At 59.3% G+C, this 42,752-nt stretch carries 37 protein-coding genes, 1 tRNA gene, 1 rRNA gene and 2 pseudogenes; 18 read left to right on the top strand and 23 right to left on the bottom strand.

Going from position 1 to position 42,752, the window contains the following annotated elements; translation table 11 throughout:
* The first annotated feature begins 153 nt into the window (after positions 1-153).
* Positions 154-269, top strand: a 5S ribosomal RNA gene (gene rrf / locus AC07RO_RS23400).
* An 83-nt stretch (positions 270-352) separates the two neighbouring features.
* Here the strand turns inward: rrf and AC07RO_RS23395 are convergent.
* From AC07RO_RS23395 to AC07RO_RS23345, 11 genes are all read right to left on the bottom strand, one after another.
* On the bottom strand, positions 353-856 hold the full coding sequence (locus tag AC07RO_RS23395) for an SRPBCC family protein (protein WP_244655954.1): 504 nt from the start codon (positions 854-856) through the stop codon (positions 353-355).
* A gap of 41 nt (positions 857-897) precedes the next feature.
* The gene (locus tag AC07RO_RS23390; protein WP_495087174.1) at positions 898-4,350 is read right to left on the bottom strand and encodes a thioester reductase domain-containing protein; all 3,453 of its coding nucleotides are present in this window, start codon (positions 4,348-4,350) and stop codon (positions 898-900) included.
* On the bottom strand, positions 4,347-5,291 hold the full coding sequence (locus tag AC07RO_RS23385) for a diiron oxygenase (protein WP_495087173.1): 945 nt from the start codon (positions 5,289-5,291) through the stop codon (positions 4,347-4,349). Before AC07RO_RS23385 ends, AC07RO_RS23390 begins: the two co-directional genes overlap by 4 nt.
* Positions 5,292-5,340: 49 nt before the next feature.
* Positions 5,341-6,120, bottom strand: coding sequence for a DUF3050 domain-containing protein (locus tag AC07RO_RS23380; RefSeq protein WP_495087172.1), 780 nt, complete (start codon positions 6,118-6,120; stop codon positions 5,341-5,343).
* Between the two features lie 742 nt (positions 6,121-6,862).
* The gene (locus tag AC07RO_RS23375) at positions 6,863-7,618 is read right to left on the bottom strand and encodes an alpha/beta fold hydrolase (protein ID WP_192173073.1); all 756 of its coding nucleotides are present in this window, start codon (positions 7,616-7,618) and stop codon (positions 6,863-6,865) included.
* Between the two features lie 152 nt (positions 7,619-7,770).
* On the bottom strand, positions 7,771-8,514 hold the full coding sequence (locus tag AC07RO_RS23370; RefSeq protein WP_282372123.1) for a GntR family transcriptional regulator: 744 nt from the start codon (positions 8,512-8,514) through the stop codon (positions 7,771-7,773).
* 227 nt (positions 8,515-8,741) lie between these two features.
* Positions 8,742-9,746 (bottom strand): aldo/keto reductase, encoded by a 1,005-nt coding sequence (locus tag AC07RO_RS23365; RefSeq protein ID WP_192173071.1) that lies wholly within the window; start codon positions 9,744-9,746, stop codon positions 8,742-8,744.
* 172 nt (positions 9,747-9,918) lie between these two features.
* Positions 9,919-11,103 carry an MFS transporter gene (locus tag AC07RO_RS23360; RefSeq protein ID WP_192173070.1) on the bottom strand — a complete coding sequence of 395 codons (1,185 nt, stop codon included), beginning with the start codon at positions 11,101-11,103 and terminating at the stop codon, positions 9,919-9,921.
* Between the two features lie 99 nt (positions 11,104-11,202).
* Complete coding sequence (locus AC07RO_RS23355; RefSeq protein WP_495087171.1) at positions 11,203-12,024, bottom strand: ABC transporter substrate-binding protein; 822 nt, start codon at positions 12,022-12,024, stop codon at positions 11,203-11,205.
* 22 nt (positions 12,025-12,046) lie between these two features.
* Positions 12,047-12,811 (bottom strand): amino acid ABC transporter ATP-binding protein, encoded by a 765-nt coding sequence (locus AC07RO_RS23350; RefSeq protein WP_495087170.1) that lies wholly within the window; start codon positions 12,809-12,811, stop codon positions 12,047-12,049.
* Positions 12,812-12,832: 21 nt separating this feature from the next.
* Complete coding sequence (locus AC07RO_RS23345; protein WP_495087169.1) at positions 12,833-13,711, bottom strand: amino acid ABC transporter permease; 879 nt, start codon at positions 13,709-13,711, stop codon at positions 12,833-12,835.
* A gap of 304 nt (positions 13,712-14,015) precedes the next feature.
* On the opposite strand from AC07RO_RS23345, the gene AC07RO_RS23340 reads away from it, so the two are divergent.
* Positions 14,016-14,981: a LysR family transcriptional regulator gene (locus AC07RO_RS23340; RefSeq protein ID WP_495087168.1), complete on the top strand. Its 966-nt coding sequence runs from the start codon at positions 14,016-14,018 to the stop codon at positions 14,979-14,981.
* Positions 14,982-14,989: 8 nt separating this feature from the next.
* Here AC07RO_RS23340 and AC07RO_RS23335 read toward each other — a convergent pair whose 3' ends face one another.
* From AC07RO_RS23335 to AC07RO_RS23325, 3 genes are all read right to left on the bottom strand, one after another.
* Entirely contained in the window at positions 14,990-15,292 is a 303-nt protein-coding gene (locus tag AC07RO_RS23335) for a helix-turn-helix domain-containing transcriptional regulator (protein ID WP_065990926.1), read from the bottom strand.
* Positions 15,289-15,612: a type II toxin-antitoxin system RelE/ParE family toxin gene (locus AC07RO_RS23330; RefSeq protein WP_282372116.1), complete on the bottom strand. Its 324-nt coding sequence runs from the start codon at positions 15,610-15,612 to the stop codon at positions 15,289-15,291. Before AC07RO_RS23330 ends, AC07RO_RS23335 begins: the two co-directional genes overlap by 4 nt.
* A gap of 143 nt (positions 15,613-15,755) precedes the next feature.
* Positions 15,756-16,448: an HAD-IA family hydrolase gene (locus tag AC07RO_RS23325; RefSeq protein WP_495087167.1), complete on the bottom strand. Its 693-nt coding sequence runs from the start codon at positions 16,446-16,448 to the stop codon at positions 15,756-15,758.
* A 215-nt stretch (positions 16,449-16,663) separates the two neighbouring features.
* On the opposite strand from AC07RO_RS23325, the gene AC07RO_RS23320 reads away from it, so the two are divergent.
* Positions 16,664-18,151, top strand: a complete 1,488-nt coding sequence (locus tag AC07RO_RS23320; protein ID WP_495087166.1) for a YdgA family protein — start codon at positions 16,664-16,666, stop codon at positions 18,149-18,151.
* 49 nt (positions 18,152-18,200) lie between these two features.
* On the opposite strand, the gene AC07RO_RS23315 is transcribed toward AC07RO_RS23320, so the two are convergent.
* From AC07RO_RS23315 to AC07RO_RS23305, 3 genes are all read right to left on the bottom strand, one after another.
* A complete protein-coding gene (locus AC07RO_RS23315; protein WP_495087165.1) occupies positions 18,201-19,331 on the bottom strand; it encodes a mechanosensitive ion channel family protein in 1,131 nt (376 codons plus the stop codon).
* A 304-nt stretch (positions 19,332-19,635) separates the two neighbouring features.
* Entirely contained in the window at positions 19,636-20,055 is a 420-nt protein-coding gene (locus tag AC07RO_RS23310) for a DUF2628 domain-containing protein (protein WP_192173061.1), read from the bottom strand.
* A 264-nt stretch (positions 20,056-20,319) separates the two neighbouring features.
* Positions 20,320-20,544 carry a hypothetical protein gene (locus tag AC07RO_RS23305; RefSeq protein WP_495087164.1) on the bottom strand — a complete coding sequence of 75 codons (225 nt, stop codon included), beginning with the start codon at positions 20,542-20,544 and terminating at the stop codon, positions 20,320-20,322.
* Between the two features lie 708 nt (positions 20,545-21,252).
* Between AC07RO_RS23305 and AC07RO_RS23300 the strand changes: the two are divergent.
* Positions 21,253-22,302: pseudogene (locus AC07RO_RS23300) on the top strand (methyl-accepting chemotaxis protein); the annotation flags it as partial.
* Positions 22,285-23,157 carry a methyl-accepting chemotaxis protein gene (locus tag AC07RO_RS23295; protein WP_495087177.1) on the top strand — a complete coding sequence of 291 codons (873 nt, stop codon included), beginning with the start codon at positions 22,285-22,287 and terminating at the stop codon, positions 23,155-23,157. The pseudogene AC07RO_RS23300 and the gene AC07RO_RS23295, both read left to right, overlap by 18 nt.
* A 57-nt stretch (positions 23,158-23,214) precedes the next feature.
* Here the strand turns inward: AC07RO_RS23295 and AC07RO_RS23290 are convergent, their stop codons facing one another.
* Positions 23,215-23,454, bottom strand: a complete 240-nt coding sequence (locus AC07RO_RS23290) for a type II toxin-antitoxin system RelB/DinJ family antitoxin (protein WP_495087163.1) — start codon at positions 23,452-23,454, stop codon at positions 23,215-23,217.
* A gap of 218 nt (positions 23,455-23,672) precedes the next feature.
* Positions 23,673-23,749, bottom strand: a tRNA-Arg gene (locus AC07RO_RS23285).
* A gap of 365 nt (positions 23,750-24,114) precedes the next feature.
* Between AC07RO_RS23285 and gabD the strand changes: the two genes are divergently transcribed.
* The 3 genes from gabD (at position 24,115) to AC07RO_RS23270 (ending at position 28,417) form a co-directional block, all read left to right on the top strand.
* Positions 24,115-25,557 (top strand): NADP-dependent succinate-semialdehyde dehydrogenase, encoded by a 1,443-nt coding sequence (gene gabD, locus AC07RO_RS23280; RefSeq protein WP_192173047.1) that lies wholly within the window; start codon positions 24,115-24,117, stop codon positions 25,555-25,557.
* Positions 25,558-25,750: 193 nt separating this feature from the next.
* Complete coding sequence (gene gabT, locus AC07RO_RS23275) at positions 25,751-27,031, top strand: 4-aminobutyrate--2-oxoglutarate transaminase (RefSeq protein ID WP_192135860.1); 1,281 nt, start codon at positions 25,751-25,753, stop codon at positions 27,029-27,031.
* 162 nt (positions 27,032-27,193) lie between these two features.
* Positions 27,194-28,417 carry an HDOD domain-containing protein gene (locus tag AC07RO_RS23270; protein WP_495087162.1) on the top strand — a complete coding sequence of 408 codons (1,224 nt, stop codon included), beginning with the start codon at positions 27,194-27,196 and terminating at the stop codon, positions 28,415-28,417.
* 27 nt (positions 28,418-28,444) lie between these two features.
* Here the strand turns inward: AC07RO_RS23270 and AC07RO_RS23265 are convergent, their stop codons facing one another.
* Both AC07RO_RS23265 and desA read right to left on the bottom strand, forming a co-directional pair.
* Positions 28,445-29,422: a GGDEF domain-containing protein gene (locus AC07RO_RS23265; RefSeq protein ID WP_065990974.1), complete on the bottom strand. Its 978-nt coding sequence runs from the start codon at positions 29,420-29,422 to the stop codon at positions 28,445-28,447.
* 139 nt (positions 29,423-29,561) lie between these two features.
* The gene (gene desA, locus AC07RO_RS23260; RefSeq protein ID WP_133775675.1) at positions 29,562-30,746 is read right to left on the bottom strand and encodes a delta-9 fatty acid desaturase DesA; all 1,185 of its coding nucleotides are present in this window, start codon (positions 30,744-30,746) and stop codon (positions 29,562-29,564) included.
* Between the two features lie 177 nt (positions 30,747-30,923).
* On the opposite strand from desA, the gene dibA reads away from it, so the two are divergent.
* The 6 genes from dibA to AC07RO_RS23230 all read left to right on the top strand — a co-directional run bounded on the left by dibA (position 30,924) and on the right by AC07RO_RS23230 (position 37,089).
* Positions 30,924-32,846 (top strand): phosphodiesterase DibA, encoded by a 1,923-nt coding sequence (gene dibA, locus AC07RO_RS23255; protein WP_282372097.1) that lies wholly within the window; start codon positions 30,924-30,926, stop codon positions 32,844-32,846.
* 199 nt (positions 32,847-33,045) lie between these two features.
* Positions 33,046-33,228 (top strand): sulfur starvation response protein OscA, encoded by a 183-nt coding sequence (gene oscA / locus AC07RO_RS23250; protein WP_065990977.1) that lies wholly within the window; start codon positions 33,046-33,048, stop codon positions 33,226-33,228.
* Between the two features lie 82 nt (positions 33,229-33,310).
* Entirely contained in the window at positions 33,311-34,321 is a 1,011-nt protein-coding gene (locus tag AC07RO_RS23245; protein ID WP_495087161.1) for a sulfate ABC transporter substrate-binding protein, read from the top strand.
* Between the two features lie 68 nt (positions 34,322-34,389).
* On the top strand, positions 34,390-35,211 hold the full coding sequence (gene cysT, locus AC07RO_RS23240; protein ID WP_346627287.1) for a sulfate ABC transporter permease subunit CysT: 822 nt from the start codon (positions 34,390-34,392) through the stop codon (positions 35,209-35,211).
* A 12-nt stretch (positions 35,212-35,223) separates the two neighbouring features.
* Positions 35,224-36,096: a sulfate ABC transporter permease subunit CysW gene (gene cysW / locus AC07RO_RS23235; protein ID WP_495087160.1), complete on the top strand. Its 873-nt coding sequence runs from the start codon at positions 35,224-35,226 to the stop codon at positions 36,094-36,096.
* A gap of 3 nt (positions 36,097-36,099) precedes the next feature.
* Positions 36,100-37,089: a sulfate/molybdate ABC transporter ATP-binding protein gene (locus AC07RO_RS23230; RefSeq protein ID WP_172610084.1), complete on the top strand. Its 990-nt coding sequence runs from the start codon at positions 36,100-36,102 to the stop codon at positions 37,087-37,089.
* Between the two features lie 263 nt (positions 37,090-37,352).
* Here the strand turns inward: AC07RO_RS23230 and AC07RO_RS23225 are convergent, their stop codons facing one another.
* A complete protein-coding gene (locus AC07RO_RS23225) occupies positions 37,353-37,889 on the bottom strand; it encodes an Mpo1 family 2-hydroxy fatty acid dioxygenase (RefSeq protein WP_495087159.1) in 537 nt (178 codons plus the stop codon).
* A 105-nt stretch (positions 37,890-37,994) separates the two neighbouring features.
* Between AC07RO_RS23225 and AC07RO_RS23220 the strand changes: the two genes are divergently transcribed.
* Positions 37,995-38,705 carry a Crp/Fnr family transcriptional regulator gene (locus AC07RO_RS23220; RefSeq protein ID WP_495087158.1) on the top strand — a complete coding sequence of 237 codons (711 nt, stop codon included), beginning with the start codon at positions 37,995-37,997 and terminating at the stop codon, positions 38,703-38,705.
* A gap of 12 nt (positions 38,706-38,717) precedes the next feature.
* On the opposite strand, the gene AC07RO_RS23215 is transcribed toward AC07RO_RS23220, so the two are convergent.
* Complete coding sequence (locus AC07RO_RS23215) at positions 38,718-39,725, bottom strand: AraC family transcriptional regulator (protein WP_495087157.1); 1,008 nt, start codon at positions 39,723-39,725, stop codon at positions 38,718-38,720.
* A gap of 110 nt (positions 39,726-39,835) precedes the next feature.
* On the opposite strand from AC07RO_RS23215, the gene AC07RO_RS23210 reads away from it, so the two are divergent.
* From AC07RO_RS23210 to AC07RO_RS23200, 3 genes and pseudogenes are all read left to right on the top strand, one after another.
* Entirely contained in the window at positions 39,836-40,906 is a 1,071-nt protein-coding gene (locus AC07RO_RS23210; protein WP_192173038.1) for a fatty acid desaturase, read from the top strand.
* A gap of 294 nt (positions 40,907-41,200) precedes the next feature.
* Positions 41,201-41,782 (top strand): alpha/beta hydrolase, encoded by a 582-nt coding sequence (locus AC07RO_RS23205; protein ID WP_133775665.1) that lies wholly within the window; start codon positions 41,201-41,203, stop codon positions 41,780-41,782.
* Between the two features lie 135 nt (positions 41,783-41,917).
* Positions 41,918-42,733, top strand: a pseudogene (locus AC07RO_RS23200) (sigma 54-interacting transcriptional regulator); the annotation flags it as partial.
* Positions 42,734-42,752: the final 19 nt, after the last annotated feature.

Genomic DNA, 42,752 nt, shown 5'->3' with positions numbered 1-42,752 from the left:
ATGGTAGTGTGGGGTTTCCCCATGTGAGAGTAGGTCATCGTCAAGATTAAATTCCGAAACCCCATTTGCGAAAGCAGATGGGGTTTTGTTTTAAGTGAAGGTCATACATTTTCGCTGGAACGTTACATCAGTAACGGATCGGCTACAGAATTTCTTGACGACCATAGAGTGCTGGAACCACCTGATCCCATCCCGAACTCAGCAGTGAAACGGTGCATCGCCGATGGTAGTGTGGGGTTTCCCCATGTGAGAGTAGGTCATCGTCAAGATTGAATTCCGAAACCCCAGTCTGCTTACGCAGACTGGGGTTTTGTCGTTTAAACCGCCGGCACTGAAACGCAGCAGGCCTAGGCTATGAGCGCATCACAGCTCCGGGCACATTCTTCATCGCACCATCAGCAAAGTCCTGTAAAAACTTTCTGAATCCCTCAGCGCTTATCGGGTTGGCATCTGTAGGCTCGGCAACGATGGTCCAAGTAGCGACGCAGCTTGCACGGCCTTTGGGGGCGACCGTCATCGCGGCCCAGAGCCTGCTAACACCTAGATTGTTGTAGATGGTCGTCCATGTCATAAACATCTCGTCGTCGTCACGAGAGTTGAGTTGCTCGACAACCCGCAGACCACCCTCCTTGAATTTCTTGTAACGTATCGACCCCGGACCTTCGCCAACCACTTCGATGCTTTCCAGTTGCGGTATGAAATGGGTGAAACCACCGAAATCGCCTACGATCTTCCAGACCTCACGCGCAGGTGCGTTGATCGAGATTGCAGAAACCACAGGTTCTCCTCCAGGATTGGTAATCAGCGTATCGGGCGAAAGGGAGCCAAGGGTGTTGAGCGGCTGAATAGCGTTCATGTTGTTCTCCATAACTTAAGGGGGAGTTGCGTTGGGGTGTATCAGATGAAGGCAATCTCTTTCAGGTACTCGCAGCCTTTGCGCAGCAGTGCCGGGGTTTTCGAGGGGTAGCTTTCGCCCATCCGTTGAACACCCGCATGGGCGTTCTGGTAGGCGATCATTGATATGTCTCCGATGTCTTCCTCAAACCCATCGAGGTAAAAGCCGAGCACGCCGAATAAAGCGTTGTCGCTGTCCACGCGGTTCAATTGGGTTTGCCACTCACTGACGCTGACCATCTCGAAATCACTGCCCGCTTCACGGAACGCGCTGACGTAATTGCTCCAGCTCAACGGCTCCGGGTTGTGGAGGTTGAAGACTGCGTGTGCCGGCTGGTAACGACTGGCGTGAAAGCCAATGAATCGGGCGAGGAAATCGACAGGCATCAAGTCGAAGGTCATGGAGAAATCCGGGACCTGGCCCAGTTGCATCGACCCCTTGAGCATCAGCATCAGGCGATTCTTGTGCGGCTGGCAGACACCGGTCGTGCTGTTGAAGGCGATATTGCCGGGCCGGTAGATGTTCACCCACGCGCCTCGCTCACGGGCTTGCTGCAGGATCCGCTCGGCGACCCACTTGGAGAGGTTGTAGCCGTTCTTGATGTAGATTGGCGGAGTCTCGGCAGCAGGCGCTTCGAGGACGCGACCGTCAGTCCCGACGGCGCTTGAAGCAGAGAGCGTAGATACGAAGTTGAGCACCTTCTTGCTGCGCCCTTCACACAGCTTCAGGCATTCGAAAATCGGCTCGACGTTATCCTTGGCCAGCGTCTCGTAGTCCTGAACGTGGTTGACGTTGGCAGCGTTGTGCACCAGCGCGCCAAACTCGCGATCAAGCCGCTCATATACCTGGTTACTCAGCCCGAGCTGTGGCCGCGTGACGTCGGCGGCATAAACCCGTACGCGCGCCAGATCCAGATGCTCGAGACGGTTTTCGCGCAGTGCCTGGATAAAGCGGTCTTGGGCCGTCATCCCTGCGCTTTCACGTACCAGACACGCAACCTCGGTTGCGCCCCATGCCAACAGCGCTTCGACGATGTGAACACCGAGAAAACCATTGGCGCCGGTGACGATGACTTTGTGTACGTCGCCCATGCGCTCCACAGGCAGTACCGGCAGCTCGAAGGGCGCCGAAGCATCCCGGAAGGCTTGCGGGCTGACGGTCCATGAGGTGGTGCCGTCGCTGTCGAGCAGCGACGCCAGATTGGTCAGCGTTGGCGCCTCAATGAAGCGGTTGATCGGAATGCTGCGGCCGAACCGTTCGCGAATCCCCAGCAGCATTTGCGACAGCAGGATCGAATGGCCACCCAGATTGAAGAAGCTCTCGTCAGTTGATATTTCGTCAGGCGGAAGCTCAAGCAGATCGGCCCAAAACGTAAGAAGAAGCCTCTCGTTTTCGGTGTCGGGCAAACGGCGTGGGGCTTGCTCCAGCAGGTTCACTGGCAGCTGCAACAGCGCCTTGCGATCGACCTTGCCGTTGCTGGCAAACGGCATGCTCGCCAACTCCGTGTAGGCGGTCGGCCGCATATAGTCGGGCAACAACCCTGCGACATGGTCCTTGAGCAAATGCCGGGCGGCGTCCGGCTCCACGCCGTGCGGTTGCGCGAGAAAAGCCAGGATGCGTCGCTGGTCGTCAATCACCACCGCGACTTGTCGGTACAGCTGGCTGTCGCGCAGGCAGTGCTCGATCTCCTCGGGCTCTACCCTGAATCCACGGATCTTCACCTGGTTGTCACGTCGCCCGGACAACTCGATGCCCGCGCTCGTCCATTTGCCGATGTCCCCGGTGCGATAGGCGCCCACGCTTTGGCCATCACCCAGCGCGACATTCACGTAGCGCTCATCGGTAAGTCCAGGATTGTTGATGTAACCCAGGCACACGCCTGGGCCGACGATGTAGAGCTCGCCGGGTGTCTGGTCCGCGACGGGCTGCATATCCTCGTCGAGAATCAGGACTTGGCTGTTGGCGATCGGGCGACCCAGGTTGCGGTTGCTGCCGCCGGGTTGGAACCGGCCGGCGGTGATCAACACCGTGGCCTCAGTCGGGCCGTACAGGTTGTGGAAGTGACATTGCGCTGCCAGGCGCTCAATCACGTAGGGCTCGCAGACATCACCGCCGGTGCACAAGTGCTTGAGCTTCAGCGGTCGGTCAATCGGCAGGATGCTCAACAACGCTGGAGGCAGAAACGCGTGGCTGAGATTCTGATCCAGCAGCTCGAACAGTTGCAGCGGATCACGCCGCTGATCGTCATCCGCTACGATCAGTTCGGCGCCGCTGAGCAGGGTGGGGAATATGTCGATGACCGACGAATCGAAGCTCAGCGTCGAGAACTGCAGCACCCGGCTGTGTTCGGACAGCTCGACATAGTGGGCGTACCAGGCCGTGAAGTGGCTCAGGTTGCGCTGGCTGAGCATCACGCCTTTTGGGTGTCCGGTCGTGCCCGAGGTGTAGAGCGCCATGCACGGCGCGTCGGTCTCCGGGCGATAGCGCATCAGCGACTGCGCCGTCGGCACGATCTCGATGTGGCTGATATCCAGCCCCGGCACAGCAACCCCCGCCAGCGAGTGAGTCCCATCGTGCAACAGTAAACAGGCATGCGCGTTTTCGAGGATGTACTGTTGACGCTGGAGAGGCTGGCTGGGATCCAGCGGCAGATAGACCGCTCCGTTGCCCAGAATGGCAAGTATCCCGGCGAACAGCGCCGCAGATTTCGGCATACAAATACCAATCACCACCGGTTCAACTGAAGCGCGCGGTAGCATGGCCTGAATCTGCGCCTGGATCGCGACGCCGTGTGCGCGGAGTTGGTCGTAGCTGATGCGCTCGCCGTCGATACTCAGCGCAGTGCGCCCGGCGAATTCGCCAAAGCTCCGATCCAGGCGTGCGACCAGCGTCTCCTCGGCAACACGCAGCAACTCTGGCGCCGCAGTGAAGTTGAAGCAGTGCTCGAAGGCCAGTCGGTCCAGTCGTAGCAGGCTGTCCTGGCGCTCACTTTGCGGCGGATCGATGCGCTCAGCGCGGGCGAAATACTCGGTATCACGCGAGAACCGGCTGATCAGCAGCGCTACGTTGTCGACCAGCGTTGCGACCGCCGCGTCCCGCAACTCGCGTCCGTTGCCGGAAAGCGTGGCAGCCACGGCATGGCGTGCGATCAAGCGCTGCGCCGTAGCTGTCCCGAGCCAGCACACTATTTCCAGTTCAGGCAGTGCCCGCTCGCTCCCCGGTGTAAGTCCTACCCGGAGACCAAGATGCACGGCTGCCTTGAACGCGCCCCATTCTGCATGGGGCAGTTCCAGCGTGCCGTCCTCAATGATGATCGACGCGTCCTTCAGCGCTGTCAGCTCCGGCGGGGTCACATCGCGCAGGAGGTGAATCGAATGCCCATGAGCGTCCAGTTCTGCACTTAGCTCACTCATCGCCCGGCTGTGACCGATGAGCACAATCTCCAGGCGCTTCATTGCAAGCCTCCGGCCGGCAGATAGTCGGCAAGGGCGTGCTGGACGCAGAGGGAGTCGAGCATCGAGCTTGAGGTGAAGAAGCGCATGATGTTGCCCACCAGCGGATGGTGGCGATTGATCGGGAAGCACATCGCCCGTGTTTCTTGCCTCAGCGCCTGTTTGATCGGCTCGGTGACCGGCAGGCTGTCGATCAGAACGAAGTCAAAAGACTTCTGGATGTCATTGGTCAAATACTGAGCAATGAACACGGGTAGGATCTGCGCGATTACTTCCTTGTCCTGTTGGGGCGCTGCGTGCCAGTAGATCCTGACCAGCCGCGACCAGAAGCCGGAGTGCCGTCCTTCATCAAGAAGGTGGTCGGCCATGAGGCCTTTGACGGACTGCTTCACCGTGTCGTCCTTGGCGAACGCGGCTACGTCGTTCGTCACGGTGTTCTCGGCAATCGCTACGCAGATAAGCTCGACCGCGCTGCGCAAGTGGTCTGGCGCCAATGCCAGTGCAGCGGGGATGGCTCTGCTGAGTTCGATTTCCTCCGGCAAAGGGATCGGCTGGATGCCGGTCAATGCGATGGTTTGCTGCATGAAGTCCATTGCCACCAGCGCGTGGTAATCCTCGTCGACGACCACGGTCATGGCGTCGTAGCGGCAAGCGAAGGGAAAGCGAATGGCGAAGTTGTCTTTGGCGATGCTTCGCGCGGTCTTGTCGACGATCTCGGTCTCGAAAATCACGACGTCGTTGATGAACTTGTACAGGCTCTGTACCAGCGCCAGATCGCGCAGATGAGCGCATTCGCGAGTGAACGTCTCGCTTAGCACCAGTGGCTGGCGGCTGAGCGGGTAGATCAGTTTGTCATCGTTTTCGACGATGCGGCGCGGGCGTGTCCGAATCGTCGCACGGCCTTCCCAGGCATCAACGAATGACAAGTAGTCTTCGGCTTTCATGATGGCGTCCTTGTGTGGGTATCGAGTCGGTGGCGGAGGAGGGAAGGGCTCATGCGCTGACTTCCCGCGCCGTTTCACGCAGGGTCAGTTGCACGGCGTCCCACAGCGCGATGCGGCTGTCGACTGCGGCGACGGCGGCGGCATAGACCTCGTGCTGGTGCTGTTCATTGCCCGCGACTAGTCTGGTCAGCAACGATTCCGCAGCCGGGCCGTGGTCTTCGGAGTCCACCTCAATGTGGCGTTCCAGGTAGTAGCGAAAGGTCGGTGCCTTGTCGGCAGTGATGCCCCAGTCGTCAAGAATCCGCTGGAACATCTGTGGGATAACGCTTTCGCGACCGTGCAGGAACGCGGCAGCCACGCAATGCGCCGGCGCATTCAGCGCGATGTTGAGGGTGTCCCGGACGAAGTGTGTGGCCGCTCGGCCTGCGCCGACGCTATCGAGCGCGGTTTTGTAGTGAATGCCTTCGCGCAACAGTTCGACGAAACGCTCGATGCGCGCTGTGCTTGCGCCGATCTCGCGCATGGCATCCAGGTAGAGCTCGAAGTGGCTGTAATGATCGTGGCGTCCGGGGCGATCATCCGACTCCTCACCCAACACGATTTCGTTGATGAGCCGTGCTGCCTTCGGGTCTCGCGGCGGCAACCAGGGGAGTCGGGTGCAGGTCAGTTCCTGCTGCAGCCGTTTGGTCAGTGACATAAAGTCCCAGACCGCGAACACATGCACCTCCATGAACCGCTGCAGAGCGTGCAGTGAATCAATTTCGGAAAAAATAGGGTGCGCGCCGAGTACTGATTTCTTTGCGATAAGTTGCTGTTTTAACAGATCCATTTTTACGTCCTTGATGAGATTGAGTGCGTCACACACTCTTTTAATTGCCGAAATTAGCGGTCGTGTTAAGTGCCCGTATAAGAGCGGCCGAAATGGACTCCCGTAACTATCGGGCAATAAGAGGCTGCGAACGTTACTTCGTTAATGGTCAACAATCGTGCAGGATTTAATAAGGCATGCTCACGTGGTCTATGCCCTCGCTGACCAGCGTTTGTGGACGAATGGCCCATAAGCGTTGCCGGCCAGAAAACGTTAGAACAGTTTCAAATGGTTTCGCAAATACTTTTTAATATAATTAACGGCCTATATAAATCGTGCCCGAGCGTAGGCGATAAAACTTCTTGATTAAGTTTTATTAGGGCGAACGCAACCCTTCCGGCTCATTAAAGCCAGAATTGAAATTAATGAACGAATACCTCGTTCAGCGTTGCGCTTTATCGGGCTAATACAGTTTTTTGAGATTTTTTGGTTTGGGCGACATTCGGGGTTTCACTTCAATGTCTCCGCCCAGGGCAATGCTCCTTTTGCCGCTCCATGAGAACTGCTTTCCCTGAACCGGCTGCAGACCGATTCGTCGTTCGAGTGTGCCTGAACACGGCGGTGCACCGCGTCAACGACGGCCAAGTTTTACGATAGGTGCATTAGCGACGGCCGAGTGTGGGACGGCCGGCTTTTAGTCGTAGGAGAGATCAGAAGGAGGGCGTGAGGAGTCGATGCAGAAGGAGAGGGCGGCGATGTTTCTTCAGCCGCCCAGCAAGCCGAGGTGCGTATTGATGATGTGCAGCAGGCGGTCGCGTTGCGAGCTGAGAAAGTCATGAGTGCCGCGGACTTCGATCAACTCGAACTCGCGACGCGTGAACTCCCGCCATTTCATCATGCTGGCGGCTGTAGCGACCGGATCATCGCTGCCGTACAGACCGGTCAACGGGATGTTTAGGCCCTCATCGGCGCAGTGCGACCAGATCTCCGACAGCTTTACGTCGCTGCGCACGACAGGCTCCAGCAGCTTCAGGCGTTTCTTATCCTGCGCGAACGTGTTCGGGAGCACCCCCAACTTGATAAGCGCTTGAATGAAGTCGTCTTGCGGCAGCGTGTGCAGATACGGCCAGGGTTGTCGGCTGTCAGGGCTGCGGCAGCCGGACACGAACAGATGGCGTGTCAGATTCGGGTAATGATTCTGCGCCAGCCTGGCCATTTCATAAGCGACCCGACCGCCGAAGCTATGGCCGTAAAACGCGTGGGGTTCGCTCAGATAGGGCTGCAAGGCGAAGAAGGTGTCTTGCAACAAGGGCGCCCACTGATCGTAGGGCGTTTCCTTGAGCCGACTGCCGTGACCGGGCAGGCGCAGCGTTACCAGCTCGATGTGATCGGCAAGTCCTTCGGACCAGTCACGAAAATGCTCAGGATCGCCTCCTACGTGAGGACAGCAAATCAGGCGTGTTCTGACGGGTTGTCCGGAATTGACGACCATCAGCCATTTGTTCTTTTCGGCTTGCACTCAGCTTCCCCGAGCCTTGATAAAGGCGTCATAACCGTGGAGCCGGGTCCTTCGGCGCATACGCCGTCATGAACGGCGTTCGTTGATCCCTTGTGCTTCTCGGCCGATTAGCCGGTAGCAAGCAAGGTCAAGATTGGATACAGCAGTGAATGTTACTGGGTGACGGCACGTTTTCGTGAGGCCGCTGCAGGTTTTGCCTCTTCCGCCTTACGGGCGCTCAAGTAGGCGTTGATGGCCTCAACACCCCGATTCAAGTGATGAGTCAGCGCCTCGATCGTGGCGTCCACGTCACCGGCACCGGCCATTTCCAGCAATTCGTAGTGGTCGTGCTGGGACACCTTGCCCAGGTTCATTTGCTTGAGATTGAAGCGCAGGAAACGCTCTTCCTCGTTCAAGCCGTCCTCGACCAGTTTGAGCAGGCGGGTGTTGTGCGCCCTGGAATACAGCGCCATGTGGAACTGGCGGTTGAGCGTGCCCATGATGCTGTAGTCGGTTTCGACCTCAAGCTGTTCGATGTACCCACGCGCAGTGCTGATGTCTTCGGCGGTCAGGAGCGGGATCGACTGGCGCAAGGCCTCGGACTCCAACAGGATGCGCAACGCATAGGCATCCGTAGCATCCTCGTTGATCAACGGGGCAACGACCGCACCTTTGTGGGTCTCGACGCGCAGCAACGATTGAGCTTCCAGCTGACGCAGCGCCTCGCGGACGGGCATGCGGCTGACACCGAAAAGCGTCGCCAGCTCTTGCTGGCGCAGTGCGATGCCTGCCGGGAGGCGTCCTTCAAGAATGGCGCTGCGCAGTTTTTCTTCGATGATTGCACGCGCCAGATGCGCAGGCGGCTGCTCATCACCCAGGGTTTCTCGCAGAAATTGCTCTTTCTCAGTCCTGCGCATGCTTGATCTTCTTCGGCTGACCAGTTATTGGATCCAATGTAACACTAGAGACCGCTGCTGTCCTTGTCAAACTTTGATACAAGTTTAGCAGGCGGTCTCGGCGCGGCATTCTACAAGGGATTGAGCGTACAGGTATTGCCATCAATCGGGGATTGAGAACGGGATGCCCGGCCTCGATGACGCAAGTCCTTCGCGGCAACCGAGGCTGGCTTCACAGTCAATCTGTGTCAGATATAACGGCCCGTCACGAAATGCTGCACATCATTGAAACCCGGCGTGGACGCATGCCCGGGTGTCACGAGGGAGTCGATGAACGCTTCGTCCTCGGCAGTGATGTTCACGCTGAGCGCTTTGGTGTAACTGTCCCATTGGTCCTCGGTGCGGGGCCCGACGATGGCAGAGGTCACGGCCTGATTGTTCAGCACCCAGGCGATCGCGAACTCCACCAGACCCACGCCTTTGGCCTGGGTATACGCCTGCAGTTTCTGGGCGATGTGCAACGACTCGCTGCGCCACTCGGTTTCCAGAATGCGCTTGTCCTGACGGCCGGCGCGGGTGCTGCTGTCCGGCGTTACGTCGGGGGCGTACTTGCCACTCAACACGCCGCGGGCCAGCGGGCTGTAGGGCACAACACCCAAGCCGTAGAACTTCGCCGCAGTGATCTGTTCCAGCTCGGCCTGACGGTTGACGATGTTGTACAGCGGTTGGCTGATCACCGGTTTGTCGACGCCCAGGCGCTGAGCGACGCTGACCACCTCAGCGATGCGCCAGCCGCGGAAGTTCGACACGCCCCAGTAACGGATCTTGCCCTCGCGGATCAGATCGCCGATGGCAGACACGGTCACCTCGAGTGGCGTGTTGTGGTCTTCCTTGTGCAGGTAATGAATGTCGATGTAATCGGTGTCGAGACGGCGCAGGCTGGATTCAATTTCATTGAAGATGTGCTTGCGATTAAGTCCACTGGAGTTAGGGGCGGTATTGCCCGAACTGCTGCCGACTTTGGTGGCGAGTACCCACTCGCTGCGCCGTTTGGCGATGGCCTCGCCAACGATTTCCTCAGACCGGCCGGCGTTGTAGACGTTGGCCGTGTCGATGAAATTGACGCCTTCATCCCAGGCCTTGTCGATGATGCGCAGGGATTCTTCGGTGCCCGTCTGCACGCCGAACATCATGGAGCCCAGTGTCAGCGTTGAAACCTGGAGGCCGGATTGGCCAAGGGTGCGGTATTTCATTGCTCGATATCCTTTTCGTCGGGGAAGTGGAAATCAGGACAGTCTGGGACAGGCTTGCAAGGCGTCTCGTAAAGACCGATCAGACCGACAGCTCAAGGCCGGACATACTCACCTGTTTGGGCGGGTTTTGAAAAGTGACAAATTGACGGAACTGCGTGTGGCGAGCGCGGGCTCAGAGCGCGATGTCTGCGTGAGCGAGCTTCGCATGTCGCCCAGCCAGAAAGCACAACGTGCCGCCCATGGCGGTCAGGCACGCAAGGACGTAAAACATGGTCGGAGCCGGGCTATTGATCAATAAGTAGCCGCAGATCACTGGGCTCAACGCTCCGCCGAAGGCCGCCAGATTCTGCGCACCCAAGTAGCTGCCGCGAAGGTGATCGGGCGCAATGGTGTCGACGAACAGGTATTCCGCGGGATAAATGATCATCTCACCTAACGTGAAGACGAACATCGCAGCGCACCAGGCCAGGGTCGTTTCGGCAAAACTGAAGCCGATGAGCCCGATCGCAAATAAAGCTGTGCCGAGGCAGATCCAGTACCGCAGTTGCTCGCGCTTCAGAAAACGGCCGATCTGGTACTGCATCAGGATGACTGTTACCGCGTTGCACGCCAACACGGCTGACAGGATTTTCAACGCCTGTTCCGCCGTATGCGTGACCAGCAGAAACTGCGACAGGTACAACGTATACCGGCCATGCACGATGGTGCTGAGCAAGCTGCCGCCCGTGAACAGAATCAGTGTGCGGTCGTTTTTCAGCGTGATCAGGGTGTCGAGAAAGCTGCGCGGTGGGTGTTCGGTATCAGCGACTGTGCGCGGGATGCCAAGCATCAGAAAAAGGCTGCAGAACGCGATGGCGCTGGCGATGAAAAACGGCGCCAGCGGCAGGTGCCCGGCAATGACCACGCCGAGCATCGGGCCTGTGGCGTAGCCGATGTTGGTGAGGGTGTAGCGCAGCGAGAACACCTTCGCCCGCTGCCCGATGGGCAGGTTTTCGCTGATGATTGCTTTGGAGCCGATGAGAAACAGCGCCGACGCCGTCTCAGTGATCACCAGCGTGAGTGTCGTCAGGTAGACGTTGTGGGCGAAGGTCAGCAGCGAGAAGCCCACGGCACTGGACAGCATCGCCAGGATCAGCAATTTGCGCTTTTCCAGCCGGTCGATGATGTAACCACCGTACAGCCCCAGCAGCGTAGCGATGAACACCGCGATGCCCATCAGCAGCCCGACGTCTTGCTGGTTGAGTCCCAGTCTTGTGCTGAGGAACAATGACAGCAACGGGCTGGTCATCGCCCGGCTCATGACGATGGTCAGCGAGCAGATCATCAACCGGCGGATGACGAGGGAGTAAGTGGCCACTGGTGTTTTTCCGTCCTTGTTCAAGCCTCGGTACAAATCCTTTGCGGGAGCACCGGTAAGGCGCTCCCACATGGGCGGCGTTCGCTGTCCGACCGTTTACTACTGACCTTGATTCATCCCGACCTTGGTCACCGCGCCCTGTTCCAGCTCCCACTTTTTGAGGATTTTGCCGTAGGTGCCGTCGTCGACCATGGCCTGCATCGCTTCGGCGATGGCCGCCGCCAGTTCAGGGTTGGACCTGCTGACGCCCAGGCCGGTGAACTGTTTCGAGATCGCCAGACCGAGCGGCTTGTACGTGTCCTTCTCCTGGGACATCAGGTACGGAATGGTTTCGCTGCCCTGCATCGCGGCGTCAAGCCGGCCCTGACGCAGTTGCGCGCGGGCATCGGCGGAGCCTTCGGAGCCACTGACGATGATCGCCGGCTTGCCTTTCGCTTCGCAGTTTTCCTTGCTCCACGCTGCGATTTCCGCAGGCCAGCTGGTACGGCGGCTGGTGCCGACTTTCTTGCCGCACAAATCGGCCGGCTCGTTCAGATCAGCGTTTTTGGTCAGCGTGTACAGCTGCGGGCCGCTGGCGAAGTAGTCAATGAACGTTACCGACTTCTGCCGCTCGGCCGTGTCAGTCATGCCCGACAGAATGATATCGAAGCGCTTGGTCACCAGGCCGCTGACCATCTGCTCGAAGGCGGTTTCCTGCCATTTGATCTTGACGCCAAGGCGCTCGGCCAGGGCGTTGCCGAGATCCACATCCAGGCCGGTCAGCATATTGGTGCTGGTGTCTTTGAAATCCATCGGCGGGTAGTTCGGCACGATGGCGGCGGTGATTTCGCCCTTGTCCTTGAGGCTGGCGGGCAGCGCGGCGAACACTGACGCGGACGCCATCAGGCCGGCGAGCAAACTGGGGATGAGGATCTTTTTCATGGTCGTTCTCGTTTGTTCTGGTTTAAGTGCGAACGGCAGAAATGAAGCTTTGGGTTCTTGGGTTTTGTGGGCTTATTAGTATGTCTTCCGGGGTGCCGGCCTCCACAATCTGGCCGCCGTCCATGAACACCATCCGGTTGGAAACTTCGCGGGCAAAGCCGAGTTCGTGTGTCACGACGATCATGGTCATGCCGCTGTGCGCCAGGTCCCGCATGACCGACAACACTTCGCCCACCAACTCCGGATCGAGGGCGGAAGTGGGTTCGTCGAACAGCATCAGCTTGGGCCGCATCGCCAGTGCGCGAGCGATGGCGACACGCTGTTGCTGACCGCCGGAAAGCTCGACGGGATAGGAATGACGCTTGTCCGCCAGCCCGACACGGGCCAGCAACTCGGTGGCTTCCTCGGTAGCCTCTTTGGGCGAGCGCTTGAGCACCTGGATCGGGCCTTCGATCACGTTCTGCAAAGCGGTCATGTGCGGGAAGAGATTGAAGCGCTGAAACACCATGCCGGTGCTCAAACGCTGACGGGCAATCTGAGCGTCCGTCAGCTCGTGCAATTTATTACCGACGATGCGATAGCCCACCAGTTCGCCGTCGACCCACAAACCGCCCTTGTCGATTTTTTCGAGCTGATTAACGCACCGCAGCAGGGTGCTCTTGCCCGAGCCCGAGGGCCCGATAATGCACAAAACTTCGCCTTGCTCGACTTCAATGCTGACGTCTTTGAGGGCGTGGAACTGGTCGTAGTATTTGTTCAGGCCGATGGCTTTGACGATGCTTCTCATGCTGATTCTCCTGGGCCTGACTTACGAACGCTTGCCGGCGCCGCGGGCAAAGCGCAGCTCCAGCCGGCTTTGGCCGAATGACAGGACAGTCACCACCGCCAGGTACCAGATCCCCGCGACGATCAGCAGCTCCATGACACGGGCGTTGGCGTAGTAGATGTTCTGCGCGTTGTGCAGCAATTCGGAATACTGGATGACGCTGGCCAGGCTGGTCATCTTCACCATGCCGATGAATTCGTTGCCGACCGGCGGGATGATTACGCGCATGGCCTGGGGCAGAATCACCCGGCGCAGAGCCTGCAGGCGCGGCATGCCGATCGACTTTGCGGCTTCGTACTGACCGGTGTCCACGGACAGCAAGCCTGCGCGCACGACCTCTGCGGTATACGCGCCCTGATTGATGCTCAGGCCCAGCAATGCGGCAACGAAGGGTGTCATCAGGCTGACCGTGTCGATCTCGAACACGCCGGGAATGCCGATAACCGGGAAGATAAGCGCCAGGTTAAACCACAGCAGCAGCTGCAGAATCAACGGCGTGCCGCGAAACAGCCAGGTGTAGGTGATCGCGACGTAACGCAAAATCGGATTTGCCGACATGCGCATGATGGCCGTGACCACGCCGATCACCACCCCGAGCACCATCGCCAGAATCGACATGACGATCGTGTTCAGCAGTCCCCACAGAATGGCTTCGGAGGTCAGGAACTGGCCGATGTAACTCCACTCGATCTGCCCGTTGGCAAACGCGCGGGCCAGGCCGGCGAGGGCAATGATGATCAGGGCCGCGAAGAAAACGCGCCCGTAATAGCGGCGCGGGACGTGTTCGTACTGGGTGATGTCGAACGCGTTTTCGGTTTTCCTGCGCTCGGCTTGCAGCTGCTCCGCCTGATTCTGATTCATGTGTCTCTCCGAAGCTGTATGCAGACCGTGCCTGCCTGATCTGGGCAACCCTAGCCAGCCTTCCTGCCACGACGTAGGCCCGCCGTTGCAGCATGGAATCGTCCTGGATAGAGGGCAGTTACGAGTTGAAAGTCCTGATCAAAGTGTCAGGTTAATTAATGTTGGATCCGCTTTCGGCTTATGAAGCGGAGTACCCCGTACGCGGTTGCCAATCAGGTTTTTCTGTGTTCATTATTATCAACCGGGCACGTATTTGTTGTGAGTCAGAGCCTGTTGAATCCAATAGGCGAGGTCAATAAGCATTATGGAAACTCCACTTTCCAATTCTGGAAACGTGCCGGCTAAACCGGGAATACGCCCTCCTCTTACTCTCAGCGGAATGGACTTCAAGCTGTTGCGGGTGTTTCAGGCCGTCGTGGAGGCGGGTGGCTTCAGCGCCGCCCAGAACGAGCTGAACGTGGGCCTTGCAGCCATCAGCAAGCAGATTTCAGACCTTGAAATCCGTATCGGCATGCGCCTCTGTACACGCGGCCGGGAAGGGTTTCATCTCACTGAAGAGGGCAAGCTTGTCTATCAGGCGGCTATCGAACTGTTCGCCTCGGTGGACAGTTTTCGTGACCGGATTAGTTCAGCGCAGAATGAGTTGATTGGCGATTTGAGTGTCGGCGTAATTGATAACACCCTGACCGATAAAAGTTCGCCGCTAATTGCCGCGCTTAGAGTAATGCACGATGAAGCGCCCAAAGTCAGACTGCGCCTGCAAGCATCCCAACTGGATGAAGTCGAGCGCGCAATGGTCGAAGGGCGCGTGAGCCTTGGCATCGTGCCGGTGTATCAGCGGCGCGAAGAATTTGATTATTTCGAGCTGTACGAAGAGACCTCCCACGCGTATTGCGCAGTGGGTCATCCGCTGTTCGAGGCGGATGAAAGCACCCTGGGCATCGACAGCCTGCGCGCATTCGACATCGTGAATCATCGCTATGCGATCCATCGCGACAAGGCGAGCTTCGTTAATTCGGACAGCCAAAGCGCTTCGGCCTCCCAAGTTGAAGCGGTGGCCATGATGATCCTGACCGGCCGCTTCATCGGCTTTCTCCCCGAGCACTACACGCGCAATCTGATCCGCGACGGCCAACTCCGCGCGCTGCGCCCCGACCTGATCTTCCTGCGCACGCCCGTCAACCTCATTCTGAGACACAACGCCCCACGAAGCCCGCTGGTCAAGGCGTTCGCGCGGGCGTTGGGGGTGGATTTGCGGGTTGGCCTGTAGCGTAACTATCACGCGATTGCCGCGAACGTGAGCCCGGTGGCGTGTACCACTTGGCGCATGGTTTTCAACGTGGGATTGCCTTTGGGGGATAGCGCTCGACGAAGGCTTTCATGAGGTATGCCGGCTTTCTCTGCTATAAATGCTATTCCGCCTCGAGCCTCAACAACATGTCTTAACGCTGCAAGAAAGCCGGCATCGCCGCCTTCTTCGTCCAATTCTTCAAATGCAATTCGCAAATACTCCGCTGCGAATGCGGGGTCGTCCCGAATCATCGCAATGACTGTTTCGTCGTGATCACGTGAGCTCGTCATGGCCTTCTCCGCTGATAGTCGTGCCAGCAATCAATGGCTTTAACAATGTCAGATCGCTGGTGGCGCTTATCGCCTCCCAGAAGCAGCAAGATTAGCTGCTTACCTGCCTGGGCGTAGTAAACCCTATAACCCGGTCCGTGATCGACCCGCAATTCCCACACGCCACTTCCAATAGGCTTGCAGTCGCCCAATGCGCCTGCAGCGACCCGGTTGATGCGCGTGGTGATTCTGGCTTTCGCGGATCGGTCTTTGAGCTCATCAAGCCATTGCTGATAAAGATCGTCGCCGTTTGCGCTGAGGTAATGTCTGACCTGATTCATGGGGCGAACGATAGCGTTGATGCAATCGATCAATATGCCCGTCTGAACGGATGTGCCCGGTAGGAATTTTCAGCGCGAACGCATGGCCTAGATTTTTCCCCTCCAAGAATTTAGGCCAACCGTGCCTCCGCATGCGCAGATAATCAGCTGCTAAAGCCCGGTAAACCCCAATCCTCCAGCGGAAACTCCGTCAGCGAACCCAAAATCAGGTCGGCGTGCGCGTATTGCTCGATCGGCATGTGCGAGTCCGGCACGGCCACGGCGTACATCCCTGCGGTCTTGGCAGCGGTGACGCCGAAAGGCGAGTCTTCGAACACCACACAATCCTTCGGGTCCACGCCAAGGTGGCGCGCCGCAGCCAGGAAGATGTCCGGCGCAGGCTTGGCCGCCGTGACCTCGGCGTGATCCGCCGTCACCACGTCTTTAAACAGCTCAAACCAGGCGCGATGATTGCTCGTCTTCGCGTGGAAGTAGTGAAGGGAAGAACTGGTGCCCACCGCGATGGGGATGTTGTGCTCGGCAAGGTGACGCACCAGTGCCTCGGCGCCACGCATCGGCTTGGCGTGCGGGAAACGCTCGTCCAGCATCGGTTGGCGAACGGTCAGGAACTCTTCGGGAGACATCGGCAGCTCGAGCGCGCGGATCACGTACTCGGCGAAATCCTGGGAGCCGCGCCCAATGGAGTGCTGCTTCACGGCCCAGTCGAACGTCTTGCCGTGCCACTTGGCGATGGTGTCGGTCACTTCGGTGTAGATGCCTTCGGTGTCCAGCAGCAGGCCGTCCATGTCGAAGATCACCGCCTTGATCGGACCCTTGGGCTTTTGCACTTCGCTCATCTCATCGATCCCGTTAGCAAATTGGCGTCCAGCCTAACGCTTCGGCGAACGTCGTGGCTAGGCGCAACGGCTGCAAAACGTTCTCGCCAAGTGCTAATCTCGCCGGGCTCTCGGCAGCGCAAGGTGCTGCACGGCCGCTCTGTGTGGCGCCGAAACCCTCCGGGGTCAAGGAAGGCAAGACCTCTCTTCAAGAACGGACATCTTCGAGTCGACACATGAAAAAATCAGTCAACATCGCCGTAGGCGTCATTGTGGTTGCGGGCGTCCTCGTCACCGCTGGCGCCTGGTACACCGGAAAACGGCTGGAAGGCGCGCTCAACGACGCCATCCAGCAAGGCAATCAGCAGCTTCAAGCCGCCTTCGTCGGGCATGAAGGCAAGGCGAGTGTTGAGCTCCTTTCTCTGGACCGCCACTTCTTCACCAGCACCGCGCACTACAAGCTGAACATCCAGGACCCCCAATTCAATGAGGGCAAGCCGGTCGAGCTGCTGTTTGTCGACAACATCGAGCACGGGCCATTGCCGTGGAGCCGCGTGAAGTCACTGCAACTGGTGCCGGTGATGGCCGCCAGCAACGTGCAGATCGAGAAGAACGCCTTCTCCGAAAAATGGTTTGCCATGACTAACGGCCAGCCACCGCTGACCGGCCACTTCAGCATGGGCTACGACCGCGCCGCGTTGGGGCGTGTGGAGTTGCTCCCCTTTGAATTCACCGACCAGACCGGCGCGTTCAAGTTTTCCGGTTTCACCCTGAATGCCTCTGGCTCGGGTGATGGCCAGAAGCTTGAAGCCAACGGTGTGCTGGGCAGCGTCGACGTCACCGCTACTTCTGAAGAAGGTCCGGTGCACCTGACGCTCAAGGATTTCACTTTCAACACCGGTGGCACCAAGGGCAAATCGGGTTTCTACCTGGGCCACACCGACGCGAAAATCGCCTCGGCCACGTTCCAGGCGGCGGGCCAGCCGGCCATTCAGCTCAAGGACTTCGTCAACACCAGTCTGTTGCAGGAAGTGGAAGGCAACCTGAATGCTCAGGTGAGCTACGACATCGGCAATATCAGCTTCAATGGCAACGACATCGGCGCCATGCAGATGCTCTGGAAGTTCGGCAATTTCGACATCGCCTCAACCCAGGCGCTGATGAAGATCTATCAGGAGAAAGTGCAGCCTCAAGCCCAGGCCGCCGCGGCGGTGGGTGAAACCTACACGCCACATTTGAGCCCGGCTGATCAGGCGCTGGTGCAGGCCGAAGTCAGTAAGCTGCTGAGTGCCAAGCCACACATCGAGCTGGAAAAGCTTTCACTGAAAACAGCCAGCGGCGAGAGCCAGTTCAACCTGTCGATGGACTTGGGCAACCCTTCGGCGCTTGATCAGCCGGGCGCGGAATTGCTCAAGCAGTTGCTGACCCAGCTGGACGCCAAACTGGTGCTCTCCAAGCCGATGATCAAGGACCTCGCCGCACTGCGCGCCAAGGCTACCGGCCTGACCGATCCCGCCGCCATTACGCAACAGGCGCAGGCAGCAGCAGAGTCGGTGGGCGGCATGGCGGTCATGTTCCAGGTGGGCAAGGTCGAGGGCGACAACGTCGTGTCCAGCCTGCATTACGCCAACGATGTGGTGGACTTCAATGGCGTGAAGATGCCGGCGCAGCAGTTTGCAGCCATGATGATGGGCAAGTTCGTAATGTTCAGCGGCGGCCAGTGAGTCTGTTCCGGCCACCACTGGTGGCCGGGCAATTGGGCTTTATCTGTCTTCAGACTGGCGGCTGACGAGCAATTTCTGTCGGCGCTTCGTGGCCTTCGCGCTCTCGCTGTACGGTGCGCGAAGACATCTCCGCACGTAGTTGCGGCAGGCATTGTGGATATTGCCGGGCAACGAAACTGATCAAGCGCTCGCGCATGTGGCATCGCGCATCCCAACTGCGCGATGAATCCGCCGAGCTCAACAACACCCGCAATTGCATCGCCTTATCGGTGGTGTCCGTGACCTGCAGCACGCAGACGCGGCCATCCCAGAGGTGCGGGATTTCCTTGCAGATACGCTCCGCTTCCTCGCGCAACTCCTCCAGCGGCAACGCGTAATCCACCCAGAGAAACACCGAGCCAATCAGACTCGACGTGCTGCGCGTCCAGTTCTGGAAGGGCTTTTCGATGAAGTACTGCAACGGAATCACCATCCGCCGCTCATCCCAGATCTTCAGCACCACGTAGGTGCCGCTGATCTCTTCGATGCGTCCCCACTCGCCCTCAACGATCACCACGTCATCCAGGCGAATCGGCTGAGAGATTGCGATCTGCAGGCCCGCGATCAAGTTGCCGAGCACCGGCTTGGCGGCGAAACCGGCGGCAAGACCCGCGAGCCCTGCCGATGCCAGCAGGCTCGTACCAATCTGCCGCACCGGCGGGAAGCTCATCAGAATCAGACCCGTACCAAACAACAGCACCAGCACATTCAGGCAGCGTACCAGCACCCGCACTTGCGTCTGGATCCGGCGGGCTTGCAGGTTGTCTTCGATGTCCAGCGGGTTTCGGATCGCGACCGCTTCGCCAATGGCCTTCACGCAGCTCAGCGCCAGCCAGGTGAAACCGGCCACCACCAGCATGCCGTTCAAGTGCCGAATGCCTTTGATCAACATCAGATCATCGGGGGCAGAGGTCCAGACCGTTTGCAGGGCCAGCAGTGGAATTAGCCACAACGTCGGCGGCTCGGCGCGATGGAGAAGCTGCTGGGCGAAGACGAACGACTTGGCGACGCGCCGGAGCAAGATCAGCGCAATCCAGCGTCCCAACAGTGCGATGCCGATCGCGACGACGGCGGCCACGAGGGTATTGAGCCAGGGCAACGGCAGCGCGTTCAGCCAGGCTTCCGGGAGTACGTGTTCCATAGAGGGGGTCACCAACAGGACGGTTCAAAGGCAAGAGGTGTGAGCTCCCTCGTTGCTCAATGTTCCCTGATCCACCCGCCGCCGCTGAAATCGTGACGGGCTGTAATCAGCGAGCCAGAGCATCCGACACGTTTACTACATGTCGAATGCGCTGACCAGTTCAGGCTAATGTCGGGCGACGCCTGAATGTCTGGCTCATGCTGTAGCGGCCATGGCATTGCGTGCTCGCAACACCATGGCGAAGGCTCGTCTTTCACGCACGCTGAGCAATGAAAGTTACGACGCTCTTTGGTCTGTCTCAGCCTTAGCAGCCTTTGAACGGATTCCAGCCTTGTTCGCCTTTAATTTCCTTGAGGTAGTAGGCGTAGTTTGTGGTCCTTGCATAAAAGGCGTTTATGGCGATACCTACAGCAAGATCCAACTGTTTGGCGTAGGCAAAGTCGGTGGCCGAATAGAAGATTTCCGACACGACACTGACGGCCAGCAAAATGCCGATCATCGTCAGGTTTTTTTTCCACAAGCCCAAAACGAACAGGTAAATCGGGCCGAAAAAAAACGCAATGATGTTCGCGTTGATCTTGATCCTCTGCCGGAGAGGCAGCTTCAGCCATGCGGGCTTGAACGTTGGTGAATTCGGCGCGCCATGCTCGTCAAAAAATGCGAAACGTTGCTGCCATTTCTCGCTGTAGCCTTCACGGCTTTGTACCTGATCTGTCGTGCTCATTTGAGATCTCCTTATGGTCCTTGAGTGGTGTTTTTCTTCCCGGATATCCTGGATGTTGCTTGTTGTTATGCGTGGCTGACTCCTCGAAGTTCTTGAAGAGCGGCGAAACGCTCACGAGCGTGGCGAAGGCTTCATCGCGCGTCGCTGCAGCCTCATGAGTAGGAATATTCCTACACGTGGGGAATTTTTTCTCATTTTTTTTACAGATTACAAAAGCGTCCAGACGCCGGCCAGGCGTGGCCCTCGCCGAAGCCCGCGAGGCCTTTACCGCAGCAGACGAAAGGTCTCACGCACATGCTCAGTGAGCGTTGCCGGGTTTTCCATCGCAGCGAAGTGCCCGCCGTGCTCGGCCTCAGCGAAGAATCGCAGGTCGTCGAAACGCGCCTCTGCCCAGCGCCGTGACAGGCGGAGCTGCTCGCCCGGGAACATGCTCACCGCCGCTGGGATGGGTACGGCGGTGACAGGGCCTTGCTGCTGCATTTCGCTCATCCCTTCCCCATGTGGGCCACGGCATTCTCGAACATGCGTTGCAACCCGATACCCTGGCAATGATGTGCGCCTGATGATAGCCACTTCCAGTCGGAACCCGCTGCTGGGTGGAGACCGGTTGGCGTTGGTTCAGGCCGCCGGTTTGCTGGAGTAAATGTTCCGGGTTCTAACGGCTGACCAAACAATGGGTCTGAACGCTAGAAACCTCGCGGGAGTTAAGGGGGTATCAACTAATGGCGACCAGTGTGAGGACTGATTTGTTCAACACTCGCGGCACTAAATCTTTAAGTTAAAAGTTGCCATGTGGTGAGCGGTACCCACACTTACTGGAAAGAGTAAGTGTCTTTCGGGTCTGGCTTAACTTGTCCCATCCACTGAATGGGAAAGTTTCCTGAGTCATCAGCCCTGAGAGGCGCAATCCTGCCGCCTCTGGCTTGGGCCGAGCACCGGTCGAATCCGCCAAAGCCCGGCTGGATCCGAAGTCTCCGGCCAACACAGCCGTTCAGTGGGCTCACAAAAAAATGGCGAATAGGTTGAACTTATTCCCTGAAATAGTTTCGGCGATGAAAATAAATTATTAGTTCGATAGGCTCTTAAAAAGATGCTTTTTCACTAAAGTTTCTTTGCAGGTGGCCGAATGTTATGGGGTTAGGAATGGCATGGAGTGGCCCTCTCCTATGTGAATACCTATAACTTTCAGAGGGCGCCATGCTAAAGAATATTTTGATCAATATGACCGTCAGGTCAAAGCTCGTACTCGGCTTCACCCTGGTGATCATATTTACTGTCCTTATTGCCCTCACGGGTTGGACAGGAATCTCCTCACTCAGTGAGCGAAGCGAGCGCGTGTCTGATATTGCGAAGCTCACAACCCTGACCCGGGACATGCGCATCGCCCGGCTGGTCTACGGCCAGAATTCTGACGACGCCAACGCTGCCACCTGGCTAAAAGCCTATGACAACCTCGACAGTCATTTGGCGTATTTGCGCGAAATACTCGACTCCGAGCTCAATATTCCCCACGTTAAAACCGCGACCGCCGCGATGACGGTTTACAAGGGCTTTTACAACGACATCATCAATGCGACCCATACGCGCGAAACGAGCCGAGCCGTGTCTGGCAGCGCCGCTGATGAGGCATTGGAGGTGCTGCTGCGCTTAGACACGCTCTCCAATTCGCCCGAGGGCACGGCCGCACAGCGAGATGCAATCGGACAAGCGCTGACGCTTTTTCAGAAAATGCGCTTTGATGTGCGTGGGTACACCTTCACGCTAAAGCCTGACGCGCAGCAGCTGGCGAACGCTTCAATCGCTGCGGCCGTAAACAACGCCCAATCCCTGCAAGCCGCTGGATTTCAACCCGACGCCATCAAAGGCTTTCAGGCTTCACTGAATAGATACCAGGCTGCCATTGCCCAGTTTTCGGAAGCACAGGCCGCCATTAATCAGGGCCAGGCAGGTATTACCAAAAACATCGAAGTCCTGCTGGCCTCCGCCGATCAGTTGGCACAGAACCAGGTCTCGCTGCGTATTGAGGACGTGGGTCAAGCCAACAAGATGTTGATCATATGGCTCAGCATTGCGCTCATCATCAGCGCACTGGCTGCATGGGTCATCACCCGCCTCATCGTGGGTCCGCTTCGCGAAGCGCTGCAATTGGCTGATCGAGTCGCCAACGGCGATCTGACCTACAGCGAAGTAACGCAAAGGCGAGACGAGCTTGGCCTGCTGCAGACCAGCATGCACAGAATGACCACCAACCTGCGGCAATTGATTGGTGGCCTGCGTGATAGCGTCACTCAGATCGCGAGCGCTGCCGAACAGTTGTCGGCGGTGACCGAGCAGACCAGCGCGGGCGTTAACAGCCAGCGAACCGAAACTGATCAGGTCGCCACAGCCATGAATGAAATGGCCGCTACTGTTCAGGAAGTCGCCAGGAACGCAGAGCAGGCGTCAGATGCGGCGGTCAGCGCCTCGAAAGAAGCTCGCGATGGCGACGCAGTTGTGGCCAAGGCAGTGCTCCAGATTGAAAAGCTCGCAACCGAAGTGGGTCATTCGAAAATCGCCATGGATGAGCTCAAGCAAGAGAGCAACAAGATCGGCGGTGTGCTTGACGTGATCAAGGCTGTCGCCGAGCAAACCAACTTGCTGGCACTCAATGCGGCCATTGAAGCCGCGCGGGCTGGCGAAGCCGGACGAGGTTTTGCGGTTGTAGCGGATGAAGTAAGAAGTCTTGCGCAGCGCACCCAGGCGTCGACCGAAGAAATTGCGACGCTGATTGGTGGTCTGCACAGCCGAACCGCACAGGTTGCGACCACCCTGGAAAACAGTCGCCTGCTGACTGACAACAGCGTGGAGCTGGCGCGGGATGCAGGGGCTTCGATCGGCAACATCAGTCGCTCAATTTCAACCATCGAGTCGATGAACCAGCAAATCGCGGCGTCCGCTGAAGAGCAAAGCGCAGTGGCTGAAGAGATAAACCGCAGTGTTCTCAGTGTGAGGGACATCTCCGAGCAGACCGCTTCCGCGAGTGAACAGACTGCAGCGTCAAGCGTTGAGCTGGCGCGTTTGGGTGTTCATCTGCAGGGGTTGGTGAGCAAGTTTGTGGTGTGAGCGGCTGGGAAGGTGATCATCCAGTCACTGGGAGATCGGGGAGCATCAAACTCCAGCCTATAACTCATCCAGCGAAACCTTAACGCGCTGCGGCGCGGCAAGGCGCTCGCGCGCCACGGAGATCAACGCTTCGTCTTCTTGAGTGAGGAGGACCGGCCGGAACGGGAGTTGACCACGCTCGGCGACGTACTGCAGGGTTTGGCGCATAAGGTCGGACGGAGTAACGCCTAGACGCTCCAGCTCTCGGTAGGCGCGAGCCTTGAGTTCGTCGTCGACGCGAACATTAATGGAAGCCATAGTTTGAGCTCGTAAAGACAAGTGTCGTTACGGTAGATGCATCGTCCATCGTTGGCAAGGCGGTGCGACGGATAGCGCGTACCTTTGAGGATGGATCTAGCGTGGGATTGAGCCGGACACCTTTTACGAACGCTAAGGTACAAAAAAGCCCGCTCAATGGCGGGCTTCTTCGTCTGTAGCGGATTTCCAGAACGCATTGCGCGAACTGGAATCAATAATGGTGCACCTGACGGGATTCGAACCCATGACCCCTGCCTTCGGAGGGCAGTACTCTATCCAGCTGAGCTACAGGTGCAATGCGGGCGCCATAATACTCATCTGGCCCTCGTGCGTCCATGCCGATGACCCGCCGTTCACAATTTAGTGGGACCACATCCAACCGCTTAGGCACCCGCGCATGACGACCGCATACGCATGCTCCCGGTTACGCTCATCCGATTAACCCCCACCCCAAGCCCCACCCGTTCTTTTTTTCGAACGCACTATTGTCCTTTAACCCTGTTGTCCCTAGGATTCGTTTGAGATTTCAAACGCCCCGCCCGGTCTTTCTTCTATTCTCCAATCAGGGCCGGCGACAGTCTTATCCGGCGGCGGCCTCGGTCGAGGCGCCCGCATACAACCATTCGCTCCGCCGCGCGCGGTGCTGTTCAGGAGGCCGCAATGCAGCTCAAAGACTCGAAGTTGTTCCGCCAGCAGGCGTACATCAATGGCGCCTGGGCTGATGCCGACAGCGGCCAGACCATCAAGGTCAACAACCCGTCGACCAACGAGATTCTCGGCACCGTGCCGAAGATGGGCGCTGCTGAAACCCGTCGCGCCATCGAAGCCGCTGACAAGGCGCTGCCGGCCTGGCGTGCGCTGACCGCCAAAGAGCGTGGCGCCAAGCTGCGTCGCTGGTTCGAGCTGATGATTGAAAACCAGGACGACCTCGGTCGCCTGATGACCCTGGAGCAGGGCAAGCCGCTGGCCGAGGCCAAAGGCGAAATCACTTACGCCGCTTCCTTTATCGAGTGGTTTTCCGAAGAGGCCAAGCGCGTCTACGGCGACGTGATTCCGGGCCATCAACCGGACAAACGCCTGATCGTCCTCAAGCAGCCGATCGGCGTGACTGCGGCGATCACGCCGTGGAACTTCCCCGCCGCCATGATCACCCGCAAGGCCGGCCCGGCGCTGGCGGCAGGCTGCACCATGGTGCTCAAGCCTGCTTCGCAAACCCCGTATTCCGCACTGGCACTGGCTGAACTGGCCGAGCGCGCGGGCATCCCGGCTGGCGTGTTCAGCGTGGTGACCGGCAGCGCCGGCGATATCGGTAGCGAGCTGACCAGCAACCCCATCGTGCGCAAGCTGTCGTTCACCGGCTCGACCGAGATCGGTCGCCAGTTGATGGCTGAATGCGCCCACGACATCAAGAAGGTGTCGCTGGAACTGGGTGGCAACGCGCCGTTCATCGTGTTCGACGACGCTGACCTGGATAAGGCCGTTGAAGGCGCGATCATTTCCAAGTACCGCAACAACGGCCAGACCTGCGTGTGCGCCAACCGCATTTATGTGCAGGACGCGGTCTACGACGCGTTCGCCGAGAAGCTGCAGGTTGCCGTCGCCAAGCTGAAAGTAGGCGATGGCCTGGCTGAAGGCACCACCACCGGTCCCCTGATCGATGAAAAAGCCGTGGCCAAGGTCAAGGAACACATCGCTGATGCCTTGAGCAAAGGCGCGAAAGTGTTGAGCGGCGGCAACAGCCTGGAAGGCAACTTCTTCGAACCGACTATCCTCGTCAACGTGCCGAAAAACGCAGCCGTCGCCAAGGAAGAAACCTTCGGTCCGCTGGCTCCGCTGTTCCGCTTCAAAGACGAAGCCGAAGTGATCGCCATGGCCAACGATACCGAGTTCGGGCTGGCGTCGTACTTTTACGCGCAGAACCTGAGCCGTGTGTTCCGCGTGGCGGAAGCGCTTGAGTACGGCATGGTGGGCATCAACACCGGCCTGATCTCCAACGAAGTCGCGCCGTTCGGTGGCATCAAGGCGTCCGGTCTTGGCCGTGAAGGCTCCAAGTACGGCATCGAAGATTATCTGGAAATCAAATACCTCTGCCTCAGCATTTGAACCGGCTGAGTGGCAGAGTGAAGTAACTGTTCTACAACCTGCGGGACGCGAGAGCGCCGTTTCGCAGGTTTCAGTGGCACCAACTTATTGGTGGCCGGGAGGCCGCGACAGTCGATCATCGTATGCTGTTGCTGTTGACCCCGCTGCTTGATCCTTGAACCGCGCCGCCCGATGAGCGGCGAATGAGGAAATGATGAGCAAAACTAACGCATCCCTGATGAAACGCCGCGAAGCTGCTGTCCCACGCGGCGTTGGTCAAATTCACCCGATCTTCGCTGAATCCGCGAAGAACGCCACCGTCACCGACGTCGAGGGCAATGAGTTCATCGACTTCGCGGGCGGCATCGCGGTACTGAACACCGGTCACCTGCACCCGAAAATCGTCGCCGCCGTTCAAGAGCAACTGACCAAGCTGACCCACACCTGCTTCCAGGTGCTGGCGTACGAGCCCTATGTAGAGCTGTGCGAGAAGGTCAACGCCAAGGTCCCGGGCGATTTCGCCAAGAAAACCCTGTTGGTCACCACCGGTTCCGAAGCGGTTGAAAACGCCGTCAAGATCGCCCGCGCCGCGACAGGCCGTGCAGGCGTCATCGCCTTCACCGGCGCCTACCACGGCCGCACCATGATGACCCTGGGTCTGACCGGTAAAGTCGTGCCGTACTCGGCCGGCATGGGCCTGATGCCGGGCGGTATCTTCCGCGCCATCTACCCGAACGAGCTGCACGGTGTCAGCGTTGACGATTCGATCGCCAGCATCGAGCGCATCTTCAAGAACGACGCCGAGCCGAAAGACATCGCCGCGATCATCATCGAGCCGGTGCAGGGCGAGGGCGGTTTCTATGTCGCGCCGAAGGCGTTCATGGCGCGTCTGCGTGAACTGTGCGACAAGCACGGCATTCTGCTGATCGCTGACGAAGTGCAGACTGGCGCTGGCCGTACCGGCACCTTCTTCGCCATGGAACAGATGGGCGTGAGCGCCGACCTGACCACCTTCGCCAAATCCATCGCCGGTGGTTTCCCGTTGGCCGGCGTGTGCGGCAAGGCCGAGTACATGGACGCCATCGCCCCAGGCGGTTTGGGCGGGACGTACGCCGGCAGCCCGATCGCGTGCGCTGCTGCGTTGGCGGTCATGGAAGTGTTCGAAGAAGAGCACCTGCTCGATCGCTGCAAGGCGGTTGGCGAGCGTCTGGTCACTGGCCTGCGCGCCATCCAGGCCAAGTACCCGGTCATCGGTGAAGTCCGCGCGCTGGGCGCCATGATCGCCGTCGAGTGCTTCGAGAATGGCGACACCCACAAGCCGAACGCTGCTGCCGTCGCACAAGTGATCGCGAAGGCCCGTGACAAGGGGCTCATCCTGCTGTCCTGCGGCACCTACGGCAACGTATTGCGCGTGCTGGTCCCTCTGACCTCGCCGGACGAGCAGTTGGACAAAGGCCTGAAGATCATCGAAGAATGCTTCGCTGAAATCGCCTGACTTCATGCCGATGAGCTGCGGCACGTTTGATCAAATGTGACCGCTTCGTCAGAAAAAACCTGCTTCGGCAGGTTTTTTTGTTTTTGACGTCAGGAAATTCTCTTTCGGTTTGTATCCCTGCGCAGTCTTTGACTATGGTGAAGAGACTGATGCCGGAGAGTCATGATGACCGTTGTAGAGGCGCTAGCCGTTCCCCGCGTGTTGATCGCTGAATCGGACCCTTGGGCCCGCGAGATGCTCAACGAATTGGTCCTGGATGTGCGTTGTGACGCGCAGCTGGACATCTGTTCCAACGGCCGGGAGGCCATCGAGCGGATGAGCGGGTACATCCCCGACCTGGTAATCGCCTCCCGCGAGCTGCCGGGCGTCGATGGGCTCAGCCTGCTGCGCGGGCTGCGGCAGCTGCGCCGTCAGCCGCCGGTTCGTTTCATTCTGCTGAGCAGTCGCAGCGACAGCGTCAGCGTGCGTGAAGCCGTGCAGCTGGCGCCCACGGCCTACCTCACCAAACCCCTGAACCTGGAAGGCCTGCGCCAACGGCTGGAAACGCTGCTGTTGCAGGACGGTGCGCAGGTTGCCTGTGCGGTGCCAGGTCTGGCGCCGGGCGTCGGGCTGGATGCGTTTCTGGAGCAGCGCCGGGAAGTCGCAGACGGCGGACCGCTGTTCGTAGACGTGACCGCGGCGGTGGCCAGCAGTCGCGGAGCGTCGGGCGTTGATCTGACGTTGCTGGAACAGGCGTTGACTCACGATCCCCACGTCACCGCGCTTTTGATTGCCGCCGCCAACAGCGCGTCCCACCATCAAGGCAAGCCCGTGCAGACGCTGGCGCAGGCGCTCGCCGTATTGGGCGGTACCCAGAGCGTCAATCTGGTTCAGGGTCTTGCTCTCAAGCGTGGCGCGGTGCTCACGGATGCAGCATTGTTGCTGCAAGCCAGCGAAATCTGGGAGGTCTCGCAACGCACCGCCGAATGTGCGCGGACGCTGGCGCTCAAGCTGGATCTGAATCACGAGCGCTGTTACTGCGCCGGCTTGCTCAGGGGCCTGGGCGAATTGACGGTGTTGCGCTGTTTGCAGGACTGGCTGATCGCCGGCGGCGCGCTGGATGAGGCCACCATTCGCCGCGCGTTGGCGCAGTATTCGGCCTCGTTTGGCTCGGCATTACGGACGCGCTGGCGCCTGCCGTTGGAGCTGCGTGAGCTGATTGCGGCGGTGTACCAATACAACACCGGCGTGTTCACTCGCGAGGTCCTGGCGATGAATGTGGCGGGACAGATGGGATCACTCGGACTTGAAGACCCGCTGGAGGCACTGGCGAAAAGCAAATCGGCGCGGCTCTTGAAGGTCAGCAGGTCAGATCTGGAAGGGGTGCGCAGCAAGACGGTGGCTTAGCCGGGATGTGGATTCGGAAAAGCAGGCTTACACCAGCACGATCTGATTCTTGCCCTGGCGCTTGGCCTGGTACATCGCAGCGTCCGAGCGTGCGTAAAGCGCTTCAAGACTCTGGTCCTGGTCGCCGAGGTTGGTAAGCCCCTGGCTGGCCGTGATGCCGAAGGTTTTGTCATTGCACTGAAAGCTCAGGCGCTGAATCTCCCGCTGCAACCGCTCGGCAATCTGCTGGGCCATTTCCGGCGCACAGCCCGGGAACACGGCGGCAAATTCCTCACCGCCAATTCGTCCGAACAGATCACCACGACGGAGCGTCTTGCGCCCGCATTCGGCAATGCGCTGCAGCACCAGATCGCCTTCCTGGTGGCCGTAGGTGTCGTTGACCAGTTTGAAATCATCCACGTCTAGCAACAGGAATGCCATCGGCGTGCCCTGTAAACGGGCCTGCTCGAATTCCCGCTGAGCGCATTCGAAGAAGTGCCGGCGGTTACTGCTCTGGGTCAGAACGTCGGTGGTGGCCAGACGCTGCAGCTCGTCTTCGAGGTGCTTCTTCTCGGTGATGTCCTCGGCGATACCAACCACGATCAGGCGCTGGCTGTGCTCGGCCTGATGACTGACGAAGCACTTATCGCTCAGCCAACGGACCTGGCCGTCGGCGCGAATGATGCGGTACTCGCGGTCTTCGATGGAGCCCTTCTCAAGCACTTCGCTCAGGCTGCGCTCGGCGTAGTCCAGATCGTCGGGGTAGATGCTGTCGCGCCACTCGCTGTAATCGGCGAGCAGCAAACCGGCGGAACGGCCGAAAATGCGCTCGTAGGCGGGGCTGACATAGATCATGCGTTGCGTCTGCCAGTCGAACGCCCACAACACGGCGTTCACGCTGACCAGCAGAGAACTGAACAACTGCTCGCGCTCGCTGAGACGCGCCACTTCCGCCTGGGCATGCATCAGCGCCAGAAGGGTTTCTGCTGCGGCGGGGGTCTCAACGTGGGGGGTCTGGTTGTCCATGAGCACTGCATCTCGGAATAAGGTGCGGCGCATGCCACAACATGTCACACAGCATAGTGCGAAGGTGTTAATGAGATAGGAGTAATGGCACTAAGTTCCGATCGGTGCCACTCGGACGAATGGTCACCGATCAACGGCATCAGGCGTGATGAGGCCGCAGCGAGTAGGTTTTCAGCTGATCGGCGAAGTCACGCAGCGACTGAATACCGCTGGCTTCCGCTTCGTGGACCCAGTCCTTGATGGCCGCCAGCATGTCGTGACCATTGCTGCTGGTCTTCGCCCAGATCTGCTGCAGCGCCAGGCGCTTTTCGTAGATCACTTTCAGTGCCTGACTGTGCTCCAGCATGGTCTGGATGCGCGCCTGATGCTTGTCTTCCAGCAGGCTTGGCTCGCGGGAAAGCAGGCGTTTGGCGCGGCGGAACTGGTGACGCACGGAGGCATCGGCTTTGGCCAGTTCCTGCGCGACCAATGGCGCGATGACCAGCTTGCGGTACTGAGCCATGATCTGGAAACGGTTGTTGAGGATGGCCATCGCCGTGTCCATATCCAGATGGCCTTTGCCTTCCACACGGTGCGCGATCGGCGCGACCCGCTGCACTTTCGCCAGGCGCAGCCAGCTGAACACTTTGATCCACGCCCAGCCCATGTCGAACTCCCAGCGCTTGACCGACAGCTTGGCCGAGTTGGGGTATGTGTGGTGGTTGTTATGCAGCTCCTCGCCGCCGATCAAAATGCCCCAGGGCACCAGATTGGTGGCAGCGTCCCGGCATTCGAAGTTGCGATAGCCGACCGCGTGGCCGAGGCCATTGACCACACCCGCTGCCCATACAGGAATCCACATCATCTGGATCGCCCAGACGGTGATGCCGATGACGCCAAACAGCGCCAGATCGATCACGCCCATGAGCGCGACGCCTAGCAGGGGATAGCGCGAATACAGGTTGCGCTCGATCCAGTCTTCAGGGCAGTTTTTGCCGTAGATGCGCAGCGTCTCGGGGTTCTCCGCTTCGGCGCGGTACAGCTCGGCGCCTTTGCGCAGCACGGTCGACAGACCCTTGATGACCGGGCTGTGCGGATCATCGACGGTTTCGCATTTGGCGTGGTGCTTGCGGTGGATAGCGGTCCACTCGCGGGTGTTCTGCGCCGTGGTAAGCCACAGCCAGAAACGGAAAAAGTGCTTGAGCCCTGCGTTGAGTTCCAGGGAGCGATGCGCTGAATAGCGATGGAGATAGACCGTGACGCCGACGATGGTGACGTGTGTCATCGCCAGGGTGACTGCGACCAATTGCCAGACGGAAAGGTCGAGCAGACCGTTGTTCCACATAGGCTGAGTTGCCCTCGGTTGTTACGCGTGCAATGTACGGATCCGCCTGAGCAGACCCTGAGACAGAAGCGGGCATTATCACTTAGCTCACAGATAAAAACAGTCGGTCTTTCAGAGAAGCGTCGCAAGATGTTTCTTGTTCTATAATTTCCGACTTTCGCAAGGTTGTTTCTTTCTATGTCGAGCATCACCCGGGATGCGCTACGCACCGCAACGTTGTACGGGCTTTTGTCGATGGTGTGGCTGGCGATCAGTGACTATTTACTGCCGCGGCTGATCGAGGACGCGACCGTGCTGACGCGAGCGCAACAGACCGGCGGTTATCTCTGGCTGGCCGTCAGCGCAGTGCTGATCTATCTGGCTCGCTCGCGACTGCTCCGATTCATGGGCGTCACCGAGCTGGCGCGCCGGCATGAGGACATGCAGCGTCTGCGACTGGCAGCGGCCGTATTCGACACCACGCTGGAAGGCGTGCTGGTCACCGATGCCACGGGCGTGATCGTCCACGTGAACCGTGCCTTCAGCGAAATCACCGGGTATCAGCAGGACGAAGTGGTGGGTTTGCGGCCGAGCACGTTCAAGTCAGGCCGCCATGGCCCCGAGTTCTACGAACGGATGTTCAAGACCATCCTCAGCGCCGGGCAGTGGAGCGGCGAGATCTGGAACCGGCGCAAAAGCGGCGAGATCTACCCGCAGTGGCAGAGCATTCGTCCGATCCGGGACGAGGAAGGCGAAATCACACAGTTCGTCGCCGTGTTTTCCGATATTTCTTCGATCAAGCATTCCGAGCGAGAGCTGGCGCATCTGGCCCATTACGATCCTTTGACCGGTCTGCCCAATCGCCTGCTGTTCACCGACCGTGCCGAGCAGGCTCACACCCACGCACGCCGCAATAAGCGCACCCTGGCGCTTCTGCTCGTCGATCTCGATCACTTCAAGCACATCAACGAAAGCCTCGGCCACAACGCCGGGGACGAAGTGCTGAAAGCCGCCGCCGAGCGGCTGCAAATCCATCTGGAAAAGGGCGTCACGCTGGCGCGGCTGGGCGGCGACGAATTCGCGATTCTGCTCGAAAATGCCCAGCAGGTCGCGCAATCCGCCGAACTGGCGCAGAGCATTCTGGAAGGGCTGCGCGAGCCTTTTCTGGTCAGCGGGCAATCGCTGTTTCTCACCGCCAGCGTCGGCATCAGCATCTTCCCCCAGGATGCGCTGACCGCCGAACAGTTGCTGCGTAATGCCGACGCCGCGCTTTCACAGGCCAAGCATCAAGGCCGTGAAAGCTACGCGATGTATACCGCTGAACTGACCGCCCACGCCCAGCGCCGCGTCGAGTTGGCGGCCGAGCTGCGGCAGGCCGTCGAGGAGAACGAGCTGCGGGTGTTTTATCAGCCGATCCATAACCTCCACAGCCGCTGCATCGAGGGCGTCGAGGCACTGGTGCGCTGGCAGCACCCCGCGCGCGGCATGGTCTCGCCGGGTGAATTCATCCCCATCGCCGAGCAAAGCGGGCTGATCGCCGACATCGACAACTGGGTGCTGACCCAAGCCTGCCGGCAGATGGGCGAGTGGCTGGCGGAGGGTGTAAATATCGCCTTCGTCGCCGTCAACGTGTCCAGCCGATTGTTCGGTCGCGGTGATCTTGATCGCCGGGTGGCCAAGGTGCTGAACGAAACTGGTCTGGCACCGGAGTTTCTGGAGCTTGAGGTGACCGAAAGCGCGATCATGGACGACCCTGATCAGGCCATCGAGCAGATGCACCGTCTGCGGGATCTGGGTCTGAAACTGTCCATCGACGATTTCGGCACGGGGTACTCGTCACTGCTGCGGCTCAAGCGCATGCCGGTGCAGAAACTGAAAATCGATCAAGGGTTTGTGGCCGGGTTGCCGGACGACGATGACGACATCGCGATCGTCAACGCCATCATTGCCCTGGCGCGCGCCATGGGCATGCGCGTGCTGGCAGAAGGCATTGAGCAGGCCAGTCAGGCCGGTTTTCTGCTGAAGCACAACTGCGAACTGGGGCAGGGCTATTGGTTCGCGCGCCCCATGCCGGCGGAACAGATCAACTGGCAGCATGCGCCGGTGTTTGTCTCTGCCTGACACAGCCGTGTGGCGCGCGCCACACGTTCAGAACCACTTTATCGGTCGTTCCCGGCCAACCTCAGGCGCAAATGCCTTTTGGTTATATCTGCATTCTTAAATAGTATTTTTAAGAATATCTCTGCCTCTCTACTATCGCGCTCACGCCACAAGCAGCGTTTGCCCCCACGCTGCGGCAAATCTTTCAAGGAGCACGAACATGAGCGCATCTCTACGTAGCGTTGACGGCCAGGACGAAGCAAGCATTTTGCGTGAAATTCAAAGCGCGTTGCGTGACCTGCGTTTTGGCGCGGTTGAAATCACGGTGCACAACGCGCAGGTGGTGCAGATCGAGCGCAAGGAAAAATTCCGTCTGCAAAACCCGAGCAACAAGCAGGGCTGAGCCACGCTCCCGCATAACGAACACCGCATGACCCAAAACTAGAAAAAGCCAACAACACAAAATCTGTCCAGGAGCCTGATTCATGTCCATTCGTCGTTATGCGCTGGCCGCTGTCGCCAGTGCGGTGTTTGCCGGTTCTGCTGTCGCCAAGGATTTCACCCTGCTGAACGTCTCGTACGACCCTACGCGCGAGCTGTATCAGGACTACAACGCCGAATTCATCAACTTCTGGAAAAAATCCCATCCGGGCGACACCGTGAAGATCAACCAGTCCCACGGTGGCTCGGGCAAGCAGGGCCGCTCGGTGATCGACGGCTCGCCTGCCGACGTGGTGACCCTGGCGCTCGCCGGCGACATCGACGAAATCGCCAAACTGGGCAAGACCATTCCTGAGAACTGGCAGACCAAGTTGCCGGACGCCAGCACCCCGTACACCTCGACCATCGTGTTCCTGGTGCGCAAGGGCAATCCGAAAGGCATCCATGACTGGGGCGACCTGATCAAGGACGGCGTGTCGGTGATCACGCCCAACCCGAAAACCTCGGGCGGCGCTCGTTGGAATTTCCTGGCGGCTTACGGCTATGGCTTGAAATCCAATGGCGGCGACGAAGCCAAGGCCAAGGATTACATCGGCAAACTGTTCAAGCACGTTCCGGTGCTGGACACCGGCGCACGCGGTTCGACCATCACTTTCGTCAACAACGGTCAGGGTGACGTGTTGCTGGCGTGGGAAAACGAAGCGTTCCTGGCGCTGAAAGAAGACGGCGGCGCGGACAAGTTCGACATCGTCGTACCTTCGCTGTCGATTCTGGCCGAGCCTCCAGTGGCCGTCGTCGAGAAGAACGCCGAGAAGCACGGCACCACCGAAATCGCCACCGAATACCTGAAGCACCTGTACAGCAAGGAAGGTCAGGAAATCGCGGCGAAAAACTTCTATCGTCCTCGCGATACGGAAGTGGCCGCCAAGTACGAGAAGCAGTTTCCTAAACTCAATCTGCTGACCATCGACAAAGACTTTGGTGGCTGGAAATCGGCTCAGCCCAAGTTCTTCGATGACGGCGGTGTGTTCGATCAGATCTACATCCCGCAGTAACCGCAGCGCCCCACGGAATAAATGGACCCGGACTTGTTCCGGGTAACGTGTGTAAACCAAGGACTTTTATGTCTCGACGCATATCCCCCGTCATACCCGGCTTCGGGCTGACGCTGGGCTACACATTGGTGTACCTCAGTCTGATTGTGCTGATACCGCTTGCGGTCATGTTCATCCACGCCTCCCAGCTGAGCGCCGTGCAGTTCTGGAACGTCGTCACGGCGCCTCGCGTGCTTGCAGCACTCAAGCTGAGTTTCGGCACGGCGTTTTTCGCGGCGATCATCAACGGCATCATCGGCACCCTGCTGGCCTGGGTGCTGGTGCGTTACACCTTCCCCGGTCGCAAGATCATCGACGCGATGATCGATCTGCCCTTCGCATTGCCCACCGCCGTTGCCGGTATCGCGCTGACCGCGCTGTACACGCCGACGGGCTTCATCGGCCAGTTTGCGGCCGACCTAGGCATCAAAATCGCCTACACCCCTTTCGGTATCACCCTGGCGTTGACCTTCGTCACCATGCCCTTTGTGGTGCGCACGGTTCAGCCGGTGCTGGCGGATATCCCCCGGGAAGTCGAAGAAGCGGCGGCCTGCCTTGGCGCCAAGCCGCTGCAAGTGTTCCGTCACATCCTCGTTCCGGCCTTGTTGCCTGCCTGGCTGACCGGTTTTGCGCTGGCCTTCGCCCGGGGCGTGGGTGAATACGGCTCGGTGATTTTCATCGCCGGCAACATGCCGATGAAGACCGAAATTCTGCCGCTGCTGATCATGGTCAAGCTCGACCAGTACGACTACACCGGCGCCACGGCGATTGGCGTGATGATGCTGCTGGTGTCGTTCGTGCTGCTGCTGCTGATCAATCTGTTGCAGCGACGCATCGAAACCCCTAACTGAGGAGGCGCACATATGTCTGGTTCATCGCTCATTGCTGCGTCCTCCGCCAATGCTGCCCGTCGTGGCAGCGCGGTGTCGCGGCGCATTCTGATCGGCCTTGGCTGGCTGGTCTTCGCGTTCTTCCTGCTACTGCCGCTGGTGGTGGTGATCGGCCAGGGTTTGAGCAGCGGCCTCGGCGGATTCTTCGCGGCTATCCTGGAGCCCGATGCACTGTCGGCCCTCAAGCTGACCGTGTTCGCGGTGCTGATTTCGGTGCCGCTCAACGTCGTCTTCGGCGTCGCGGCGGCCTGGTGCGTGAGTAAATACTCGTTCCGCGGCAAGGCGATTCTGGTCACCCTGATCGACCTGCCGTTCTCGGTCTCGCCGGTCATCGCCGGTCTGATTTACGTGCTGATGTTCGGCGCCCGTGGCGTGTTCGGCCCCTGGCTGCAGGAGCACGACATCCAGATCGTCTTCGCACTGCCGGGCATCGTGCTGGCGACCATCTTCGTGACCGTGCCGTTCGTGGCCCGCGAGCTCATCCCGCTGATGCAGGAGCAGGGCACGCAGGAAGAAGAAGCCGCGCGCCTGCTCGGTGCCAATGGCTGGCAGATGTTCTGGCATGTGACCGTCCCCAACATCAAATGGGGCCTGATCTACGGCGTGGTGCTGTGTACCGCGCGGGCCATGGGTGAGTTCGGTGCGGTGTCGGTGGTCTCGGGCCACATTCGCGGCGTGACCAACACCCTGCCGTTGCATGTCGAGATTCTCTACAACGAGTACAACCACGTGGCTGCATTTGCCGTGGCGAGCCTGTTATTGATCCTTGCGCTGTTCATCCTGCTGCTCAAGCAGTGGAGCGAAGCGCGCATTAGCCGTCTGCGCAAAAACGCGGCGGAGGAATAATTCATGTCGATCGAAGTCCGTAACGTCAGCAAGAATTTCAACGCCTTCAAGGCCCTCGACGGCATCAGTCTGGATATCCAGAGTGGCGAGCTCGTGGCGCTGTTGGGCCCGTCCGGCTGTGGCAAGACCACGCTGCTGCGCATCATTGCCGGGCTGGAAACACCGGACAAAGGCAGCATTGTGTTCCACGGCGAGGATGTCTCCGGCCACGACGTGCGCGATCGCAACGTGGGGTTCGTCTTCCAGCATTACGCGCTGTTCCGCCACATGACGGTGTTCGACAACGTCGCCTTCGGCCTGCGCATGAAGCCGAAGAACCAGCGCCCGAACGAAAGCCAGATCGCGGTCAAAGTGCATGAGCTGCTGAACATGGTGCAGCTGGACTGGCTGTCGGATCGCTATCCGGAGCAATTGTCGGGCGGTCAGCGTCAGCGGATTGCCTTGGCCCGCGCCTTGGCGGTGGAACCCAAAGTGTTACTGCTTGACGAACCGTTTGGCGCGCTGGACGCCAAGGTACGCAAGGAGCTGCGTCGCTGGCTGGCGCGGCTGCACGAAGACATCAACCTGACTTCTGTATTCGTGACCCACGACCAGGAAGAGGCGATGGAAGTCGCGGACCGCATCGTGGTGATGAACAAGGGCGTGATCGAGCAGATCGGTTCGCCCGGCGATGTCTATGAGAACCCGGCCAGCGATTTTGTTTATCACTTTCTGGGTGACTCGAACCGTCTGCATCTGGGCGAAGACAACCACGTGTTGTTCCGCCCCCACGAGGTGTCGTTGTCACGGCATGAAGTGGAAGGGCACCACGCGGCGGAAGTGCGGGACATTCGTCCGTTGGGCGCCACGACGCGGGTGACGCTGAAGGTCGAAGGGCAACCCGAACTGATCGAAGCCGAAGTGGTGAAAGACCATGACAGCCTGACCGGACTGGCGCGGGGAGAAACGCTGTTCTTCAAGCCGAAGGTCTGGCAGAAGAGGGAGAGTATTTAGGGCGCTTTCTGATCAAGAGTATTTAAGCGCTCTCTAATCAAATGGACAGCTCGGCCACCGCGCTGTTTGGAGGTAGATACAAATCTTGTGGGAGCGAGCTTGCTCGCGAAGAGGTCATTACATCCGCTAGATTTTCAGCGGCTGGAATCCAGCCTTCGTGAGCAAGGTGGAGCGCCACCCCGGTCACTCCCACATTCCTTCATCCGCAGGGAAATCAGCGATGTCCTTCGACGATCGATCTGATTGGTTGTTAAAACACAGTTCTAGACCGTCGCTTTTTTCAGATCCCGCCGGTGCGTCTTGCCCACCCGCGCCTCGATGGCGTGTTGCAACTTCTTTCTCATTCCCAGCAAAAAAGCCGCTTCGGCAACGACAAACAGCGGGCCGATGATCAGGCCTGTGAGGTCGTCGACAAACGCCGGCTTGCGACCCTCGTAATAATGGCCCACAAACTGAATCGCCCAACCGAGCACGAACAGCCCGACGCCGGCGCTGAGCCAGACCATGGTGGTCTGTTGCGCCAGGCTTGCGCCGAGCCACAGGCACAGCGCGAGCAGAACGCCCATCAGCACGCCGAAGAAGGCGTCCAGCCGCAGGTAGAAAAACGTCGCCGCCAGACTCACCAGCAAGGCCGGCGACACCCAAAGCCCGCCGAGGGACCAACTGGTCCAGCCGGGGCGTGACAACAGTACGGCCACGGCGATCACGATCAGGGGAATGCCGACGAAGTGGGTAACGATATTGCGGGTGTCGCGGTGGTAGGCCGCGTATTGGCTGAGGTGATCGACGAGGTTTTTCATTGTTATTCCTCTTTGGATACATGGATCATGCCGCTGATTTTTTTGGCTGAGGCCGCTGCACGGCTCAGCTTGCAATAAAACGCCGGCTATCAAAAGGAGATTCACATGACGAATGGAACCCAATGGCGCTCATGGTTTATCAACGACCGATGGTTCCGCGATCTGCCTGCGCTGTTGCAGGATAGCTTGCTGATCGGCATGCGGCAGCGCCGGGTGACGCCCGGAAAATCGATCTTCCAGCGCGGCGATCCGGCGCCCGGCCTGTATGCGTTGCTCACCGGCTCTTTACGCATCAATCCTCTCAAGCCGCAGCAAACAGACATGCCCCCGGCAGAAGGCTTTCGGCCCTTCTGGTTTGGCGAAGCCTCGCTGTTCGACGACCTGCCCGCGACCCACGATGTCTTCGCTCAAGGCGCGGTCATTCTCCTGCACATGCCCCATGCGCCACTCAAGCAACTGCTGGCTGAACACCCGGCCTTGTGGCGGCATTTCCGTGATTTGCTGGGGCGCAAGCTCGGGCTCGCCGTCCCCGCCCTTGAAGACATCACCCTGATGCCCACCGAGGAACGCGTGGCGTTTCGGCTGCTGATGCTGGCCGAAGCATACGGCGAGATGGATCGTTCGGTGCGCAGCGTGCCTCTGTCCGACATGGCCTCCAATCGCTGCCTCGGGCTGAGCGCTGAGGTGGTCGAACGGGTACTTGGGGCGTTCGCCGAACGGCAAATCGTGCGCCGCGATCACGAACTGATCTACGTGCTGGACACCGAATGGCTGCGCGAAACGGCGCTTCATCGCCTGACCGGCGCAGGCGCGTGATGGCGTCACCGGTCAGCGATTCAGCCCTTCGCGATACTGGCTGGGCGTCATGCCGGTCCAGCGCTTGAACGCGCGGCTGAAGCTGCTGGTGTCAGCGAAACCGAGCAGATAGGCGACTTCACTGAGCGAGCAACCGGGGTCGCGCATGTGTTGCAGCGCCAGATTCTGCCGGCACTGATTGAGCAGCAGATCGTAGCGACAACCCTCGTCGGCCAAATGGCGCTGAAGACTGCGCAAGCTCAGGTGCAGCGTGTGGGCGATGTGCTCGGCGGACGGCTCGCCTTCGGGCAATTGAGTTTCGATGGCGCCGCGCACCTTGCGCTCCCAGGTCAGTGCGCTGAGTTGTTCGAGGGTGCGGTTGAGCACGGCCTCGTTATGCTCGGCCAGCTCGGGATTGGCGTCGTCCAGATGGCTGTCGAAATCCTCACAGGAGAAGATCAGCAGATTCTCCGCCGCACCGAAGAACAGCGGCGCACGGAAGACGGCATGCCAGGGCTGCGGATCTTCCGGTTGCGGCCGCATCAGGTGAACGGCCAGCGGCGCGTAATGACGGCCCAGGCGGTTGCGGCAGGTGCGCACGTAGATTGCGGCGAAGGCGTCCATCGCCTCATTGGCCGGCATCGGGCTGCCGTCGGGCACGCGGAAACGAAACTCGTAATGCTCGTCCACGCGTTCAAAACTCATGACCAGCGCGTCGCTCACCACCGGGTGATAACGCACGATGCGCTCGAACACCTCACGCAACGACCCGCTGGCAACCAGCGCATAACCGAGCGCATGAAAGGTCGTCGGGCTGACGAACCGTGACACTCGCAAGCCCAGCGCCGGATCGCCGCTGGCCTGCACGGCCAGTTCCCAAAAACGGGTGGTGACCGTCACCGGGTATCGCGCGTTGGGGTCATCCATCAGCTGCGGATCCAGGCCCGCAGCCCGGCTCAGTGCGAGGCTGTCGAGGCCGAGGGCATCGAGTTGCTTGCGCAGGGCGCGGGTCCAGCTGGCGAGGATGCTCGGCTCAGACATACAAGTTGGCGCTTCCGGTCTACAGATTGGCGTTCACGGTCAGGCAGCATCCGGGCTTAAGCGGCACAGTGGTGCGACGTTTTTTCATCCTGAAACCGGAGAATGGAAGCATGCACGACACTTCTGCAAGTGCTGCCGGACTGAATGCACAACAACGATCAGCGCATATTCGTGCGGTGGTTTCCGCCCATGGCGCCGCGCTGCGAGAGCGCTATCCGCTGCTGCGGCACCAGGACGCCATCGGCGCCGGCATCCTGTGCTTCGCACTCGCCGGCATGATTGGCAGCGCGACGCTCTATATCGGGGGTTACCTGGCCTGGTGGGCGTGCCTGCTGCTGAATGCGTTCTTTGCGTCGCTGACCCATGAGCTTGAACACGACCTGATCCACAGCATGTATTTCCGCAAGCAGCGGGTGCCCCACAATCTGATGCTTGCATTGGTCTGGATGGCGCGGCCGAGCACGATCAATCCCTGGATTCGTCGGCACTTGCACCTCAATCATCACAAGGTCTCCGGCACCGAGGCAGATATGGAAGAGCGCGCCATTACCAATGGCGAGCCGTGGGGCCTGGCGCGGTTGCTGATGGTCGGCGATAACGTGATGTCGTCGCTGATCCGCATGCTGCGGGCGAAAACCTGGGCGCATAAATTCAGCATTCTCAAGCGCACCCTGCGTGTTTATGCGCCGCTGGCGCTGCTGAATTGGGGCGCGTGGTACGTGTTTCTTGGCTTCCATGCCGCCAATGGCATTGCCGGTCTGATGGGCAGCTCGATTGACTGGTCGGCGAACACGCTGGCGGTCATGCACGTCATCGACGTCGCTGTCGTGGTCCTGGTCGGTCCGAACGTGCTGCGTACCTTCTGTCTGCATTTCGTCAGTTCCAACATGCATTACTACGGCGACGTCGAACTGGGCAATGTCATGCAGCAGACCCAAGTGCTCAATCCGTGGTGGATGTGGCCGATGCAGGCGTTCTGCTTCAACTTCGGCAGCACCCATGGCATTCATCACTTCGTGGTGAAGGAGCCGTTCTATATCCGCCAGATGACGGCACCCGTTGCGCACAAAGTGATGGCTGAAATGGGGGTGCGGTTCAATGATTTCGGCACCTTCGGGCGGGCCAACCGCTTTGAACGAACGACTGAAAACGACGCGGTCCTCAAGCCTGCACGCGGTTGATACCTGGCGGCCCATTGCGCCAGTCTCGCCGGCTTGTGGGAAATTTCTCCGGATAAAGATTTCTGTAACAACCGCCCCTTAATCTCTGCTCATCCCCGGCGAGCTGGGGGCAGACAGCGTGATTCTCAGGGTCACCCCTTTAAGGCAGGGGGTGGCCCTCTTTTTTTTGCGCCTTTCCCTGAGGCTGCGGCATATATTTTCGAGCTATTAATAAATAGCTTCTTATTCTTTTTCGAATATATGTCCGATCCCTATACTCGCCCCCATGAACGCAACATGCAGGAGGCGAAGGCCATGCATAACGAATCGATCCGTTACCTGATCGTGCCAGGCTGGCAAGGATCTGCCGACGACCATTGGCAAACCCATTGGCAGAACAGTCTGCCCAATAGCGTGCGTGTGGAGCAGGCCGACTGGCTCAAGCCGCGCCGAGAAGATTGGGTGGGTGAGCTGCAACGCGCTATCGCCTCTGACAGCACCCCGGTGATTCTCATCGCCCACAGCCTGGGTTGCGTGACCGTTGCCCATTGGGCGCAGCTGGCGCCACTGGCGAGTTTGCGTCAGGTGCGCGGGGCCCTGCTGGTGGCGCCCGCTGACGTCGAGCGCCCCAATTGCCCGCCGGCGATCCGCAATTTCGCGCCGATTCCCGAGCACCTGCTGCCGTTCCCGACCCAAGTGGTCAGCTCCGATAACGATTCCGCCGTCAGCGCATTGCGCGCGATGGAAATGGCCCGCAACTGGGGCGCCGAAATCGGCATTCTCAGCGGCGCGGGCCATATCAATGTGAAGTCCGGGCATCAACGCTGGGAACAGGGTTTCGCTTATCTGTACCGGCTGCAAGGGCGCATCGAGCATTTCAACCGCCGCCGCGCATGACCATCGCATTTGCAACGGTCGTTGCGCCTGAGACCTCTTTTCTCACGATCACTTTCGCCGCAGTGAACCGACAGGCGCTGCGGCCTTTTTTTTAAAAACGCTTCGGTCAATGGATGGCCGGGGCGGGAGCCTGCCATGAGCCTTTCCGACCTATCGAGCAACCCGCTGTTGACCTTCCCTGATGCTGAAAAAAGCCCGCTGAGCATCCGCGCCAAGGCCCTAGTGTTCATCGATCCACGATCGCGGCAATTGCGCGAAGAGATGGAACTGCTGGCGCCGCTGGACTTGCCCGTGTTGATCCGCGGCGAATCCGGCACGGGAAAGGAATTGCTGGCGCGTCATATTCATCGAGGTAGCGACCGGGCCGGGTTATTCGTGTCGGTCAACTGCGGCGCCATCAGCTCGACCTACGCCGACGCCGAGCTGTTCGGTTACGCCGCCGGCGCCTACAGCGGGTCCGCCAGCAGTCGGGCAGGCTGGTTCGGCTCGGCAACGGGCGGCACGTTGTACCTGGATGAAATCGCCGACCTGCCGATGGCGATCCAGATCAAGTTGCTGGCAGCGCTGGAAAACCACGAAGTCACCCGCGTCGGCGCCACGCAGCCCAGCCAGGTCGACGTCAGACTGGTCGCCGCGACCAGCATCGATCTGCGCCTGTCAGTCGCCGCTGGCAAATTCCACGAGCGGCTTTATCGCTACCTGAACGAAGGGCGCCTCGACCTGCCGGCGTTGCGCGAACAGCCCGGGAACATCCTGCCGTTGGCCGAGTACTTCCTGGGGATTTACAGCCAGCGCTTCGATTTTGAGATGCCGCTGATCAGCGAAGACGCGCAACGAGTGCTCGAAGCCCATTACTGGCCGGGCAACACACGGGAGCTGGAGAACGTCATTCACTTCGCGTTGCTGGTGAGCAGCGGCGCGGAGATCCTGCCTGAGCACCTGAATCTGCCGGTCCGGTAATGGCTCTTGA

The organism is Pseudomonas sp. GW821-FHT07F05, assembly GCF_059418765.1.
The sequence above is the reverse complement of the archived record's forward strand: the minus strand, read 5'-3'. Positions and strand labels throughout refer to the sequence as shown.

Coding starts and splice junctions, on each gene's coding strand:
- AC07RO_RS23395 (WP_244655954.1), bottom strand. CDS start 856: ATGAACGCTATTCAGCCGCTCAACACCCTTGGCTCCCTTTCGCCCGAT.
- AC07RO_RS23390 (WP_495087174.1), bottom strand. CDS start 4,350: ATGAAGCGCCTGGAGATTGTGCTCATCGGTCACAGCCGGGCGATGAGT.
- AC07RO_RS23385 (WP_495087173.1), bottom strand. CDS start 5,291: ATGAAAGCCGAAGACTACTTGTCATTCGTTGATGCCTGGGAAGGCCGT.
- AC07RO_RS23380 (WP_495087172.1), bottom strand. CDS start 6,120: ATGGATCTGTTAAAACAGCAACTTATCGCAAAGAAATCAGTACTCGGC.
- AC07RO_RS23370 (WP_282372123.1), bottom strand. CDS start 8,514: ATGCGCAGGACTGAGAAAGAGCAATTTCTGCGAGAAACCCTGGGTGAT.
- AC07RO_RS23365 (WP_192173071.1), bottom strand. CDS start 9,746: ATGAAATACCGCACCCTTGGCCAATCCGGCCTCCAGGTTTCAACGCTG.
- AC07RO_RS23355 (WP_495087171.1), bottom strand. CDS start 12,024: ATGAAAAAGATCCTCATCCCCAGTTTGCTCGCCGGCCTGATGGCGTCC.
- AC07RO_RS23350 (WP_495087170.1), bottom strand. CDS start 12,811: ATGAGAAGCATCGTCAAAGCCATCGGCCTGAACAAATACTACGACCAG.
- AC07RO_RS23345 (WP_495087169.1), bottom strand. CDS start 13,711: ATGAATCAGAATCAGGCGGAGCAGCTGCAAGCCGAGCGCAGGAAAACC.
- AC07RO_RS23340 (WP_495087168.1), top strand. CDS start 14,016: ATGGAAACTCCACTTTCCAATTCTGGAAACGTGCCGGCTAAACCGGGA.
- AC07RO_RS23335 (WP_065990926.1), bottom strand. CDS start 15,292: ATGACGAGCTCACGTGATCACGACGAAACAGTCATTGCGATGATTCGG.
- AC07RO_RS23330 (WP_282372116.1), bottom strand. CDS start 15,612: ATGAATCAGGTCAGACATTACCTCAGCGCAAACGGCGACGATCTTTAT.
- AC07RO_RS23325 (WP_495087167.1), bottom strand. CDS start 16,448: ATGAGCGAAGTGCAAAAGCCCAAGGGTCCGATCAAGGCGGTGATCTTC.
- AC07RO_RS23320 (WP_495087166.1), top strand. CDS start 16,664: ATGAAAAAATCAGTCAACATCGCCGTAGGCGTCATTGTGGTTGCGGGC.
- AC07RO_RS23315 (WP_495087165.1), bottom strand. CDS start 19,331: ATGGAACACGTACTCCCGGAAGCCTGGCTGAACGCGCTGCCGTTGCCC.
- AC07RO_RS23310 (WP_192173061.1), bottom strand. CDS start 20,055: ATGAGCACGACAGATCAGGTACAAAGCCGTGAAGGCTACAGCGAGAAA.
- AC07RO_RS23305 (WP_495087164.1), bottom strand. CDS start 20,544: ATGAGCGAAATGCAGCAGCAAGGCCCTGTCACCGCCGTACCCATCCCA.
- AC07RO_RS23295 (WP_495087177.1), top strand. CDS start 22,285: ATGCACAGAATGACCACCAACCTGCGGCAATTGATTGGTGGCCTGCGT.
- AC07RO_RS23290 (WP_495087163.1), bottom strand. CDS start 23,454: ATGGCTTCCATTAATGTTCGCGTCGACGACGAACTCAAGGCTCGCGCC.
- gabD (WP_192173047.1), top strand. CDS start 24,115: ATGCAGCTCAAAGACTCGAAGTTGTTCCGCCAGCAGGCGTACATCAAT.
- gabT (WP_192135860.1), top strand. CDS start 25,751: ATGAGCAAAACTAACGCATCCCTGATGAAACGCCGCGAAGCTGCTGTC.
- AC07RO_RS23270 (WP_495087162.1), top strand. CDS start 27,194: ATGATGACCGTTGTAGAGGCGCTAGCCGTTCCCCGCGTGTTGATCGCT.
- AC07RO_RS23265 (WP_065990974.1), bottom strand. CDS start 29,422: ATGGACAACCAGACCCCCCACGTTGAGACCCCCGCCGCAGCAGAAACC.
- desA (WP_133775675.1), bottom strand. CDS start 30,746: ATGTGGAACAACGGTCTGCTCGACCTTTCCGTCTGGCAATTGGTCGCA.
- dibA (WP_282372097.1), top strand. CDS start 30,924: ATGTCGAGCATCACCCGGGATGCGCTACGCACCGCAACGTTGTACGGG.
- oscA (WP_065990977.1), top strand. CDS start 33,046: ATGAGCGCATCTCTACGTAGCGTTGACGGCCAGGACGAAGCAAGCATT.
- AC07RO_RS23245 (WP_495087161.1), top strand. CDS start 33,311: ATGTCCATTCGTCGTTATGCGCTGGCCGCTGTCGCCAGTGCGGTGTTT.
- cysT (WP_346627287.1), top strand. CDS start 34,390: ATGTCTCGACGCATATCCCCCGTCATACCCGGCTTCGGGCTGACGCTG.
- cysW (WP_495087160.1), top strand. CDS start 35,224: ATGTCTGGTTCATCGCTCATTGCTGCGTCCTCCGCCAATGCTGCCCGT.
- AC07RO_RS23230 (WP_172610084.1), top strand. CDS start 36,100: ATGTCGATCGAAGTCCGTAACGTCAGCAAGAATTTCAACGCCTTCAAG.
- AC07RO_RS23225 (WP_495087159.1), bottom strand. CDS start 37,889: ATGAAAAACCTCGTCGATCACCTCAGCCAATACGCGGCCTACCACCGC.
- AC07RO_RS23220 (WP_495087158.1), top strand. CDS start 37,995: ATGACGAATGGAACCCAATGGCGCTCATGGTTTATCAACGACCGATGG.
- AC07RO_RS23215 (WP_495087157.1), bottom strand. CDS start 39,725: ATGTCTGAGCCGAGCATCCTCGCCAGCTGGACCCGCGCCCTGCGCAAG.
- AC07RO_RS23210 (WP_192173038.1), top strand. CDS start 39,836: ATGCACGACACTTCTGCAAGTGCTGCCGGACTGAATGCACAACAACGA.
- AC07RO_RS23205 (WP_133775665.1), top strand. CDS start 41,201: ATGCATAACGAATCGATCCGTTACCTGATCGTGCCAGGCTGGCAAGGA.